Raw genomic sequence first — 57,671 nt, 5'->3', positions numbered from 1 at the left:
GTCTCATTAGGTGATATATTACTTATTAGCTTTATCCTCAGTACTGTAGCATATCTCGGGGATGCTTTCATATTACCTAACGTGTCTAACTTTTGGGCAACAATTGGTGATTTTGGATTAGCATTTGTTGGAATTTATCTCCTTGGACTAATATTTATCGACAGAAACATTCAACTTGCAGACGCTTCCTTACTATCTGGAATCGTTATTGCTGGTTGTGAGATATTCTTTCATCGCTACATGAAAAGGAATGTGATAGAGGATGAAGAAAACCAAGAAATATCTAGATCAATAACTATTCCCCAACACAAGCTTCAGCCGGAAATAAGTAAAGAACTAGATGAGGAAGAATAAAAAAGCTAAAAAGTGGTATTCAGCTTCATTTGCTGTATACCACTTTTAACTTTTTCTACCGTATATCAATTATTGTTTTAACTCTTTTAAGATGCTCTCAATTTGCGTCATTAGTTCAGCAGCTTTCGTCCATTCACCTTTGGAAAGAGCATCTTGGTATTGATCAAATAAGTCTGATACCTCAAGAAGTATTCCTTCCGCTTCTTTAATAGGTTCATCCTCTTTGTCATTTTCATTTGGTTTGGTTTGACCCTTCTCTTCAGTTCTACTGTTTTCAGGATCAACAATTTGAAGAATTCTCTCCATCGCTTTCGTGAAATTCTCTTCCATTACTATATAGTCACCATAAGCTACAACTACTTGTTTTACTTCTGGAAGTGATGTTTCATTAGATGATTCTATATAGATTGGCTCTACATACAGCATTGTGTCCTCAATTGGAATAGCTAAAAGGTTTCCACGAATAACCTCTGAACCTCCTTGAGACCATAGGTTCAATTGCTGGGAGATGACACTGTCTTGATTAATTCGATTCTCGATTTGCTGCGGTCCATAGACATTCTTTTGCTTAGGGAATCGATAAACAAGCATCTCTCCGTAGTGCTCCCCATCATTACGGACTCCCATCCAAGCAATCATATTCTGCCTAGTTTTTGGTGTGAATGGTTGTATCATGATGAATTCCTCTTCTTCATAATCTGGAAGCTTCATCGTCACAAAGTAAGGCTCCATTTCAACATCTTTATTATAATATTTTTCTGTTGGGAAATGCCAAACATCCTCGCGATTATAGAACACCTCTAAATTAGACATATGATAGGTTCCGTACTTCGATGCTTGTATTTTAAATAAATGCTCTGGATAACGGAAATGTGCCTGTACATCCTTAGGAATATCTACTGTAAATAATTCTGGAAACATATTTTGATAGGTTTGTAGTAATGGATCACTCGGATCTACCACATAAAAGTTCACTTCTCCTGTATATGCATCAATTACTACCTTTACAGAATTTCGAATATAGTTTTTACCATTTTTATACGGCTCAGCATATGGATAATGTTCTTCCGTTAGGTAAGCATCCATTATCCAAGCCAGACTCCCATCATCTCTTACAAAGATATACGGATCACTATCGTAAGTGAAAAATGGTGCAATTCGCTCTACACGTTCAACAATATTACGTGTTTGAAGTAGCAAGCTATCCTCCGTAATCTGGTCAGAGACTAACATACGGAAATTCCCTGTATTAATAGCAAAAAGCAAGCGATTTAGTCCTGTCATAGGAATACCATTATCTGCTTCAAAGCGTGACGTTGCATTATCTCCGCCCTGTGGATAATCAAATTCATCCTTCTTACTTTTTACAATAACTTCATCATAGGATTCCTCACCAAAATATATCTGTGGTCTAGTAATCTCCATCACCCCTTGTGGTGGAAGATTATTTAGCATATATTTTGGCTGTCCCTGTGGGGTCACCTCATTTACATGACTCATCACGACTCCATAGCCATGGGTATAGCGTAAATTCTGGTTTTCCCATGTTTTTGCTTGATCAGACAAGTCTTCTGTTCGCAATTCCCTTGCACTAATAAAAACCTGTTCATACTTTCCATCTACCCAATAACGATCCATATCCACATCATTAAAGGAATAATAAGGACGTATTGTTTGTGTTTGATCATAGACATCCTCTAAAGGACGAACATCATTAATACGAACATTTTCAATTGTCTTTTGGTTACGTTCAACCATTTCAACATTTAGGCTATCATTAGCTGGATGCTCTTGCTCTTTAATGTTAGCTAATTTATAGGCAGCCTTCGTATATTCTAAATTATGAGCTAAATACGGCTCTTCTTTGGAAAATTCATTAGGAGAAACGATAAAGCTTTGTACCACAACACTTGCAAGCTGTCCAGCCACTACTAGTACCAAATATACACCGATTGGGAGTATCATGGAAAAAATCTTGCCGCGATTCATCGCAATAATCATCCAGACAGTTCCTATTACTGCTACACCAGCTAATATATAGGAAGTCGGAATGTTAATCAGTTTATCTGTATAGCTTAGTCCGTAAACCGCACTTTCTTGAAACAAATTAACCTTATTCGTAAGCAATGTTTCGTACGGAGCCAGCATATGCAAACCAGCCAAAAATAATCCTACAAACCCTAACGTAATCCCCATATGAATTTGGGCTTTTTTACTTTTTCGATACATACCAAATACAGAGTAGCAGCCTGCCTCAATTAAAAAGAATATAACAGCTAACCCTAGCAACAAATTGAACATTATTTTTAATAAAGGCAGTGTAAACATATAAAAGGATATGTCCATGCCAAAATACGGATCCTCCACGCCAAAGGAAGCTTGATTCATAAATTTTAATAAAGGCTCCCAGCCAATTTCTTGTACTAAGATACTTCCTATTAATCCAATGACAGCAGCTAATACTAGAATAATTGCATTACCTGTTTTTTTATGAATCATCATTGGTGGGAGCTTCTCATGTCCTAAATGACCAATGTATGCACTTCTAATCCAGAAAAAAGTAACGGCAGAAAGGATCATAAATACAATAAATCCTAAACCTGCAAGTAATACTTTGCTGCCAAGAACGGTTGTAAATACATTACGAAATCCTAATGAGTCCATCCATATGAGATCAGTAAAGAAATCAACCGATAAGAACCCTACAATCAATAACAAAACGATTACTAATAGTGTTATCGATTTTCCTTTCGATAACTTTTTTCGTTCTTTAGCAGATTTATTTTTAAATACTGTAAAATCCAATGCTGTTCCCCCTATTATTTCAATTATGTTTAAGCAATAATCTAACAAGTAATACGTACTAAAGTCATAATAGTTTCAAGTTTTTCAACTAGAAAAATTCATATAATCCGTCTGCAAAATAGTGGTATTCCTTATCATCAATAATTCGCCCACCATAACCGGCAAAAAATATGTCTCGATCCGCTTCTTTTTCGAATGCCTGTGGTATTTTCCTAATCGCAAGTGCCACATCATAACGAGGATCTCCATTTGCTCCACCACTCCAATCGATAATCTTCACGATTACACTATTATGAACCATTACATTGTCTATCGTAAAGTCACCGTGAATAAGTGTTTGCTGGTAATCTTTTGGACGTTTATGGTGAAGCTCTTGAAGTAATTTTTCAGAGCCATCAACCTCATAATTCTTTAAATTAAAGGCTGCATCTTCCAACATATTATCCAGCCACAATTTATCAGTGCTTAGTTTAGGTGGGCACGGGGTGTCATGTAATTTACGAAGGATCTGTCCAAATTGAAAAATTAATTCCTGTCTCTGTTTTTCGTTTCTGCAATCTTGAAGTGCTTCCCGCAAAGTTACTCCAGGGATATACTCCATCAAAATCCAGCCCTCATCTTCTTTTAAACGGGAGATAGTCATATAGATTTTTGGGGTAAGATCCGTATGTTTTGAAAGAATTTCCAATACGTCACTTTCCCTCATTAACCAAGCTTTAAATTGTTCATTCTTAGAACGTTTTAAGACGAAGCTTTTTTCTTTATTCGTTAAAACAACAACATCAGAAGTACAGCCCTGTTCTGGAAAATCAAATGCTATTATTTCACCAATAAATTCTAATATCTCCTGCGGTATTTCATTTCTCTCAATTGGAGCCACTTATCTCTCTCCTCCCATACGTTTTCATATTACTATATTATCACAGAACTATTCTTAAGCACTTTCATTATGACGTAATCAGTGATAGGATTATGCTAAGCTAAAGTGAAAGGAATAAGATGATGGATTTAACACTAACCCCACTACCCCAAAGTTTTTATGAAGGACCTACACTTGAATTAGCTAAAAGATTATTGGGGTGTATATTAGTGAAAGAAACCGACGAAGGAATTTCCGGAGGTGTGATTGTCGAAACAGAAGCGTACCTAGGCTCGGTTGATCAAGCAGCACATAGTTTTCAAAATCGAAGAACAAAACGTACCGAGATTATGTTTCAAGAACCAGGGCATGTCTACACCTACCAGATGCATACACATACATTGGTCAACGTTGTATCTGGTCCAATAGGGATACCGGAAGCAATTCTTATTCGAGCTATTGAGCCTTCTATTGGGATTGATTTAATGCTTACAAGGCGCCCAGTAAAAAGCCTTCAAAATTTAACAAGTGGGCCAGGTAAGCTAACTAAGGCACTACATATATCAATGGATGATTATGGAAAGACCTTTTATAATTCTTCACTATTTATAGCAAAAGGAAAAAAGCCACTACATATTGAACAAGGCAAACGTATTGGAATTGATAACTCTGGTGAAGCAAGAGATTATCCCTACCGATTTTTGATTTCTGGAAATCCTTTTGTATCAAGGTAAACGCCTCACCGGTAGCAAAATTTGTACAATCTCTTGTCAGTAAAAAAAGCCCTATCATTTATAAAGTCGATTGGAGGTTATATGATGCTAACGCATTTTAATGAAGAAGGTCGAGCAAAGATGGTGGATATTACGGAAAAGAAAGTAAGCACTAGAGTAGCGAAAGCAAGAACTAGTATATTTATGGGAACTAAAGTATATGAAGCAATTAAACTACAAAACATAAAAAAAGGTGATGTTCTGTCTGTAGCTCAGGTTGCCGGTATTATGGCAGCAAAACAGACGGCATCATTAATACCCATGTGCCATCCGATTCCAATAAGCGGGGTAAATATATCCTTTGAATGGGAGAGCTCAGACAAAGATAATATGGAACTCATTATATTAACAGAGGTAAAAACAGTCAGTAGCACCGGAGTCGAAATGGAAGCATTAACGGCAGCTTCCGTAGCAGCCTTAACAGTTTATGATATGTGTAAAGCCATTGATAAAAGCATGACTATAGGATCTACATTCCTGCTTGAGAAAAGTGGAGGGAAAAGTGGCGATTTCAAACGAAAATAAACGATATAGATCTTATAATAAATATGGTCTATTTGAGTCTAACTAATAGACCATTCCTTTTTCGTATCTTTATCCTAAGTCTACCAAATAGCAACTGCACCACCTAAACAGAAGTAATAACTTTATCATTCAAATGATTGTAATTTCTTCCCTGCTTTTTGGTAGACTAAAGCCTTTCTAGTAAATCAAAGCCTAACAAGAAAGCTATAATTGGTAGTATGTGAGCCTCTTCTATTACTCTACCTTATCCTTTCTCAGTTCTTTTACTGCGTGCCCAAGCTCCGGGATAATTAATTTTTCCATTGCTAATTTTACTGCTTTCGTAGAACCGGGTGTCGAGAAAACAATGCGATTGTTGATAACTCCTGCAATAGCACGGGATAGCATACTTGCTGAGCCTATATCTAGGTTGTAGCTAAGCATGCGAAATAGTTCACCAAATCCAGGGATTTCCTTTGAAAAAAGTGGTTGAATTGCCTCAATGGTTACATCTCGATTGGAAATACCTGTACCGCCGTTCATGATAACTGCCTCTACATTATTATTTGTTGTTGCAGATTTCAATAGTTGCTGTATTACCTCTTTTTCATCCTTTATAATCGTGTACTGCATTACTTGATGTCCGTTTTCCTCAAGCAAATCGATAATTTTCCTTCCACTCGCGTCGGTTTCCTTCGTTCTTGTATCACTGATTGTAATCACTGCACATTGTACGGCTTTTATTTCATGCTGTCGATGTCTACTGAGCATGTCCCAATCCTCCTCCCTTCTCTGTTATTCAAGATAGCAATTATACTCTTCTAAACTATTTATATTTGTGAATAGTAAATCATCCTTCATCTCTACATAGGAAACCGTACATTTATCGAAAAGCTGCTTTATGGATAATTCCTTTCCTAGAAGTTGTTCCTTAATTTTATCCTTCATCGTTCCTCGGAAAATAGATAGTAGTGGCTGCAGCCTATCACCAGCAATTGGAACAATGACATCAGGATTATTACTACGATAAGGAAGAAGCAAGGAAAAAATTCTCTTTTCAATAAAAGGTACATCAACCGGAGCAATTAAATACCATTCTGCCTCAACCTTTTCCATTGCTGTATATATCCCAGCAAGTGGTCCGAGTCCTGCAAAATCCTGATGATCTGTTGTCAATTCTACAGAAAGCTTTTCATTCCGAAACTGTTTAAATAGACTTTCATTTGTTACTAAAACTATCGATTCGACAAGCTCATCCATGGCTTGGATAGAATAGAAATAGAATGGAATTCCATTTCTTTCAGCAAATGCCTTAGGGGATCCAAATCTTCTCGATTGTCCTCCTGCTAATACGATACCAACCATCTCTTTTTTCATTAAATTTTCCCCTTCATATTCCTCATAAAGAGCCATTCAACAAGCTCACTTTTATTCTGAAATACTGGATATTCCACCGGTAGCTTTAAATGGAAAGGTGCGTAAATTGCGATAATATTGGTTAATCCAGCCAAAATAGATAGGTCTGATTCATTCCTAACCATTACAATTTTTGGATCATGCCACTGTTTATAGCCCTCTACCACTAACAGCTCTATTCCTAGCTGTTTATAAATAAGTAATAAAATCTCTTTATCCCATTTTGTATGATGTGATAATTGAAATATATGCTCTCCTACAACTCCTGCAATGGTAGCACCGGAAGAACGGTGCTGTTCACTGTCTGTATTTTCGAACCCTATTGGTACTCCACCATGACCATGATGCTTCAAGGCACCAACCATTATATTTCTTTGACCAAAATAAGAGATGATAGCATTTGATAGACTTGTTTTCCCACTATTTTTATACCCAACAATCTGCAATACGTTCATCTTATCCACCACTTACCGGTGGAATAAAGGCAACGACATCACCAGATTTCACCCTATCTGTTGGCAATGCATATTCCTCATTTACAGCGGTCATAACACGATCAATTTGTGGCAAACTGTATTCTCTTTTCATCCAATCCTTTAATTCTGATACACTCATGTCATTTACTTCAACCTCAATCCGTTCCCTGCCAGTAGCCTCTTGAAGCTCAGCAAATAATAATACAGTAATCATACTCTTACTATCCCCTCTCTATATTCGGCGAACCATTTGGATAAGAAATCTTCTCTAATTGATCCCCAATCCATGTTTCCCCATCCTCCCAGTGCTCTTTTTTCCATATAGGAACAATCTGTTTAATTCTCTCAATCGCGTATTCATTAGCTTCATATGCTGCTTTTCGATGTGGTGATGAGACTGCAATAGCAACAGCAATATCTGAAATATGTAAATGGCCGATACGATGCGTAATAGCAATCTTCGTATCTTTCCATTTCCCTTCGACTTCTTCACCTATTTGTGCCAGCATTTTAACGGCCATCGGCTTATAAGCCTGGTATTCTAAATAAATTGTTTTTCTACCATTTGTCCATTCCCGAACCGTACCTAGAAAGGTGGTAATCGCCCCAGCCTCTCTCCGTGTAACCTTTTCAATTACCTCTTCCATTTGAATTGGGTCTTCCACTATTTCAAATAGCTTTTTATCCATGGTTTATTCTCCCTCTTACTTTCAATCCTTTACTCGCAAAATCATCATAGGTGGTCCCTTCCTGATCCTCCAATAAGAGGACTACAACCTCCATCCCTTTTTCATAACCCCTAGTTCCACCTGGCAATTGAATGAAGATATCTGCTTGCCCCAAGGAAGTCACCACATTAGACTTATCCAGTCCTACAGGATTAGCTACTAATTTGCCATATTCAAAGGTGAGGTGTCCGCGAACAAAACGATCAAAAGGATTTGGCTTTTTAAAATCTGTCCCTAATATTGCATACTCCTTTTTTAAAAATGGTTTTTTATTATGTAAAAATGCTCTTATCATTGGTCTTGTGAAAAGCTCAAAGCCAACATAGCATGCTGAGGGATTGCCAGATAAGCCAAAAAGAAGTTTCCCGCCTAGTTCAGCTACTGTTGTTACACTACCTGGACGCATTGCTATTTTATTAAATAACACATTTGCACCCAATTTATCATAAATTGCTGGCAGATAGTCATAATCACCAACAGAAACTCCGCCCGTTGTAATTAAAATATCAACCTTTTCAAGTGCTTCATGAACCTGCTGATAACAAATATCAAAATCATCACTAAACTGTCCTAAATAGTATGGGATCCCTCCAGCCCGTTTAATTTGAGCTAACACCATATAGGCGTTGCTATTACGGATTTTTCCTGGTTCAAGCTCAGCATCCACTTCTAATAGCTCACTACCTGTAGCAATAATACCGATCACAGGACTATTACTGACTGGAACCTTCCTATAACCAAATGTTGCTAGTAACGCAATAATCCCTGGATTAATATACGTTCCTTTCTTCGCTAACACGGTACCTTTTTTTGTATCCTCTCCTGTGAAGGAAATATTCTCACCAGGCTTCAGACTTCTTTTTAAATCAAACATTGCCTTTCCATCCGCTTCGTATTCATTTGCTAGCTCTAGCATAACTACGGCATCACAATTATCTGGAATCTGTGCACCTGTCATAATACGTACAGCCTGTTGATTTCCTATAGGTCCTTCAAAGACACTTCCCGCACCAATCTCACCAATGACTTCAAAGCTTATTGGATTCTCCCTTGAAGCCTGTACAGTATCCTTAGATCGAACAGCAAAGCCATCATATGGCGAGCGGTCAAAAAAAGGCACATCATGGTCAGCTATTAAATCTTCTCCAAGAAAATGCCCATAGGAATCTTCAATGTCTATGAATTGAGTACTGCCAGTTCTTTTAAAGCGCATGACACGCTCAATTGCTTCAATCACTTTAATTGGCCTTCTTCTTTCTACCAATCTTATTCCCCCTTTACCCTACCAATTGATAGTAAATATTCCTCGCTACGTCTGTAGAATCAGTACCGTGAATTAGAAATCTTCCATCTTGAAAAATAACGACACGATATCCTTGATAAGTTAGGGAAAGTAAAAATTCATTCTGCTTTACAGCACTTATCTTTCTAAGCCTATTGGCTAATTCATCGAGGTATATCTTTCTTTTTGCCCGTACTTGCACCGTATTTCTTCCACATAGCACTTCCATCTTAGTCTGAGTTTCATAGTTTAAGCTTGGATAGCTTGGATACTCTCCGCAAGTAGGACAAGAGCCCCTTTTCGCACGTTTTATATCAATAGAATGATAGAGATTATTCCATAAATCAAAGGTTACTAGATTAGATCGTAAAGCAGAGTAATCCTCTACTAATAATTTAAGTGCTTCTGCCTGCTGATGGGCAACAACCATTTGAACAGCAGGAGCAATTATTCCAACTGAATCACAGGTTGCACCGGAAATTGGAGTCGCATCTAATAAACAACGCAAACATGGGGTTTCTCCAGGTAATATTGTAAAACTCATTCCCGTGCTACCTACACAAGAACCAACAATCCATGGAACCTGATATTGGTGAATTAAGTCATTCATTAGAAATCGAATATCAAAGTTATCTGTAGCATCAATCACTAAATCTACGTCTTGTAATAGTGGAGGTAAGTTGGCAGCTGTTGCATCCATGACATGTGCACGGATATCGACCGTAGAATTGATTTGTTGTAAATGCTTCTTTGCTGCAACAGCCTTTGGTAACTCATTGATACAATCTTCTTCTGTGAAGAGCTGTTGTCTTTGTAAATTACTTTCCTCCACATAATCCCGGTCAATAACCGTTAACTTACCGATACCCCCTCGAACAAGGGATTCAGAATTAGCAGTTCCAAGCGCACCACAACCAAGGACTAAAACATGTTTTCCCCCTATTTTTTCCTGCCCCTTCTCCCCCACATACGTATATAAAATTTGTCGTGAATAACGATTCTTCATTTTCTTCCCTCTATCCTTAAAAAACTAACCACCAATATAAGACATTTCAATCCGATCTTTGTTTTTTACTGTTGCTTCCGTGCGTTCATCGGAGTAACGGTCTCCACGACTATTCCATATGTCGATAATATTTTCCTCTATTTCCTTATCAGTCTTTCCTGACCGTAGAAGCTCTCGAAAATCAAATCCCTTTGCTGCAAATAGGCATGTATAAAGCTTTCCATCTGCGGCAATTCTTGCTCTTGTACAGGTTGAACAAAATGATTCTGATACAGATGTAATAAACCCAACCTCGGTACTAGTTCCTACATAACGATATCGCTTCGCTACTTCTCCGAGATATGCTGGGTCAATTGCTTCTAATTCAAAATGCTGGTTTAACAAATGGTAAATCTCTTTTTTAGCTATAACCTTACTAAAATCCCAACCATTTGTTTTCCCAACATCCATAAACTCTATAAAACGTAATGTTATTTCCTTTTCCTTAAAAAAACGAGCCATTGGAATAATTTCAGGCTCATTCATACCTTTTTTCACAACCATATTAACTTTTACCTTTAGTCCAACCTCCATTGCCTTATCTATCCCTCTTAAGACGTGTTCCGTACGAATACCACTATCATTAATCCTCTGAAATAATTCATTGTCTAGCGCATCTAAACTAACATTAATTCGCTTTAAGCCAGCAGCCTTCAAATCTATAGCCATTTTTTCTAATAGAGTTGCATTCGTTGTAAGTCCGATATCTTCTAGGCCATCTATAGCCGATAATCTAGCTATTAAATCTGGTAAATTCCTTCTTAAAAGTGGTTCTCCACCAGTTAAACGAATTTTTTTAACGCCTAATCTAACAAACAATTTTGCCAGTCTCTCAATCTCTTCAAATGTTAGCAAATCGCTTTTAGGTAAAAAAGGATAGTCTTTTCCAAAAATTTCCTTTGGCATACAATATGTACAGCGAAAGTTACAGCGATCTGTAACTGAAATTCGTAAATCCTGTAAGGGACGACCAAACTTATCCGTGATTTTCATGACTGAACCGCCCTTCTAAAACTTTCTTTTAATCGATGGCACAGAGCTGTATACCATTACTGAATACAGCTCTATGTATTAATAATTTATTTTCAAGACTTGATTCCTGCTTCTCGTATTCGATTTGGATGTGTATAGACATTCATTTTATTTTCTCTAGCAAATCCGATTGCTGTTATTCCTAAATCATTTGCCAGGCTTAACGCCAAATCTGTTGGAGCCGATTTAGAAAGTAAGATTCCTACACCTATTTTCGATATTTTTAATAAAACCTCTGAAGAAATTCGACCACTAAAAACAATTAACTTATCCTTTAAGGGGATTTTTTGTTGTAAAATAGTGCCATACACCTTATCCAATGCATTATGCCGACCAATATCACTTCTTACCTCTAACAATCCTTCAGAAGTTGCAAGTGCTGCATTATGCACACCACCTGTCCTTCTAAATTGATCAGAGCGAATCAATAATTCTTTCATTAGATTATAGCACTGTTCTGCAGATATCGTTATTTTGCTTGTTATTGTTTTAGCAGTTTTTACATCACTCTTAAAATAAAATTGTCTACTTTTCCCACAACAGGATCCGATAAATCGTTTGGAATGCTCCGCTAATGATACGTCAACTTCACGATAAAGCTCTACATAAGCAAATCCTCGTTCAGCATCCAATTTTAGATCTTTTATTTCTTCATATAACCGTACAATTCCCTCTGAGGCAAGAAAGCCTATAACTAATTCCTCTAAATGGTTTGGTGAACAAACCATGGTTGCAAACTCTTCACCATTCAAGAAAATGGTGAGAGGAAACTCACGAACTATTTCCTCTGCAACCGGAACCGGCTCATTTCCGTTAAATCGAATAAATTCCCACTTATCCTGTTTTCCATCACCCATTACGCTCATCCTTTAATGTGGCTCCAATTCAAGCTCTTCTACTCGCTTTTCTACATATTTCGTATCCTTGTGGGCATAATACGTTTCTGCCTTTTCAACAATTACTGCAGTATTATATTCGGGGATTCCCGCATAGTCCTCGTATACACCCTTAGGTATTAATGAATTTCCTTCTGGCCAATGGACCTCAAGATTCCCAGGTTTCACAGGCTCAAATTTCGCTCTACCTGTAAACGTACCATATTGGTTAAAAACGACGATGGCATCTCCTTCTTTAATGCCTAAACCATTACCATCATCTTCATTGAGAAGCACATCATAACGATCTGCAGCATTAAACGGATCCTTTTCTCCATATATCATTGAATTGAACTGCTTTCCACGTCTAGTCGTGACATAGAAATGTCCTTCAGGTTTCCGCAGCTCTGGTATTTCTACAGTAATGAGATTTCCTTTTCCATCTGGTGTCGGACAAATTCCATCCTCACAAAGCCACGCCCCACCCCATTGGAACAAATCTCCTCTATTTTTCAAGTGTTGTATACCATCATAATTAGGTGCTGCTTTCGCAATTTCTTCACGAATCTCATGAGTATCCTTGAAATCGATTAATTCCTTTTCTTCAGGCTTAACTCTTTTCGCTAAATCTACATATATTTCCCATTCTGATCTTGCCTCTTCAATTCTCGGACCTTTAATTTCAGGTGAAAAATAAACCATCCTCTCTGTAGAGGTTGACGTACCACCACCAGGCTGCTCATAACGAGTCATTGCCGGAAGAATGATAACAGCTTGCTTTGCATCTAATAGTGTTGAAGTATTTAGTATAATATCTTGATGTACCCGAATATCGATATTTTCTAGACTTTCTTTTACAAAATCCGGATCTGGCATTGTTTCTAGGAAATTACCACCAGACATATAATAGAGTTTAAGTTTTCGTTCATGTTCATCCGGAAGAAGTGCGTTCTCTAAAGATACTCCAACGATATCCCCTTGCCATTCAGGTATTTTAAAGCCCCATATTTCTTCCACGCGCTCTCGACTTTTTTTATCAAGGCCACCGCCTGGTAGTGAAAACGGATCTGCTCCCATCTCTCCTGAGCCTTGAACCCCTGAATGTCCACGAATCGGCATTAAGCCACAATGTTCTCTACCAAGAAAGCCTCTAAGTAAAGCAAGATTTGCTACTTGTGATATATTATCCGTTCCAAAGCGATGCTGTGTTAATCCCATTGACCATACAAAAACTGCAGATTTTGAATTTGCTAGCAGATCTGCTAATTCTCGCATTCGAGCCTTTGTGATCCCTGAAGACTTTTCCAGTTGCTCCCATTCATATGCCATGACCTTTCCCTTTAATTCCTCTATTCCATTAACATGCTCACGGATAAATTCATGATTGAGTGCAGAACCTGGGATATTTTCTTCCATTTCAAACCAATGCTTCATTACCCCATGCATAAAGGCTATGTCTCCACCAATATTAACTTGATAAAAATCATCAGCAATCTTCGTGCCAAATAAAGCAGATTCTGCTATGGACGGAATCCAATACTTATCCATAGCTGGTTCATGATACGGATTAATAACGATTATTTTGGTTCCTTTTCGTTTAGCAGCATACATGTATTTCGTAGATACAGGCTGATTGTTAGCAGCTACCGAACCCCAAAAAACAAGTACATCTGTGCCAATCCAATCCTTATAGTTACAAGTAGATGCACCAACACCAATCGAACGACTTAAAGCCGTTTTAGAAGGAGAGTGACAAATACGTGATGCATTATCAATATTATTCACACCAAGAAATCGAGATACCTTTGCTAATGTGTAATACACTTCATTTGTGATACCACGAGACGTAGTATAAAAGGCAGCTTGCTTTGGTTGAATCATTTTCATTTTATCTGCTATAGTATTCAATGCTTCATCCCAAGAAATTCGCGTAAATTTACGGTCCCCCGGTTTACGTAATAACGGATATGGTATTCTACCAAGTTTGCGTAATTCTGTACTATCCAATTTTCGAAGTTCATCTATATCTGAGAATAGTATGCTATCTTTGATTGGCCCCATCGTATTAAGACGAAGTACATTAAGTCGAGTTGTACACAAATGAGGACCAGTTAACGTTTGATCCCTAAGCCCAGAAACTCCAAGTGCACAGCCATCACACACTCCCTGTGTTAAAATACGAGTGGCATAAGGTAAATTATCTTTATTTTCCCAAACGACCTTCATTGTATCCCTAATATGATGAGGTTTAACCTTCCCTAAACCAAACGGAACCTTACTAACCCATAATTTTGAATCTGGTTTTTTTGGTATTTTAATTGGACCTGTATGCTTTGTTTTTCCCAATCTTAAACCCTCCTTGTTCAGAATAAAAATAACCATAAGGGGCTGACTCACCTTCTGATGAGTCCACCCCTATTATTTCTAAAAGCTATTCTTTTGTTGCTGCTGTTGCATGCTGTGTTGTTAATTTTTGTTCCTGTTGTCCTCTTAATCGTCTGATATCAGCTCGTATCCATACAGATAGTCCCAAAGCTATTACGAACATAACAGTAAAGATTGTCATCGTTAACGTGTAGCTTCCTGTATTATCATAGATTAATGATAACAATATTGGTCCAACTACCCCGGCCATTGCCCATGCGGTAAGGATATAACCATGGATTGCACCAAGCTGCTTTGTTCCGAACAGATCACCTATATATGCTGGAACAGAAGCAAATCCCCCACCATAGCATGTTAAAATTGCAAATAATAAAATTTGAAATAAAAATGGGTTCGACGCAAAAGGTAATATTGCAAATGCAATTACTTGAATAATAAAGAAGGTAGTATAAACATTTGGACGACCGATATAATCACTAATGGTAGCCCAGCCAATTCTACCACCGCCATTAAACATTCCTAATACGCCAACCATGGCGGCTGCGGCGATAGCAGACATACCAGTAATCTCCTGAGCCATTGGTGAGGCAACCGCTAGTATAGCGATTCCGCAGGTTACATTGATAAACAACATAAACCATAACATCCAAAAGCGTCTTGTCTTTATAGCTTCGTTTGCGGTAAGCTGCGACAAATCTGGTCTAATCTTTATCCTTGTTTTACCTGCTTCTTGCTTCTCCACAAAGCCTTTTGGAGTCCAACCTTCAGGTGGTGGAGCTAAATATTGTGCGGATACAGTCATTACTAAGAAATAAATAGTACCAAGAATGAAAAATGTATTCGATATCCCAACAACACCTATTAATCCCTCAATTGCAGGTCCACTAATCATGGCTGCAAAGCCAAACCCCATAATGGCAAGTCCTGTTGCTAATCCCCGCCGATCTGGGAACCACTTAACTAACGTTGAAACTGGTGATATATAACCGATACCTAGTCCCATTCCACCAATAATCCCGTAAAATAAATATAATAAAACTAATGATTCCAATAATGTAGCTATACCAGATCCAGCAACTCCTATCCCAAAAAACAATGCTGCTAGCATACTAGACTTTTTGGGCCCGTTTTTTTCTACAAACCTCCCCATGAACGCAGCTGAAAACCCCAGGAAGAAAATAGCAATACTAAATGCGGTAGATACCTGTGTCTGACTCCACCCGTATTTGTCAATCATTGGATTCGTAAACACACTCCATGCATACGCAGATCCAATGGATAGGTGGACACCAAGAGCTGATGCAGCAATTAACCACCTATTTTTAACCTTCTCCATAAAAATCCTCCTTTAAATCAAATATATTGTAAGTCCTCTAGAATATCCTAGAGAGGGACCAACGAAAGTAAGGAATGTGATTTTATGTATATACAGAGATGGAAAAAATTAATAGAAGCTATTATGTAGAATTTCAGAATCGCAGGTAATTTTTTACTTTTAAACCCCTATATTCTATAAATTCTGATAGTTATCGTAACATGAAAACGGTTACATTTCAATAACTAAATAATTTTTTAAGTGAAAATCTTTTGTATCGATGTGTACAACGAAATAGATTTTTAATGGCAAAATGATTGCATGCGTATTTGAACCCAAAAAGAGTATCTTTTTATAGATGTTGTACTGTTTTAATTGTCAGCGAAAAAGTAATATATACTGCTGCAATAAAAATAGCACAGTAATTATGGCCCCTAAGACTTAGATATTTTACTCTAACTTTTGGGTGCATTTTCTCACTGTACTATTTTTGACTATCAATTGAACTTACGTTTAGATGCTGTTATTTTCTAATAGAAATCAAGAATTAAATATTGTCCATAAAAAAGGTTAGTACCTGTGCCTCTTTATCATCTACAGGTATAAATAAATGTGGCTTCGAACCTTGGAAACAGGCACTATCGCCCTTTTCCATAAAATATTTTTTTCCATCATAAAATAAATAAATCGATCCCTCTAAAATGTATATAAATTCATCCTGTGAATGCGTATAAGATTCCTCACGTAAATTTAAGTTTTTTGGTGTAACGTGTACGATTGTCGGTTCAAATCGAGATAGTTGGGAACGGTTCGCCAATAATTCATAGGAATAACCCATGTTCTCATCACCAATTCTCGCTCTCCTATTATCCCGTGTTAAAAGAACTAAATCCTGCTCTTCTCGTTCATCTAGTAACCATGAGAGAGAAACCTCTAGTGTTTCACTGATTTTCGATAATGTCGCGATTGCTGAAGCGGTTTGTCCATTCTCAATTTTAGACAGCATGCTCTTGGATATTCCAGAGGCGTCTGCAACCTGCTGCTGGGTGAGTTTTTTTCTTAGTCGCACTTCTTTTATCTTAGTTCCTATACTATCTAAATTGATGATAGTCCTCTCCCCTCTATGATAATCCTGTTATGTTCCTTTAATAATAAATTATTGATTAGATAATGGTCAAGATTAGCATAGATATTGATAAAGTATTTACAAATTATTTATAGCCAATTTTGATTTGCCTTGTAAGATTCTAGACGATGCTTATAGAACAAAAAAGTGTGATTCAAAAGAATCACACTTGCTCGAGTTGTTTCATTTTTAAGCTGAACCTTCCATATAGGCTAACGAACGGCTAGGAAGTTTTTTACCGAGTTTGTTTTGAATAAATATAGAGGCTTCCTGAATCTTTTTATCCTGGATACCTGTTTTAATTCCTAACCCATGCAGTAAATAAAGTACATCATTTGTAGCCACATTCCCTGCTGCTCCGGGTGCATAAGGGCAACCACCTAAACCGCCAATCGCTGTATCAAACCTTGTAATTCCATAGTTAAGCGATGTCATAATATTAGCTATCGCCATACCTCTTGTATCGTGAAAATGTAAAATGATTTTATCTTTAGGAAAACGTTTTAAAATCTCATCAAGTAAGCTTTCAACCTGTGATGGAACCGCTGACCCAATTGTATCGCCTAAGGAGATATCATCAACCCCATCTTCTATTAGCCGGTCAAAGACTCGAATAACCTGTTCTGGAGAAATGCTTCCTTCATATGGACAATCAAAAACGGTTGAAACATAGCCGGTTACTTTCTTCCCTTCTTCTTTTGCAGCCACAATAACCTCTTTAAGTACCGGAAATGTCTGATCAATTGTCTTGTTAATATTTTTCATATTATGGGTCTCACTTGCTGACATAAAAACTGACGCACCATCTATCCCAGCTTCGATTGCATTTTCAAGTCCCTTCATATTAGGTACAAGAGCAGAGTATCGTACATTTGGATTTCGTTTAATCCGTTTTCCAACCTCTTTGGCATCCGCTAGGGCAGGAATCCATTTGGGATTAACGAAGGACGAATATTCAATTTCCGTTACACCAGTATTTGAGAGCATATCAATCCAGGCTACTTTATCTTCTGTTGAAATGAATTTCTTCTCATTTTGTAATCCATCACGTGGTCCAACTTCCTTTAGCTGAACAAAATCTGGTCTATTCTCCATGATCTTCCCTCCTGTAAGGCCATTATTAGAGAAGCCTATTGAATGCGCTTACGTTATCATTGTGAAAAAGTTCTATTATATAATATGCTTGTAATATTGAACGGTTTTCTTAAACGTCAATTCAATTTAGTATCGTTATATTCAACTTTGTTGAATATAGTTTAACGAAGTGTTGCCTCCCTGTCAACAATGAAAATATTTCTTAACTACGTATTGGTTTTGTAAACTGTGCAATCCTTACCCGAATATAGTAATATGGAAAAGTAAAAAACAAATTTAACTTATTATGCTGGCCAAACAGCTAACAACTAGTAAATTTATTTTTGGACTTTAATTTGGAAAGGGAATCATCTATGACAATAAAAGAAGAAGTTGCTAAACGAAAAACATTTGCAATTATCTCCCACCCAGATGCTGGGAAAACGACATTAACAGAAAAATTATTACTATATGGAAACTTAATCCGCACTGCTGGGACAGTGAAGGGGAAAAAATCAGGGAAGTTTGCAACTTCCGATTGGATGGAAATTGAAAAGCAACGTGGTATATCCGTAACCTCCAGTGTGATGAATTTTCCTTATAAGGATTTTCAGGTCAATATCTTGGATACCCCTGGACATGAAGATTTTAGTGAAGACACTTACCGTACTTTAACCGCTGTTGATAGTGTAGTTATGATAATTGATTCTGTAAAAGGTATTGAGGCTCAGACTATAAAACTATTTAAGGTGTGCCGAATGAGAGGAATTCCTATTTTTACATTTATTAATAAGCTCGACCGTGAAGGGAAAGAACCTCTTGAATTATTGGAGGAAATTGAACAGGTACTAGAAATAGAAACATATCCAATGAATTGGCCTGCTGGTATGGGAAAACGTTTTTTAGGTATTTTTGACCGACATAAAGAGCAATTTATTAAATTCAATGGGAATGAAGAAGAGACCCATATTCCTTATACGAACTTAAATACATCTGCTTATGAAAACTTGGTTTCCAAATCAGAATTTAAAGCAGCCAAGGACGAACTTGAGCTATTGGATGAGGCTGGCGATCAATTTTCTTTAGATGCTGTTCTAAACGGTGAGCAAACACCAGTATTCTTTGGAAGTGCATTAGCTCCATTTGGTGTCCATGACTTTTTCGATACATTTATCAACTTTGCACCATCTCCGAAACCACGGAAAACAACGGAAGGAATAGTAGCTCCCGAGTCAGAAGAATTCTCAGGGTTCATATTTAAGATTCAGGCGAATATGAATCCAGCTCACCGAGACAGAATTGCATTTGTTAGGGTGTGCTCTGGGAAGTTTGAGCGTGGGATGAGTGTTAAACTATCACGAACTAAAAAAATATTTAAACTTTCCCAATCACAACAAATTGTTGCTTCCTCTAGAGATACAATTGATGAGGCATACGCTGGAGACATAATTGGCATTTATGACCCAAATGTTTATCAAATAGGTGATACGCTTTTAGAAGGAAAAGCAGATTTCGAATTTGATGAGTTACCAAAGTTTCCACCAGAAATCTTTAAAAAAGTAATGGCAAAAAATGTTATGAAATCGAAGCAATTTAAGAAGGGAATTGATCAATTAGTCCAAGAAGGAGCGATTCAATTATATAAAGATAAACGTACAGAATCGTATATTTTGGGTGCTGTCGGAGAGCTTCAGTTCGAAGTATTCAAATATCGTATGGAAAATGAGTACAATGTAGAAGTATTATTTGAAACAATTGGGGAACGCATACCACGTTGGCTAAAAACAGAACAAGTCAAAGAATCTCTATTTGATGATAGGAATATATTAGTTCGTGATCGCGACGATAATTATTTAGTGCTATTTCGGAATGAATTTGCTTTAAATTGGTTTAAGGATAATCATAAGCACATCGAGTTAATTGATTTATTTGAGGTTAACTCCTATGGTCAAATCTAACCAAAAAAATGGAGCTTAAAGTATTGCTCCATTTTTTTGTTTTGGTTAAATTGATATTATAATACCTTTCAAAAATAACATACTGTCTTTTTAGTCCCTATAGAAAACTCTACCTTATACGAATTCCAAGTATATTATCTGTTTCATTCTGTAATTATATGTAAACGTGTTGGTGGTATTGGTTTTCGGATGAAGGAGGTAGTTTTGAGAGATAATACAGTTGGAGGTGTTATGATGGATAACAATGAATATCGTGAATATCGTACCGGACAAGGTGTGCCAGTTTCGGGTTCTTATATTTGTCAATCCGGAAAGCGCACCAAGCTAAGGAAGGATGATACCTTTCCAGCCTGTCCTGATAGTGGGAATGAAACATTATGGAAGCATGATACTTTACCATCATAAAATAAAAGGCATTCATTTATATTAAATCGAATGCCTTTTATCATTCATTTATAGCCTAAATCAGAACCATCCATTACATCTCTCGCCCATTTGATTGCTTGCTGATATAGTTCGTTGAATTTTTCTATTCTTAAGTCTAATTCCTGTAATATGCTATCCATTTCCTCCCATTTCCCTTTTTCTGCTGCACAAACCAAGTTAGTAATTGGAGTAAGGGATGTCTCTTGCCCACCTATAGTAGCTAGAATTTCTTGGTCTAAAGGTAACTTCTCTAATATTTGCTCTTTTGGTTGTTTGAATATCGTCTCCACTAATGAAAGTAAACCTGTTAAGAAAAAGCTTGAGCTTTCACTCCTCCTACCAATGTTCATCGATACCAGTTCATTTGCTTTCGCTCTTGTTAAGCTAAGTTTAATGATTTCAAGCATAATTTGCTCGGATTTTTCCAGGTGATCTTGAAATGATAGCACAAATACCCATTTCTTCAATTCTATAAGTCCAAGTAAAACAATTGCCTGTTTAATAGATTTAATTTTATTTAATAGTCCAATAGCAGGCGAATTAAGCAGCCTAAGTAGCTTATAAGATAAGGATACATCCGATTCAATTATTTTAGTTATTCTTTCAATTTCTGGTTCATCCTTAGATAACTCTGATACTATCATATATAAATTATGATTTAATAATGGAATATCACGCGACGAAAGGATGGTTGGTTTACTAAAATAATACCCTTGAAAATATGTATATCCATCCTTTAAACACTGTTTATATTCTTCGATAGTCTCTACTTTTTCAGCTAAAAATATAACCTTATGATTATTTAACCGCTTCATGATTTTTAACTGTTCTAAACGACTTGTTTTTTGAATATCAATTTTTATTATGTCTACTAAGCATATTAGCTGTTGAAAATTTTGATGACTATCTTTCCATTCAAAGTCATCAAGTGCAATTTTATAGCCCTGCGCTTTTAACAATTTACAGCTTTCAATAACTTCTTTAGTCGGTTTTACAGTCTCTAATACTTCAACCACCATCAGCTCTGGTTTAAGGAAGGATGGTAATGTGCCAGTTAATAAATTTTCCGTGAAATTAATAAAAAACGGTTTCCCCTCAGATAAATCTTCGACCCCAATTTGCAGTATACTGTTAATCACTTCTGAGGTAGCAACATCGCTGTCCGTATGGGAATATTTATTAACGTGGTTATTATTTCGATACAAAAGTTCATATCCATATATTTCTTGATTTTTGGTTAATATTGGTTGTCTAGCAACAAAAACTTCCACAATACCACCTCAAAATTTCCTTTGGTTAGTAAAATAATACCACAAAAATTACAAATAAAGACGAAATTCGATAAAATTTTCATTTTTTTACTACAAACAATTCATAACTAAAGGGAATAGCTTTGGATTAACAAATTAAACTTTCATTTAATTACATTGTGGTCTATTGCTAGCGATCTGTATCCCTAATTTCACTACCTCTCTATTTCTTAAATTTATAGTTTGTCCTTTTTATTTTTTCATGGATTATCCTCCTAAGGTCAAATTTTTCTTAGCAATTTGAATGAATTATTTTAAATAAGGTGAAATATTATCTATAACATTTTGTAAGTTTTGTGCTTGTTTCTCATACATTTGCTTTGCTTCTTGATTTTCTGTTTGTAGAGAAAAGCTTTCCAAATCTGCCTGCAGTTTTTTTAACGTAGATGCTACTAAGGGACGTGGCTTAACCACTTCTAGCTTGAGATCATCTGAATAGAGGTCTACATATACATTTCCCATTGAATCCACTTGTGATAGGAATACATCCTCAAAATCTTCAGCTCCTTGAGCTTGGATTTCACCTAATAGCCATTCTTTTGTATACCCTAGTTTTTGTAGACTTTTTTCCATAACTTTGCCATCAGAGATAACAATTGTAGGGCCGTGATCCCTTTCGACTATTGTTCCTAATGTACGTGGAGTAATTGGTAGTTCTTCTGATTTTTTTAAAACACTTAATTGCCCATTTGTTTCAAAAACGGCCATCTCAACATCTGCAATATTGAAAATGTTTTTTTCTCGTAGCATTACCATTAATTCTCTAACCGCCAATTGATTTTTTTTAAGGTTTTTTTCTAAAATTTTACCATTTTCAATGACAACATCTGACTTACCGTCTGTTATTCGCATGATTACAGGTGACTTCAATCCTAACATTCCTATTATAATTGGGATGATGCCCCATATAACCAAGGATACTAATCCATTCGTTATTTTTATGTTTTGGTCTACAGCCATACTTGCAGCGATAGACCCAATAGTTATTCCCACACAATAATCAAAAAAGGTAAGCTGGGATACTTGCTTCTTTCCCATAATTCTCGCCATAACTAGAAGAAGTATAAAAGCAATAATAGACCGAATGATAGTAATTAAATATTCTGGCATACGTTTTACCCCCTACTAAATACCCCAAAAGTGTGTAAACATTTGTTAGTATTGGACAATCTAGAAATAACATACGAAAAACGGAGGGTAACTATGCTCAAAAGGATTTTTATTTTATGTAGCCTACTCTTATGCATTACTGCTTGTAATGATCCCATTGCTGGGCAGCCTTTTTTCGATCGAATTACCGCAATGGAAAAATCAATTAAAGAAGAAGAGTGGGAGATTTCTAAAAAACAATGGAAAGAATTTAACAGTCATTATAAGGACAATACATGGAAGCTACAGCTGATTGGCGATGAAAATGAATATGAGGGGGTGCATGAAAGTTTATTGAGACTAGAAGCAGCCATAAATCAGCATGATTCTACACAAGCTCTAATAGAACTCGCCAACATAAAAGCCTATCTGGAGCAAATTTATTCTATGTGACTCATTTAAAAGAACCAATTAGATTCATGGTAATCATCTAATTGGTTCTTTTGATGCGATAGTTTTGTTGTTGTTAAGATTTTTCTTTACCATCCCTAAATCGAACAAAACGTTCTAACTTATTCAATTCAAAAAATAACTCAATAATACTATTAGAGATAGGAAAAACGGTAGCCCACTTTGAGAATTCGGCACCTTGTAATTCTTCAATTAAATTATTTATAGTTACTTGCATCGCCGCTTTCGTCTCTTTTTGAAGGTCCTTATCTAATATGACTTTATTTTCATATAACAGGATAATATTTTCACTATACGTATTTATTTCCAAAACCAACTTTTTAATTAAATATGATTTATTACCTGGTAACATGTCAATCTCGTTAATGTTCTTTTCCAACTGTCTAATCAATGTGTGTTTTTTACTAAGCACTTGAATCATATGCTTATATATAATAATGTTACGAAAGAAATTCCATCGATTACGGATAAATAAACGATTTCGTTCATCCGAAATAATTTCATAATAATTTTTTGCTTCACTAATACGTTTTTCAATCTCTCGGTCTTCAGCTCGCATTTGTGGAATGCTTAACGTTTTATTGGAAACCACACGCAACAAGAAATTAGTTCGATCAAGCGTATTTTTAATCATATTAAATAGTATTTTTTTATGGTCTGGTGGCATTATCAATGCATTAATTATGAATGCTGCCAAAACACCTATAGCAACGAGTGATAAGCGTTCTATTATATACAGATAATTAATTCCATGATCACCGCTAAGCATCATAGTAATAATGGTTAAAACAGTTAAGCTAACAGTCTTATTTAGTCCTAGTCGGATATTAATTGCGATGGAAATGATGACAATTGCCCCTACAGATAGTGGATGATTCCCAAGTAAAAAATAGCCAGCCAATGCAAAGGTGATACCGATACTATTGGATATAACTACTTCTTTTATATAGGTATAGGATCGCATAATAGATGGTTGCATTGCCAGCACTGCTGCTATTGCCGCCACAATTTCTAAATCTAGGTTTAACAAATCCGTTACTAATAATGTTAGCGCTACAGCAAGACCTGTCTTGACCATTCTTGGGCCAATATTGAACTCCATTTTTTGCACCTCAAGTACTTATAATAAATTACTTTAGAATTTAAGGATAGACTTATTATAGTGTTCACTTCAATAATTTTCAATGAATACTCCTATTTAACCTCTCGACAAAAACAATATTGTATAAAATTAGTTAGAAGATGGGGTGAATATATAGATGCAATAAAATAAAAAGGTGTAGAAGCACATCTGCTCCTACACCTTCATAGTTAATGGTAATTAGTTCTTTCCATTACCTTTGCCTTTGCCATTATTGTTTCCTTTTCCATTACCATTACCTTTATCGTTACCTTTGCCGTTATTTCCGTTTCCATCGGTAATATATAGCTTACCCGCCGCTTTTGCACGAGTTTCATTACCGAAATCATCTTTGGCAATTAATTCGATTTCTGCACCATTTGCTTGAACACCACTAGGTACTGTCCAGTATGCAACATAATGTCCTGCAGTTGTCTCCACAAATGGTAACTCTGTTACATTAGACGACTGAATGTTCGTTAATGGTAAATGAACTGCAAAGGAAGCGTCAAGTCCAGCCTCACTATCAAATGAAATTAATACTGTTTGTCCTGCCTTCAGATGCTTATCTTCATTTGGCGTTATATTTGTGATTTCTGGAGCGGTAAAGTCTGCAAATACAGTTACAACTTTAGTAGTTGTATTTCCTGCTCCATCTGTTGCTACTACTTCAATGACATTTTCCCCTTGATCAAGTAGGATACGTTTTGAGAATGTACCAGATTCGGGTTCAACAGATGCCTGCTGCCCATTAACTGTTACTGTGGAAAGATTAGTATCACTAACGGTACCTTGAACTGTAATCGTTTCACGATTTGTACGGTCACCATCCTTAATATTTGCAATGTTTAGTTCTGGTGCTATCGTATCTAGTGTTACAGTAACTGTCTCCGATTCTGTCGCCTCTTCACCATTAACATACGTAACAGCTTGAAGCGTATTTTCACCCTCAGCTAGCTCGATGTCAATGTTGAATTGTCCATCCTCACCAATATCAGCTGTTCCAACCTCTTCCCCGTTATTCAATAAACTTATAGAAGTAGTTGGCGAAGCAGTTCCATGAACCGATACAGCAGCCTCATTCGTAAGAGTTCCATTCACAGGGTCAGTAATTGTAGGCTTTGCAACACCATATGCTACCCTAGCTCGAATCATGTAGTTACCTTCGTCAGCAGGAGAAGGCTCCCAAGCTCCACCGACCAGTTGATAGCTTCTCTTTGCATTTGGTCCATTTTCATCTGTCGCTAATCCAGGGGAATTTGGATAAGGAACCGTTTGAATATAAACCATATAGAAGTCACCATCAACTTGAATATTATGTTCTCTTAAATCAACTACAGTCCATTGATTTAGATCACGAATTGCTTCGGCATTAATTGGGCCTGCAAGTTTCTTACCAGGTAGTCCATTTTCACCAGCACTCCATACCTCTACTGCAAAAGGAGTAGCTCCTGGAGATGGCCAATCTGTACCATGGAATTGGAAGACCCCTTCCGTTACAATTGCTTGCTTTTGTCCTTCTGGAAGTGACATCTTAACTGCCCAACCATTGCCGGCATCGTAGAAGGCACGTGCATTTTCTGCAGTTCCATCATCATAACCAATCTCTCCACCTGGTACAGTGAAGAACGGTTCTAAAGCAATATCTAATGACTTATCTTGATCAAATGTAACTTCAATTTCTTGTCCTACGTAATCTTCTGCAAGAACTTTCAATGTATAGGATCCCTCGTAAGCTGTAATGGAAAAGCTTCCATTTTCATCTGTTTGAACTGGATTTACATTCGAATCCTCGACCAGAAGTACTGTTGCTCCAGCAATAGGGTTACCAGACTTTTGACTTGTTACAACACCAGTTACAGTTGCTTTTGGTAATTCTTCTAATACAAAATTAGCTGTCGCTACTTCGTCCGCTCCAACGGTTACTGCTTGCTGCTTTGCACGGTATCCATATGTTTCAGCAACTAACGTATACGAACCAGCTGGAATTACCATAGAATATGATCCGTCCTGCGGGTTAGTTCCCACAGAGCGACCAGTCTCTAATACTGATACAGTTGCATCTAGTGGAATACCACTAACTTTATTCTCTTGTTTTTCAACAGCATGTTCTTTATCTTTAGATGGTTTAGCAACATTTTTCTTGGAAGAAGCATTTGCTTCTTTGTCTAAAGCTGCTTCCTTCTCTTTTTCTGCCTTTTCATCATTTGTAACAATTTTCTTATCTGCTGGGTTCTTAGCTAGATTTAATGATGTATCCGATAAAACGACATCATCAATATACCATCCAGCTTTTGCCACACTACCATCAGAGTAAGCAAAGAATCCAACATATATCGTTTGACCAGCATATGCAGATAAATCAACCTCTGCATCCTTCCAGCCAGCTGAATCACCGTTAAACTGTGCTAAATTGGTCCAATTAACCATATCTGTGGAAACCACCACACGTCCATAATCATATGCTGTTCCAGTAGAAGACTGTTCAAAAATATGCCAGTCCTTAAATTGTAGATATGCTCCATCCTCAGGAACACTCACACCCGGCATAACTAAAGTTCCATTCATATTGGATGGATAATCTCCAGCAAGATTAGTAGCATATACGTTTTCACCGGAAACAGCACCATTTGGTCCAGAGGTAGGTGCACCTAATTCCCATACATTCTTGCTACCAATTAATGTCCAGCCTTCTGGGTTATTCTCAAAGTCCTCCGAATATCCAACAGTAATCCCTTCCGTTAGAGCCACAACATACTCTTCGCTTTCAACAGTATTACGTGCATAATCGCGCACGCCCCACTTATATGTGAAAGAATCACCACTTACATGTTCAGCAGGAACAATTACCGAGAACGTCCCTTCTGTTTCATTTCCAGAACTCAACTCTGCCTCAAGCTCTTGCCATTCGCCATCACTATTTAAGAAATGAAGTGTTGCTCCACCAATTCTTAAATCATCTTGAACATCTACACTTAAGCTAAGTGCCATGTTTTTATATGCTTGGCCTGGAGCAGAATGTTCGAAAGTCGGTGCAACAGCATCTTGATTGTACATAGAGTCTTCCGTTAGGGCAACATCATCTATATACCAACCAGGTCTTGTTACACTTCCATCGGAGTAAGTATGGAATCCGACATATAGACGTTGACCAGCATAATCTGATAAGTCAAACTCCTTACTTAACCAACCTTCAGAAGCTCCGACAAATCGTTCTAGGGTTGTCCAATTTTCCATGTCATTCGAAATGACTAATTCACCGTAGTCCCAAGCTGTTCCGGAAGTACTGTATTCAAAGCTGTGCCAGCTCTTAAATTGCAGATAGGATTCGCCTTCTGCAACATCGATTGGTGGCATGATTAGGGATGCATTCATACTACTACTATAGTCACCAGCTAAGTTTGTCGCATAAACGTTTTCACCAGAATATGCTTCGTTAGGTCCAGAAGTTGGTACTCCCCATTCCCACACATTATTGGTTCCCGTTTTTTGCCATCCCATTGGCTTCGACTCGAAGTCATCAAAGTAGCCATTTGTAATCCCTGCCTTAATGTCAACTTGATATGAGTCACTAACTACTTCGTTATTTCCAAAATCATTAATTACCCAGTTATAAGTGAATGTACCTACTTCTAGTGCTTCACCAGGAATTACTACTTGATATTCTCCCGATTTGAAGTTTCCAGACTTACGTGTTGCATCCAATGTCTGGTCACCATACTGTAACTGTACAGACGTTACACTAACATTATCACTCACTTGAATATTTAGTTCTAGATCAAGTCCAGAGTAAGCTTCAGATGGAGCCGCATGTTCAAAGACTGGTGCCTCTGTATCTTCTCCATCCATGGTTACTTGACCTTGCACCTTAGCTAAACCGTCAGCAATAGAAGAAACCGCTGCAAAAGCATCTATCAATCCATATCCATATCCATGGTTAGGGCTATCTGGATATTGACTGTCTGTTCTTGGTACAGCAGTATCTATGATGATTTGCTCAATCTGATCCACCTCTAAACTCTGGTTCGCTGACTTTAATAAAGCTACTACACCAGCAACTGCAGGCGTTGCCATTGAGGTACCATTTGCACTTGCATATCCGCCTCCCGGATAGGAAGATCGAACTGCAACACCAGGTGCTGAGATATCAGGCTTAATCTCTCCATATGGTGATGGACCTCTTAATGAAAAACTAGCAAGCATATCATTAGAATCTGTTGCTCCGACAGCAAATGATTCCGGATAGTTTGAAGGTGATGCTACAGATCCTGGTCCTCCTGGATTTGTTAGTGTTGTATTACCTGCCGCAAATGCAGGGAAAATATCCGCTGCACGCCAAGCTATAACCGTAGGTAAATACCATTCATCGATACCACGGCCACCACCCCATGAGTTGTTGACAACATCTGGAGCCTTGGATGTATCTCCACCAGGAGCCATAATCCATTCTGCTGCAGCAAGTAAATCATCATCATATGCACCATTAGCAGTAAATGCTTGTACAGCAATCCACTTTGCACCTGGTGCAACCCCAACTTGGTTAGAACCACTTGGCTCACTACCAACCATTGTTCCCATCGTATGTGTTCCGTGCCCATCAATGTCATAAGGTGTAGTTCGTCCATTTACTGGGTCGTAGAAGCTATACGTATGGTCTACTTGGCCGGTTGCAGAATTGTAGCCACGATATTTTTCTTTTAAGGCAGGGTGTTCCCACTCTACACCAGTATCAATATTTGCTACGACCACACCTGCACCGTCAACTCCCAATCCCCAAACATCCGGAGCATTGACACGATCTACGTTCCACTCAATACTTTGAGTACCGACTTTAGGAGTTTCTTGCACTTCTAGTCCCTTAAATAACTGACGCTTTTCGTTTGGTAGAATTTTTTCTACCTCAGGAAAAGTTGCTAACTTCTCTGCAATTTCCTTTGTTGCTGTAACGGCCATACCGTTAACTATATAGAACGATTTAATATCCTCTGCATTTCCCTTTTCAGCTTCTGCTTCAAGAAAACTAGTAACCTTCCGTTGTGATTCTATAGCTACTGATTTCAATTCAGAAATAACAGCAGACCGTTGGGCAATTTCTTGATTGAAGGCCGATAGACTTGCCTTTTTAGCATTTGCCCTCGCTTCTTTTGCAACCTTCATTGGGTCTGCTTGTTCTTTAAATTTGATTAAGAAGGTGACTTTTTCGTTTTTAGAAAATGAATCTAGCAGACTTTGATTCACTTTTGCCTGAATCAATTCCTTAGAATCTACTAAGGAGGTGTGAGGTGTTCCTTTTGATTCGGCACCTGCAAAGGCAGGAGTGAATAACGAGAAAATCATCAAGATGATCGCAATAACACTAAATCTTCTTGCCTGTTTTCTTCTTTTCAAAACTATTCCTCCCCATCACAAATATTTTCAATGAATGATAACACACTATCCTCCTTTCCATAAGAATAGATAATATGCCAGGTTGAAGGTAAGGAATCTAGTTGTTAAGGTAACTATAAAACATTAACATTGGAGAATCCTGTCGATTTATGTCCATTTTTTCTGAATATTTAAAAATGAATATTTATACCCATTTCATTCTATTTAAAAACTATGAAAAAAGTTATATACAGATTTTTAAAACAATAGTTTTTATTATAATATCAATATAATTGCGAATAATTCTTTTTCACTACTATGGAGCTTTCCTAGTTTTGGAAAGAAAAATAATCATATAGTAATGCGTTTTATTGTATTAATATGCAATATAGACATCAATCTACTTGCTTCAACAATTTACTTGGGGAAAATCACAACAATAGACTTAGTATTATTTCTGTTACCTTGTACTATTTTCCTATTTTAACGATAACACGGTTTCGCTCTAGTAATTTCCTATTGCTAGGGTATGTCATTGGAATGGGCCTCTTTATAAAGACAAAAAAAGAAAAAGCTCTAATTGGAACTTTTTCCTTCTAAATCATTATACAGATTATTAATTTTATAATTTAAAAATAATACCCATTAAAGAATATATGATAATCGTCATAAACATGATCGACATATATAAAAGCGAGAATAAGAATAGTGATTTAGCCCATTTATTGGAGTCTTCTGGTTGGTAACTTGTGATGCTTAAAATCAACCAAAGTCCGCCTAAAAGTAATCCTACTAACATCAGACCAATACTTAATGTACCTAATAGAAAGCTAGCTAAAATCATAATGATAAGATAAAAATTAGTCTGTAGGTAGGTCCTTCTAATTCCTTTGACAACCGGCAACATTGGCACATTCGCTGCCTTGTAATCATCATGCCTTCTAATCGCTATTGCATAAAAGTGCGGCATTTGCCAAAGAATAGCAATCACAAATAATCCTAATAGCGCTGGATGTACTATATTTGGTTCGATTGCTGCCCAACCGATAAGTGGTGGTACAGCACCAGACAAGCTACCTATTTCCGTATTGTAAATCGTTCTACGCTTTGACCACATGGTATATGGGACAACATATAAGAAAAGACCTAAAAACCCTAAAAATGCAGCTAACCATGTCGTAAATGCTAATGCTCCTACCCCAATAATCATCATGATAATCCCTAACCAAAGGGTAGTTTTAAAACCAATTTCTCCTGTTACAGTAGGTCTAACTTTTGTCCTTTCCATGATTGCATCTATATCTCGATCATATAAATTATTAAATGCCCCGGCCGATGCAATGATTAGTGCAGTACCAATAACAGCCAAAATCATTTCAGGAATTTTTTCTGTTAACCCATATCCATATGTAAACATAGCCAAGGTTAAGCCGGCAAACATTGGTATTAAATTCGACACAACAATTCCTGTTTTAACTGTATTTTTCAATATATGCTTTACTTCTTGATAGTTTTTCATGTTACGTCATAAATTCCCTTCTAACATTCCTAATAAAAAAAGCTCCATCAACTTATATACTTTTTCTATTGTATCATTTTTTTCACATGAATTCCCAATTAATTAGTACTATTTGTTGAACGTAATTATTTATAATGAGATTTTCTGACTTTCTAAATCTAAATAACTCAACTACCGGAAAGCTATAAAGAACATAGAAAAAGAGCAAGAGTGTCTGGAATTATCAGCTAGTTACTCAATTGAGAATGATGTTATGGACCGGGGCATATGATACTACTAGTAATAAAACTACCACTATTCCACTACAACGATATCTCCATACTGAAGAATGCTTTTCCTCAAACATTCTCCCATCATACTGCTTGCTAAAGCTTTGCGATTAATTACATGAACAGCAATCTGAATATGCTTAGACCTACAAATTCAATCATAAGTTCACCTTGCCTACTAGTCAAAAAATACTTCCTTATTAGGCCACCTTAAGAAATTAAATAACATTTTAATTTGTGTAATCGTATTTCTCCCCTCCGACAATTCGGGGATATCCTCCTCCGAAAAGAAACCGATTTGACTAGTCTCTAACCCTATTTTCGGGTGTCCACCTATAATCTTACATTGGATAAAAATTTTATAAACATGATAGGCAGAAGGCGGATGGAGATAACACTTTTTGTCTAGAACGCCTAACATTTTTACTGCTCTAACATCATATCCAGACTCTTCCTTTACTTCTTTAATAGCAACTTCACTTGGCGAAAGTCCAATATCTGCCCACCCACCAGGTAAAGCCCACTTATTGTCCGTATTTTCCTTTACCATTAATAGCCTTCCATTGTGAAAAACCACTGCACGAATATCTACCTTTGGCGTAGCATACCCAGTTTCATTGGCAAACAGATTTCTAATTATTTCCTTGTCCAATGTCGTTCGTTCTGCTAACATCTCGATACTAATGTTTCGTATCTCTTCAAACCTTTCCAAATCATATTTATCCTTTGAGTATGTTAAACCAGCCTGGGCAATTGCCTGTAACTCTTTTGCCCACTTAAGCCAATTAGGTTCCATGATAATCCTCCGCTACCTTTTTATAATAGATTAGTGTCGCCTTATCATTTATTTCCTTAGATATTCCAGTGCTGACATAACCCATTTTTTCATACAAGTAACAATTTCTCTCTTCCTCTTGAATCGTAGCTAGTTGCCAAACCTTCGAGTTATGAAACATAGATTCTATTTCTATTAAGACGGCTTGTCCAATTCCCTTCCCCTGATATTCAGGCAAAATAAACATTGGACTTATCCACTCATATCCATCTCGATGAGAAATACAAATGGCACCTACTATTTGCTGATCTAGTATTATCTTATAAAAGCCACCATTCCGATTCAAAATCCTCTCCATTACTCTTTCAATCGTTTCGTTTGCAGGATTAACATCGTAGTCCTGATACTTTTCTAATAATGGCATAAATGCTCTCCTTTGCATATTCAATATTATTTCTGCGTCCTCAACCGTTGCTTTTATTAAAGATAGATGCATTTATTCCCGCTCCAATCTATTAAAAAATGTCAACTGCTTCTTTCGGAAGCTCTCTCACTCTCTTTAAGTATCTTGTCATGTTCCTATCTTCTTCATAAAGATATTTAAAGGATAAGCTTTCAGAAACTTCTATCGCTATTAATCGAAATAGTTCACATGCGACAAAAAGCGCTTCCCAAGTTTCTTCATATTCTCCATTAGCGTAAGTACTACGATACATATCCCAATATGGCTTTGGTAAGTAGTTTTCAAAATACTTCCCCATCTTCCCGGGTGAAATTTGGAAATCATGCTGTATTCCAATCCACCAAGAAACTAGTTGATTAATTCTTGGACGAATTGCCGCTTCAAACATCTCCTTTGCATATGGTAGCTCCTCTCTCCATATACCTTTAGCTACGTTCTGCGTACACCACCAAAAATCATTACACGCGCTAAAATATTCTGCTTCTATTGGCATCGTAATCCAGTAATCTTTATCTGATGCATTCGGAATTGGTGGTAAACAGTCATCCTTATCAAGTAAGGGCATCGTTAAGCTATCCCCTTTATAGGTACGTAACATATAGTCTTTCGTTTGGATATGTAGATCAATACGATTCCCATCCGAAAAAAGCATTAAATAACCGTAATTCTGGCTTAAATCCACAGTTTCGCCTATTTCCTTATCCATTTTTTCAGGCTCCTGTACCATTAGTAGCTCACCAAATACGCTAATCCATTGTGCATTATGAATAAATGGTTCCGTCTCTTTCACCACATACACAATATCAAAATCTTGAAATATATCTTTTGGCACATTTGGGTTTGTTCTTGAGCCATTCATATATACTGCGCGGATTCGTTTATCATTTTTTGCTACATCTAAAATTAGATCAAGCATCTCTTTTTCCGTTCTCATCTTAATACTCCTTTTAAGCTTCTTTGAAATACCCTTTCTTTACAGGGTGTAATACCGCTACCGTAATGATTATAGCTACTACTAACATACAAATTGATAGAATAATAATCGTTAGTCGAAGTGGAATTAATTCAGCTACAGCTCCCACTAATAAAACAAATATTATCTGTACACTGCTTTGGAAAAGCTGGAAAATACTCGTTATTCTTCCCATCTTATCCACGGGAATATTATTCTGATAAAATGTGACGATTCCAGTATTTAAGAAAGTGTTAAAAAAACCTAGAATAACAAAACCCGTAGCAATTGATAAAAAAGACCAAGAAAAAGCATAAATTAAATAACCTATTGTTTGCATGATAATACCTGTAATAATTAATAGTCTTATCGAAATACCTTTTGTAAAGATTGACACCAAGAATGCACCAACTATTGCTCCAATACCAGTAATACTAATTAACATACTATAATCCATTTCAGTTAACCCAACAACAAGTTGCGTAAATACAACTTCTTGCGTATCCATGGCAAATGTAAAAATAGTAGTTGCCAAAAAGGAAATATAGACAAATGCCACATAACTATTTTCCCTCATAAAAGTTATGCTTACAGTAAAATCATCCTTTATTTGCTTAAACGATAGCTTGGGTGCAGTATTTTTCTCAAAATTGTCTGTTTCAGGTAGTAAAAGCAATAGAATCGCAGCTAGTAAGAATGCAACTGAATTAATCACCAATGTAATATTGACATTAGTAACGAGAATCAATGCCCCAGCTATTGCAGGTCCGATAATGAAAGCACCAGAAGATGTTAATGAATTTATAGAATTAAAACGCTTTCTAATCTCTTTAGGAATTAATTGTGTTGTATATGTCATGGAGGAAGGTTGGAAGAATGACTGGGCAACACTTAAGAAAACTAAAATGAGATAAATTAACCAAATACTTGGTGAAAAAGGAATGCAAAATACCAAAAAAGCACGGAAAATATAAGTTATAATCATAATCTTGCGCTTACTTCGATAATCTATAAAGCTCCCTGTCCAAAACTTGGTTAACAAATTAACCATCGGTCCAATTACCCACAAACCCGCAACCGCTGCGGCTGAACCAGTCATCTGAAATACTAGGATGTTTATTGCGACTAAATAAATAAAATCTCCAACTCTAGCCAATCCAACGGAGGTTAACAATCGAATAGGATTTTTCCAACTAATAATTATATTATCCACGCTAGTACCCTCACTATAATTCTGACTTTTAAAAATTCTGTTAATCTATTTTATCATGACTTATCCATCAAGATAATAACTATTTATGATAAAGCAGGAATTCTATACTAACTATCGAAATATAAATAGAATAATTATTTACTATTACTAGGAGGCTTAACATCATGTGGTATTCCATCTCTAAAAATTCATAACTAACAAAGAAAGGATTTTATATATGAAAAAAGCCCTATTAGTTATTGATGTTCAATACGGAATTGTAAATTTTCGTGACTTTAAAGAAGAATTATTCTTAATAGAGAGTATAATTCAAAATTGTAAAAGCAAAAAAGAACCTGTTATATTCGTTCAACATTTCGATCAACATGAAGAAAGCCAACTTCATAGGTATTCTGAAGGCTCACAAATCGTTTCCAATCTAAAAGAATATGCAGATTACATTATTGAGAAGGAAACTCCTAGTGCATTTTTTCAAACCAATCTTGCTACCTTACTTGAAGAACTAGGTGTAGAGCATCTTTTCATTACTGGATTTAATACAGAGTTTTGTTGTATGTTCACAGCAATTTCTGCTTATGATCGTGGATATAAGGTTACATTTATTGAAGATGCTACAGGAACTGTAAATACGGATGAAACCTATGAAATGAGAGGTTTAGATATAAGAGATTTTGTAGGAACCGTTTTACATTGGTCTGATGTAATCGAGGTACAGGATTTTGAAGAATATGAAGAAATGTATAAATAACTAGAAAGAAGGTCCCTTTTATTACAATGAGGGACCTCTCTACTATAACTTTGATCATAGCAAACTATTAAATAATAGAGTTAATTAACGTAATAATCTTCGAATAAATTCCAACCAATTTGGGAGTTCGTCCCCTTTTACAAATCCAAACACCGCACAACCAATAAGTAATAGTAGAAACCAAAATAAAAAGTTTTTATAAAATGGGGATCTTTTTTGTTCACTTTCCATTTGCTACTCTCCCTTCAACTTAATCCATTTAATAACTACATAATTATTTCGACACTTCTTTTCCATTTCCTTTTAATTTTTCTAACTTTTCTTCACCATAACTACTAAATAGCCATAATTCTATAACTAAAAAAATCCAAAGTCGATTTTCCGACTCTGGATGTCTTTATTCAGCCTCCACTACTTGCTTCATCGCTTTCATTCTACCTAAAATTTCTGCCTCACGATGCGCCAGCATTATTAACAAGTCACCGTGTGTTTCCACATGCCCATAAGGAACCTTAAACTTTACATTTGATTTCCAGAAAAACTCATCAAAGTTATTAATACGATTTTGTTGGTCCTCTAAATCATTTATTAGCTGTTCTAGTGATGGTGCTTTTATTGTCCATTCGGACGAAAGAATATCCGAACTAAATAATTGGGCATATTCCTCAGGAAGTTTTCGAGATTGTTTACTAACAAATAACAATTTCTCATCCATAAATAAAGTGTTACCAATATACCAACGAATCGTATTGTCAAAGTAATTTGTTTTCTTGTCCAAAGCTTCTTCATCTAACTCACTTAAAAACGTTAATAGGGATGTTCGTGTTAAATTAAATTGTTTTATTACAGACATTCTATATCCTCCTATACAATCATCCTTCTAGTATAAAGGAATCCTTAGATAAAAAAAAGAGATGTGGCTTTTGTCTAGTAAACAAAAGCACACATCTCTATTACTGTATGGTTACTTTAAGTTTTTTTACTCCCCATTTTAATGCTTTTGCTTGGGAGGATACAAATACATCTATTCTATTGCCCTTTATAGCTGAACCAACATCACCTGCTATCGCATAGCCATAACCCTCTACATAAACCACTGATCCTAGTGGGATAACAGATGGGTCAACAGCAATAACTTTGGCATTTGGATTAGCTTTTAAGTTTATTCCTGTTTTTGTTACACCAGAGCACCCTTCACAGCTTGCAGTATATGCAGTAGCGGTAACAGTAATGGTTTTACCCTTTACATTCTTGATTGGTTGGCCAGTTCCACTTGACTTTTGTTCCAGTTCTCTTGCTTTTCTAGCTTCTTCAGCAGCAATACTTGCCTTTACATCTGATTCCACTTTTGCAAGGTTACTATCCTTTGACTTCAATTCGTTAATGTTGGTTAGTAAATCGGATTGTTTTTTCTCAAGTTTATGCTTACTATTCTCATTTGCTTGTTTTTTCCCCTGAATAGCAGCAAGATTTTCTTCTTGCTCTTTTCTCATTTCATTTAATTGATCAAGCTTATTTAGAGACTCAAGCTTCTTTTCTTCCACTGTTTTTATATCTGAATCTAATTGATCGATTAGTTCACTATCTGAGTCTGTAATAGTACTTACTATGGCGGCTCGGCTAATAAAGTCCGTAAAGCTTTGCGCTCCAAATAAAACCTCTAGATAGCTTATAGAACCACCCGTTTTTTGGTAGGAAGACATCCTTTTTTCCAGGATATCCTGACGCTTTTTAATATCATCCTGAAGCTCCGCGATTTCCTGCTGAAGCTTCCCAATTTCTTGAACAGTACCTTGTATTTTATTATCAGTCTGATCAATCACTTCTTGTTTTTGAGAAATTTCCTCGTTTACACGTTGAATTTCCTCATTTAAATCGTCTATTTCAGCCATTACATCTGCAATTTTTGCTTGCGCACCTGACAGATTGTTTTTTATATCTTGACGTTGCTTCTGAATATCTTGTAGATCATCCTTCGAATCTGCAAAAACTTGAACACTATTTATTGTACTACCAAATAGTACGGTAACAGCGAAGGTAATTGCGGTTAGTTTTCTCAAGCTTTCCCCTGCTTTCCTCTTATTCTCGTAGTATCTCTTTCTCTTTATTTAAAAATCTACTATGAAGAGTATATCATTACTAGATTTCATCAACTTTAGAGCAACTTTACATTTCTGTATCATAACTTAGTACCTAGCTCTCAAGCCGGTGTTTATTATTGGAAAATTATGATTTATGAATTGAAATAGGGGGAAATAAGGAGATATAGGATATTTCTACAAAAAGGAAGGATTGATCTCTTTAGACCAATCCTTGTTCTTGCTTTTAAAATCAAGAAGCATCAACTGCGTCATCTTTTACTTCCTGTGGAACTTCTATCTTATCAATTGTGTTGATTTTTTTATAGGTTGATTTCACATTTTGGATAATAGAAATATCTTCGCCTTCAACATTCATTGTCATTTCCATAACGAGATTATATTTCTTTAAGTCGTATGTTTTGTTGTCCAAAACCATCTCAACAGATAATTTTTTAATATCCATCTCTTCTAATAGTGTTGATAAATCACCAATTTCATTTGTAATATCCTTTGGAAGGTATTCCTCTAACATTTGCTGCGTAAGCTTTTTAAAATCCTCACCATCAGCAGTTAGCTTGTATATAAACTCATTATCCTTTTCTTCAAATTCAAGATCCTGAATATAGTCTTCTACCATCTTAAGTTGTTCTGTGACATTTGGTTGATCCGCCGTTAATGTTTCTATAGGTATTAATGAACTATCAGCCTTTATCCATTGATTCGTGAGTGACTCAAACACATACATTTCATCATCCACAAGATAAATCTCTGTATCCATATTAAGTGACTCCTCGCCCTCTAAGGACATAGCCATTTTACCCTTTTGGTGCATTGCTAATGGCTCTAATACCACAGAACCTTCCATATCGCTTTCAATAGTTACTTTCCCCTCATTTGCCATTGATATTTCTTGATTCAAAACTGTACTAACTTCTGCACTTTCCATTTTCTCCGCTGCCTCTAATGCCTTTGTATAGACTTCCTCTGCACTTTCGCTACATGCAGCAAGAGTAAACGAAGTAAAAACGAAAGCAATTCCTACTAACCATTTCTTCAAATAATTCATCCCCTTAATAGATAGTCAACAGTATTACGTCAACTATCTTACGAAGGTTTCGAATAAAGTCGATATGACAATTTTTGATTCGAAAGTACCATTTCATAAGAGGTTTCTGTTGAGTATAAAGGGTCCTTTTTACTATTTCAAAAACATAATAAGAGGAAGGTATACTTCGAATGAAGCTTTCCTTCCTCATAGTTATGGGATGTCCGCAATATTTTGCTGTGCCTCTTGTACTTGCTGTCGGACATCATGTAATTCCTCAAAAGCCTGTTGGAACTGTGGATTCTCAGTTGCTTCGGCCCCAGCTTGATTTTGAACATTTTTTAACTCATTCTCTGCTTGTTTAAGTAAGCTATACGCATGCTCTAACACATGTAGATTCTGACCCTGAGCTTGTATTACAGCCTCTTGGGCATCATTCACCATTTCACTTACCCGTTGTAGCTTTTCATGTAAATTAACCTGTGGCAAAATGTCTACCTCCTAAAATCATATAAAACACTACTTTTATTGTTCCAACCTATCCAGCAATTATGTAGTATTCAAGAGGGATGGTAATTTTATATAGAAAAAATGACCATTGCCTTATCGGCAAGGTCACTTTTCTACTTTTCTGGAGGTATGATACAACCCTCATCAGTGCATACCATATTGGATTCATCTTCAACGAGACTCTGCAATTTTGGCTTTGGCGCTTCTTCTTCCCATACCTGATTTAAAGCACTTAAAAACAGTTCCGTTGGTTGAGCGCCTGAAATAGCATACTTTTGGTTAATAACGAAAAATGGTACCCCAGTTGCTCCAAATGCTTGAGCTTGCATCTCTTCATTACGAACCTCAGTTGCGAATCGGTCTGTATCCTTTAAAACGGATAAAGTCATTTCTCTATCTAATCCTACAGATTCTGCTATCTCCAATAATGTATCATGATTACTGATTAACTTAGCTTCAACAAAATAAGCATGAAGAAGGCTTTCCGTAATCTCTTTCTCTTTTCCGACAGTACTTGCATATTTTGCTAGTCGATGTGCATCAAATGTATTTGTCGGTTTCATACCATCAAAATCATAGTCTAAACCAACTGTCTTAGCTTGCTGGCCCACATTCTCATTAGCTTGTCTCGCCTCATCTAAACTCATTCCATACTTATTTGCTAATGCTTCGTGAATAGATTTACCTGAGTAAATTGCAGCATTCGGATCAAGTTCAAAGCTCCTATATTCTAACTCAACCTTATCACGATAGGGAAATTGCTCTAGAGCATGTTCTAAACGACGTTTTCCTATATAACAAAATGGACATACAAAATCTGACCATATTTCTATTTTCATGCGTACACCTCTTTTTTTAGTTATCTGCTATATTGTTGCATAAGTTATGGTTGAAGACAAACCTCATGCTTCATTTCAAAATGCAGCATGAATAGCAAAACGTAGAGTTCGTTCTATATCAACTGATGAGCATACCATTTATGCCCTTTAAAACGAATATAGACGAACTCCCCATTCAAGAATCATCGCTATCCATACTCCTATGATTCCATAGCCCAATGTAATACCAAAGATATACCCAAGTACAACACGTACAATCCACATCGTAAATAAAGAGGTTACAGAAGTAAATTTAGAGTCACCAGCTGCACGTAATGCCGCCGGTAATAAGAAGCTAAACGACCATAAAATCGGATGAAAAACTGCACTCAATAAAACCATAATGAAAATAGTACCTATGATTTCTACAGGTGGATTAAACATTTTCATCATTAATGGGAATAGCGGCAAAAAGATAATTGCCGAAACCACAAAGAAAATGGCTGAAAGTCCTAAAAACGATTTAATAAACTTCCTAGCATCTTCTATGTCTCTTCTTCCTATACATTGTCCTACTACTGTAACGATTGCAATACAAAGGGAATTAGGCCCGATTTGATAAAGCCAAGCAATTGAATTTGCAATAGCATATGACGTTAAGGAATAGGTACCTAAGAAAACAATAAACGTTTGCGTTAATAATTTACCACCATTAAAAAATAGTTGCTCCGCAGCAAATGGCATTCCGATATACATGATCTTCTTTTGAATAGAAAGATCAATATGCAATGCCTGTTTCAGACGCAGTCGAATCGTTTCATTAAATCTCACCAAATAAACAACGGATGCGATCATCCCTAATGTTCTAGAGACAATAACAGAAATAACTAATCCAACAATTCCCAGATTTAATATCGTTATTAAAAATAGATTCAAGAGAACATTTGTTAGGTTCATAAACAATGATAGTCCAAGTACTGGTTTCGTATCACCTGTTCCACGAAGACCACCACACACCGCTTGGTAAATACCTATCAATGGATAGGATATGGCACTACCTATCAGATATAGCTTTGCATTGGCTAACACATCCGCTTCAGCATTTCCAAATAGAAGATGAATCGTTGGCGAATGAAATACAATGACAAATACACTTAATAATAAGGATAGAATAGTAACAGCGGAAACAGCCTGTGCAGCTGTTTTCGAGACCATTTCCATATTTTTAGTTCCCTTATACTGTGCTACAATAACAGTTCCACCTGTTGCAACTGCAATAAAGACATTTACAAGGAATATATTAAGGGAATCTACCATACTTACAGCGCTAACAGCCGCAACCCCTGATGAACTTATCATGGCTGTATTAAGCATACTCATAAATATTAAGAATGCTTGATCAACAAAAATAGGGATAAAGATGGTTATAATTTCTTTATAACTCATCGATTTCCCTGATAAGTGCTTACTCATTAACGAAGTGAGTTGTTGCTTCATATTTAATTTTGTACTTCTCACAATATACACGCTTCTTTTCTTTTCCTATTTTGTTCAAAAGAATATGATAATTATAATCCTAGCAAATGTAAAAAGTACAGTACTATTTTAAATACATTAAGAAAGAATCTGGTTTCAACACCAGATTCTTTTAAAATCCATATTCTGCCTCTCTCGTCTCTTGCATGGACTGGTATGTCTTGACTAATAAAATAAGATCATCAACTAAACGTTCTAGTCGAAATAATACATCATCATTTGTAATTTCCTTACGATAAAAATCCTGATCTTCAATAAAAACATAGGACTGAACAAGATTTGCTTTCATATACGATAGGATTGGCTTTAATTGTTGCTCAGCAACCAAGTAATGCTTAGCCGAACCAGCAGTAATAATTATTCCAACCACTTTATCCATGAACGCACGTTCAGGTAATAAATCAAAAATGTTCTTCAATGTTGCTGGGATAGAAGCTTGAAAAACAGGTGTACCAATTATAATTGCATCCGCTTCCATCAACACCTTAGAAACAAATCCAGTATCTCCTTCATATTCTAAATAATTTCGGCCATCACTAAACTGTATATCATAATCTGCTAAATCAATTAATGTAATCTCCATATCCGGATTTTTTTCTGCTAAAATCTTTATTGTATGTTCCATTGCCGTTCTTGTTTTTGAACCAACAATAGACCCGGATAAGCCTACTATTTTCATGATTGTCCCTCCGATTTCTCCCGAGTATACTTCTTTATTACTGGTAAAATCTTCTCACCAATTAGATCAATATTTCGTTTTAAATTATCGAAAGTAATTCCACCAAAGTCCATCTGTGCAATATATCGCTGATGTCCGAAAACCTCATGCTGATATAAAATCTTTTCAATAATTAGCTCAGGGCTACCAATATTCATCACATCATGAGGATGTGCACCTTGAGCAAAATGCTGCTTCGGAAATCCACGTCCATTGGTTAGCTTCATACCTTCATTAATAAAGTCATATGTTTCTCGTTGTGCTTGCTGTGTAGTCTCAGCAGCATAGAAAAATCCTGCTGTAGCTATTGGAAGTTCATCTGGCTGATGTCCGTTCAGTCTAGCGGCTTCCCTATATGCGTCAATGGAGTGTTTAAAGCTATTGGCAGGTCCACCTAACATAGCGAGAAACATCGGTACACCTCGATAACCAGCCTTAATTGCACTCGAAGGCGGTCCACCAACGGCTCTCCATATCGGTAAGGATCCGTTCACTGGTCTTGGAAGTATTTTTGCATTTTTGAGTGGTGCTCGATATTCCCCACTCCAATTGACAACTTCTTCCTCATTAATTTTGAGTAGCAATTCAAACTTTTCTTCAAATAATTCCTCATAATCTCTTAAATCATATCCTAGCAATTCAAAAACACCGACCCTTGATGCTCGACCTGCAACTATCTCTGTACGACCATTAGAAATTAAATCGATAGTAGCAAAATCCTCATAAACACGAACAGGATCCAGTGTACTGATAATCGTTGAAGAGCTGGCTAGTTTAATTTTTTTCGTTGCTTGAGCAATCGCACTTAATACAACAGTGTGTGCTTGTGTTGTGAAATACTCCTGATGGCTCTCTCCTACACTAAAAAAGTCAATACCAGCTTGCTCTGCTAACGATGCCAATTCGATTATTTCATTTATTCGTTGTCTTGCTGAGATTCTTTCTCCTGTATGTGGGTTAGCGATATGATCCCCTAATGTATAAAGACCGAATTCTAGTCCGTTCTTTGGATTAATACGGTATGCTTCCAACAGTTTTCCCTTCTTTCTACTACGCACTGCATATTTCAGACGTTAAATATGATTTTCCAAATATTTGTATAGAACATACGTTACTAATGATAAATGAGATTAGTTCTCATGTAATAGTACAATAAAAGTTGCGTGCTTTGCTAATAAACTGCCTAGCTCTTTTCGTTATCCTATTTTGAGCATGTGAAAGCTAATTTTGCTTCTTCCACATTCTTACTTTATTTCAACCTCTAATTAATCGAGCCACAGTGCTTCACTTATACCTATTCTCCCCTTATGTGCCCGTTAAAAATAAACACAGAATAAGAACAACTTTAGTTTTCCACCAAAATAATGTTTAGTTAATCACTAAGATTCATTTTATTGGGTAATCTTCGAGGTGAATGATGTTTACATGTCCTTTAGAAATCATTTCATTCGTATCCTTCTGCCGAAATGTTGTTTACACGTCCTCTATGCATCATTTCGTTCATATCCTTTTATCAAAATGATGTTTACAGACGCTCTATACATCATTTCATTCGTATCCATCTGCCAAAATGATGTCTACACGTCCTCTATGCATCATTTCATTCATATCCTTTTATCAAAATGATGTTTACAGACGCTCTATGTATCATTTCAGTCGTATCCATCTGCCAAAATGATGTCTACACATCCTCTATGCATCATCTCATTCATAATATCTACCTAAATGATGTTAATCAGCTACCATCTAAATTGTAACTATTTAATGGAGTATCATATCTTCAATAGCAGCTGCTAACAATACGGAAACAAAAAAAAGGGGGCAAAGGCAGACGCCTTTCCCCTATCAAAATAGCCCCAGCCATACCCCAATTGCAGCACCAATATAATTTCCTATTACGTACCCAAGTGTACCAACAATTAAAACTGGAGCTACTAGCTTGCTCCACCCTTTGGATATAGCCATTGCTGCTGCTGTTGTTGGACCACCAATGTTGGCATTACTTGCTAGTATTATTTCTTCCAGATTAAATTTAAATAGTTTACCAAAAAGGAAAGAAATAAACATGTTTAATGCAACCATAACAAACACTAATACAAACAATAATGGTGCATTTTGTATAATTACAGGAATGGAGGCAGGTACTCCTATAACGACGAAGAAGATATATATTAAATAGGTTCCTATTTCTTGTGCACCTCGGATTTTTTCAAAGAAACGAGAAAATATGGTCACCGATAATAGGGTGATTGTCGTCAGCATTAAATAGTTATCACCAAAAATTCCATTTAAAGCTGTTAGAATAAAATTGCCATCAGTAGGAATAAGCTTATCAAATATTTCTGCTAGCTTAAATGAAATGGCTACTAATGCAAACGCAGAACCAACTGCCAATCCTATATCCTGTAATGAAATTTCCTTTCCCTTCCAATAAGATGCAGCTTGGTTTTTGTTTTCTTTGTTTGAAGATTGCTCCACTAGTTCTTGATGTGGCGCCCTAAATCTTTTTCTAAAAAAGGCAATTGTCGGAATGACCATTAACACTAAAAAGTACAGCGCCATCATGAGATTATCTGCTACAACCGTGGCAGAAATTAGTTCTCCTGGTGTTTCAAATCTAGCGGAAAGTGCAGCAAGGTTCACACTACCACCTATGTAAGAGCCTGTCATCATGGCTACAACCTTATATAATTCCGGTATAAGATCCTTTAATAAAAAGAATCCGACAATAGCACCAACAACAGTACCTATCGAGCTGATTAAGAAAATAATCAGTAACCTTCCACTTTCATTCCATATTTTTAATATATTGGATTGAAAGAGAAGTAACGGTATTGCAAGTGGAACAACATAACTCCATACGGTGTCATAGACTGGTGATTCGGTTGGAATAATATTAAAATTAGCCAGTAACATCGCACCTACTAAAGCAATTATCGCACCTGATATTTTTGAAGCCCATTCATATTTTTGTTCCAGATAAATACTGATACCAGCCCAACCTGCTAAAAATGCCCATAATATCCATGTATCATCAGACTGTATGATTGCATAAAACATATTGATTTCCTCCTAAAACACAATATCTCTCCACATTATAATAGAACAAATACCTCTAAGTCACTAATAACTATACATGGTCAAACGTCTTAGCTTATGCATACACTTTTCGTCGTTGGGAACATAAAAAAATGAGGACCTTATTATTGGCCCTCATTTCTCTTTAATTCTCCTGTATTTCCTTACGATTTTTCTTAAACATTTTGGATAGGATTTCATAGACAATTGGTACGACAATCAATGTTAACAATGTGGAGCTCGCAAGTCCACCGATTACCGTAATTGCTAGACCTTTCGAAATCAGACCTCCACCTGCATCACCAAACAACATCGGAACCAGAGCTCCAATTGTTGCAATAGCAGTCATGAGGATTGGACGTAGTCGGGTAGCTCCTGCCTCAAGAATAGCTTCACGCATCTCTAAGCCATCATGTTCCATATGAATAATGCGGTCTACTAATACAATTGCATTCGTTACGACAATACCAATTAACATCAATAGCCCCATCATCACTGTCACAGATATAGTTTCACCTGCAATTAATAAACCTACTAAAGAACCAATGACCGTAAATGGTAGGGAGAATAGTATTGCAAATGGTGCTAGCCCCTCACCAAACGTTACGACAAGGATAAAGTAAACGATTAGAATAGCAGCTAACATAGCAAAACCAAGCTGTGTAAATGTTTCTTCCATATCAGCAGTTACTCCAGATACACCTACAGAAACACCTTTTGGTAGCTCTAACTTATCAACCGCCTTATCAACTTCAGAAGATACCTTTGAAATATCATCTTCTAAAATTGTTCCAGTAACAGATGCATAATACTCACCCTTACTACGGGCTAATGTATTTAGAGTTGTTCCCTCTTCTACTGTTACCAATTCAGATAGTGGCATTGTTGTTCCAAGTGCCGTTTCTACTTCTGTATCTAATAATTCATCGATAGACTTAGGTTTCTCTGTTTGCTGTTCGTGCTGAACGATAACATTCAATTCATTTCCATCTTTTTCGATGGTTGTTAGAACGTCCTCCGTTCGATTAGGATTCAATAGCATAACAATTTGCCCAGTTGTTAAGCCATATTGCAGCAATTCATCCTGGCTTACTTTAAATGTATATTCAACATAGGAGTCCTCTTTGCTGGATGATACATCCTTCAGCCCTTTGTTCTCTTTTAATATTTCTTCAACCTTATCAACTGAATCATTCAGTTTATCTAAGTCTTCACTATATAATGTATAGCTTAGTTCATTAGAAGCAAATGACATCGTTGAGAAGTTTTGACTCTTCCATTCTCCAGACTGTCCAATATTAAATACATACTCCTCAATTTCTTCTCGAACCTTTGGGAAATCCTTCATATCAGGGTCAAAGATTAAATACATCAATGCCCCACCACCGCCAACCATCATGGAAGCCTGTGGATCGTTGTCAGTTATGGAAAGCTGTACAATATCTATATCATCACGTTTTAGCATTTCTTGTTCAACTGCTGTTACATTTTCTAATGTCTCATCTGGTAATTCACCAGTTGCTGGTGTGTACGTTAAGTACATAACTTTTTCTTCTTCACTACCGAGAAAGCTAAATCCAATTAGTGGTGTTAATAATAAACTTCCTACTAATAAAAGAATTGCAACTGTAGAAGTAATTATTTTATGGTTTAGTGTCCACCTTAAAATACTCTTATACCAATTCGCTAATTTTCCAGCTTCTTTATGCTTCACTTCTGTTTTTTCACTGTATAGCTTTTTCTTAAATAGGAAATGAGACAATGCTGGTACTACAGTAATTGCAACAAGAAGTGATCCACCTAATGCAAATGTCATGGTAAGGGCAAATGGCATGAATAACTCACCAACCATGCCTCCAACAAATATCATTGGTGCAAATACCGCAACTGTTACTAAGGTTGAAGAAGCAATTGGCCTGAACATTTCAAGTGTTGCTTCTCGTATTAATGCCCGACCATTAAGCTTCTCAGTCTTTAGATGTAGACGCCGGTATATATTTTCCACGACAACAATGGAGTCATCAATTACACGTCCTATCGCTACAGTGATTGCTCCAAGCGTCATAATATTCAATGTTATATCCATCCAATTTAGTAGCATCATCGCTATGAAAATCGATAATGGGATAGAGATAATAGAAATTATTGTTGATTTAAAATCGCGTAAGAAAAGTAGAATGATAAGCACTGCGATTAATCCACCAAAGACTGCCTTTTCAACCATAGTGGCTACAGATTCTTCAATTGGCTCACCTTGGTCAAGGGAAATATCAACATTTAAGCCCTCAATCTTACCCTCTTCTTCTTTCATTAAGTCTTTAACAGCATTCACCACATCAACAGTATTGGCATCCTGACCCTTTACTACCTGAATGGCAATCGCATTTTCACCGTTAGTACGAGATACTGATTGAACTTTACCTACAACTTCAACCGAAGCAATATCACTAAGCTTCACAAATGGAAGTGGTTGTGTTTCAGAAGGTGTAACAGGGATTAACATGTTTTTCAAGTCATCCTCAGACATGAACTTCCCATCTACTGCTACTGCCTGTTCCCCTTCTTTAAATTCAAACAGTCCTAAGGATACGGACATATCACTTGCCTGAATCATTTGCTTGACATCATCTTCAGTTATACCAAGTGCAGCCATTTTTTCTTCATCATATCGCAACTCAATATCCTCAATATGTTGACCTGTTGTTGTTGCAGATGCAACTCCATCTAATTTTTCTAGATTGGGAAGAATAATATCTTCAACAGTAGAGGTTAAATCAACGATATCCTCCGTATCACTACTAACACTGAGAACAACTACTGGCATCATATCCATGCTAATAGCTGTTATGGTTGGTGCCTCTGCTCCTTCAGGTAATGTCACATTATCAAGTGCAGAATCTAGTGCTCGTTTTGCTTCATCCATATCAATTCCATAATCATACTCTACTTGAATACTTGCCATATTGGAGTACGAATTCGAATAAACTGCTTTTACATCCTCAAGATTCTCAACAATTTTTTCTATTGGAATAGATACTTCTTCCATGACCTTTTCAGGTGTAGCTCCTGGATAAACACCAGTAACCATTAAATAAGGAATAGATATATCTGGGATCATTTCAGTTTTCATCCGAGTACCAGAGTACATACCAGAGAAAATGATAATAATCGTTAATATCCATACCGCTAACTTATTCTTAATTACAAAATTAACAAAATTCTTCACATTTACACCTACCTTATATTGACTATACGAACTCATTTTTCTATACTAATGACTAACCGGTCATTTTGTCAACTATATGTACGTTATTTTAGGAGAGAATTTACAAAATGAATAAAAAACAGTTAATTATGGAAAAAGCACTCGAGCTTTTCGCAAAACAAGGGTTTGAAACTACATCCATCCAACAGATTACAGATTACTGTGGCATTTCGAAGGGTGCCTTTTACTTATCCTTCAAATCAAAGGATGAGTTGATTTTAGCATTAATCGACCATTTTATGCAGGAGCTAACAACCGATATTGACTACCTGGTCAACGGAAGAGACTTACCTGTTACATTGTATCGTTTTTTTTACACTACCTTTGAAACATTCATAAAACATGCAGACTTTGTCAAATTGCTTATGAAAGAACATACACAGTCATTAGACGATGAACTTCTAGAAAAATTACGGTATTACGACCGGAAAACTGATCAGACAATCTTGTCAATAATAGAAAAGGTCTATGGTGATGTAATTACAACGATAAAATATGATTTAGTTTATACTGTTAAAGGATTAATAAACAGTTATTCGAGCTTTCTATTTTTTAATAAGATTGACTTTGATGTCGCATTAATTTCGAAATCCCTTGAAGAGAAAACTGATATATTAGCTAAACATATGACCACACCGTTTATTACGGATGAAAGCTTGGAAATGTTTCAAGAAATTCCAAAGGAAAAAATGCAAAAGGATGTTCTCTTACAGCAAATAAATTCTACAATGGAAAAAATAGAAGATTCTCTTACGAAAGATTCATTGATACTACTAAAGGAACAAATAGGAGAGTTAACATACAATTCTGCTATAATTCATGGACTAATTGGGAATTTAGCGGAGCAACCAGAATGTAAGAGGTTATCATATCTATTAACTAAGTACTTTGATTTCGCTAAGTAGTAAGATTTATCTTTAACAGGACGAGATTCTTTTTTATGTTGGTGCAACAAGTATAATTACAATAATGGTATGATAAAAAACAGACGAAACAGTGGAAGGAGAATAAAGGATGCCAATCACAGAAGGATTTATCGAAGTAACCGGAGGAAAGGTTTGGTACCAGAAGCATGATAATAGTACGAATAACGCACCTGTTTTAATTTTACACGGTGGCCCGGGTTCATCTCACTGGTCACTGCAAGGATTAAAAGAGTTAGCAGATGTAAGACCCGTTATTTTATATGATCAGCTTGGTTGTGGGAAATCAGACCGCCCCGAGGATACCTCTTTATGGAATATTGATCGATTTGTAGAAGAAGTTAAGCAGTTAAAAGATGGTCTTGGATTAGAAGAGTTCCATATTCTCGGACACTCCTGGGGGACTACTTTAGCTGCTGCATATTATTTAAAGAATCCTGAAGGTGTGCAAAGTATTGTTTTTTCCAGTCCTTGTTTAAGTGCCCCATTATGGGCAAAGGATCAAGCTGAAAATATCGAAAAACTACCACATCAGGTTCAGTCAATAATAAAAGAATGTGAGTTAAATGGGGAGACTGAATCCGACGAATACAAGGAAGCTATCAAAGTCTTTAATAATCATTTTGTTTGTAGATTGCCAGAATCTGAAAGACCTGCTTTTTTAAAAGAAGGGGTAAACTATAAAAACCCTGAAATATATAATATAATGTGGGGCTCATCAGAATTTCATGTAGCAGGTAACTTGAAAAGCTTTGACTGTACTCCAGATTTACACAAGATTCAAGTACCAACACTTTATACCTGTGGTCGTTTTGATGAAGCAACTCCAGAGTCAACCGTTTATTTTAGTCAATTGACACCGAACAGCAAATACCACATCTTTGAGAAAAGTGCTCATATGCCTTACATCGAAGAACCAGCAGAATACTTAAAAATTATGAAAAGCTTTTTATCGCAGGAACAATTAACTATTACAGGGGATTGAACACACTAGTTCAATCCCCTATATTTATAAATTAACACAAGGAACATGATTTCAATTATTAGGACGGCAAGAATTATAAATATTCCCATTACAACAACTATATCAGATACCATATTCATCCCAAACGACTCTACGAGATAGATGGCGATCATAATAGCCATATACATAACAAAGAATTTCATTGTCCACTTATGTAGCACTTTCTTGGCACTTTGATCTAAGAAATCCTTCTTAAATGGATTAGTAATGTTATTTACTTCAAGATCCTTAATTGGCAGTAAAAAAGAAAATGCCCAGATATCCTGCAAGTAAACAAAATCCGCGGAACATCTGGCACCCTATTATTTTGCTAATTTAGTAACTAACTCAGGCAACCAATCATGTAAATTGCTAAAATGATACCCTAATTTGGTTGCTCTATCATTACTCATTGTCCATGTAGCCCCAACACCATAAGGGGAATTATGTTCTTCATCGGAGACTACAGTCAGGGGCTTTCCAGTTTTTTCGCCAATGAGCTGCATTAAATCTGACATGCTAATCACTCCATTAGCACAAACATTGATAGGACCCGTATAGTCTTTCTCTGCTATCCATGCTAGGAACTCACCAGCTTCTTGTTGATGAACAAATCCCATCTTCGCATCAGGATTTGGAAAAAATACCTTTTTCCCTTCCTTGGAACTTTTGATATAATGCAATAATCTTTCCGTATAATCGTGTTCACCCAGTACAATTGGAATTCGCATTGCTACGACTGGAAAGGTAGCTTTTTGAAAAAAATACGCCTCTGCTTGTCTTTTTCCTTCTTGATATGTAACATCATTCCTGTCAACCATCTTCAGTTCATAGGTATAAGGATCAAAGGTTTCCTCAGCCATATTTACACCTTCATCATAGACAGACAGTGTGGACGTAAAAACATAACGCTTCATCTTATCAGCTAAGGTATTCATTATAATTTCAGCATCGTTGGAAGAATAACAAAGCTGATCAAATACTACATCCCATTCTCTCCCTTGCATGGCAGACTGGATAGACGCTTCCTCAAACCGATCAACCTTAATACGTTCTACCTTGTCTCCAAATGGGTCTTTACTATTTTGTCTTGTTGCAACAGTAACGGAAACACCTTTTTCTACTAATGCATTCACTAAATTCACACCAAAAAATCGTGTTCCTCCAAACACTAGAGCTGTCTTCATATTAATTGCTCCTTTCTATTTATCTAGTAAAATATTTTGGTTTCATTATGTGCGATAGAAATGAATTTAACAAGACAAATATCTCCTACATTATTTGTCATCTAAATTTCTGCTCTCAATCACAATCTCCTCCTCCAAAATATAACCTGTAGAAGGAGTAGGACTCGTTGAAAAATACATGACGATAAGCAAGAATAAGAAAGTAAATAAAGTTGCTAATCCAACTAACCAAAAACCAATACCTTTCACAATATTCTTCTGACCAAAAAACATAAAAGTTACTCCTAATACAATTACTACAGCCAAAAATAATACCATGCTATTCCCCTCACTAACGAACTATTTATCTTATATATAATAGATTCTCTGGAGGTTATTACTGAAATTCTTTTAAAACAAGCTCTCAATAAAAAACAGAAAAAAGGACTACTTCCACTTGGAAGCAATCCTTTACCATTGTTAGCTTACTTTTCTAAAAATATTGGATAGGTGATACTTTTTTATATTTTTACTTTTTGGTAGCTGTTGCTTAGACTCCCTGTATAAATTTGTTTCGAAGGCATATCTTCTCATTTCCCTCATTTTTTCGTCAACAACTATTTTATTTAAAGCCATGTTCATGGTTATTTCCTCCCTTGGATTTCTTACTCCTATCATACTCATTTCTACAGCTAATAACCTCGGAACCGCGACTGATTTTAACAATCAAAAAATCCCTACTTTTTCTGTAGAACATATCGGACTGAAGGCTGAAAACAACCCTTTATCGATACAGACACCATTTTCTGTAAAAATTTGTATCTTTCTGAGCTCAATCTATTATTTACCACGGCTTTCAACAAAACTAGTACTTTTTCACAACAGAATGTGACATACATTCCTAGGGTTATCTGATATTATGGTGAACATATAGAAATAATAGAGTTGGGAGCGGCGACATGGAAAGATTATTTGGACCATTTAAAATGGATACGGACTTTTCCGATAAAGAGCATTCGATACGTGTTGAGCTTGAGCGTAATGAATTATGCTTTTACCGGTTCATCGGTGGAAATGCTAGTGAAACACAAGAATTAAGACAACAGCTACAGTCACTACGAGAACGAAAGCCTTTACTTATTGGCATTTTCCGCTTTCCATTCCGCTTTGAAGGAAAAAGAAGACAAATGACCGCTAGAGAGCAATATTATATTATGCGAGACTACTGTGATTCTGTAGTCTTCTTTGAAAGCGATGGTTTAATGGAAACAATTGACCCTTCGACACCAATTCATGAGGCTCGAATTGCATTTGACACAATTGAAGATAGAACAATCAATACACTGCGTGAAATGGTGGATGAAACTGGGAAAATTAACATCGACTATCAGGATATTAAAACGTTTATTTTTCGTAAAAGAGGACCATTATTCTTACATTCCATCGAAGGAAGTTCCTTTGATGAGCCATTAAAACATTTAATATCAACACCATATCTTCCAGAAGATTTTACAGAGGCTGAGCAGCTCATTATCAATATTGGATATACGAGAAATGTAGATATGGAAGCATTTAGGCAAATTAATTTGCGATTGAATGACTTATTTGATAAAGCAGAGATTTTTAAGATTGGGTCCTATTTTATTGATGAGCCAGGACATCGTTTTAAAATTACCCTACTGGTAAATGGCATCGAGGATCCTATTGCGATGCCTAGAGAAGTTCAAAAAGAAGCCGCCATTAAATATAAGGGCTTTATGAAAAGATGGCAAAAACTAATAGAAAAGGATGTCAGATAGGTAACTGCATTTCTGACACCTTTTATAAAGCTGGCTCATCGCGCAATTACTTAGTATACTACATACATTACCCAAAATACGCTCACACTAATCCTATAAAGGAGGGATTAGTGCATGAAGGATAAAAAGAAAAAACACAAGAGCAAAAAAGAGCTAAATGAAATGAAAGGAAAAGAACGTTTTCCTAAAAATAGACAATAACGTTAAAGGTGCCAGTGCTACTATATAGTGCTGGCACCTTTAAGGTTTAGTGTAAATATATCCTTGGTTAGGATACAGCCAAACAAATAAAAAGTGACATAATTCTACATTTTTTGTGGGATTGTCACTTATTTTTATGATATAATGGCTATAATTATTAGAAAAATTGGAAATTACTTTATATAGACGACTTATTTTAGATTATATAATTTAAAAAATCCTCAATATTCCCTCTCAAAAGGAGATGTGTCATGGTCCAACAGGTTAGTGAGTTTTTTAAAGATTTTGGTTCCATCGGAATGTTTATTCATTCCTTCATCGATGCAGTAATCTTTCCGATACCTGCATTTTTTACGCAAGTATCCTTAAGCATGCTTGAGCCTAAAGAGGCATTATTACTTGCAACTATCGGCTATGTTGCCTGTATCATGGGAACCCCGTTTGGCTATTTAATTGGTAAAATTCTAGGTGAACCAGTACTGCATAAGTTTCTTAAACAGAAATGGGTTGATAAAGCAACCACTTCCTTTAAGAAAAATGGAGAGGCAGCTATTCTAATCGGTGCTTTTACACCTATTCCTTTCAAAGTATTTACCATTTTATCTGGTTGTTTTCATTATTCATTATGGAAGCTAATAGGATATGCAGCTATTGGTAGAGCAGTAAAGTTCTATGTTGTTGGACTCGCCTTTTATTTATACGGCCGCGCATCAGAGGAATTTGTCACACAGTATCTCACATACTTTATGGCAGGGATTGCAGTAATCCTATTCGTCATTTTTTATATAAAAAGAAAAATGGACAAAAAGAAGAAGCTCCGAATTGAAGCACAAAAAAATTATGCTGGTTGATAAAGATAAGGCAGTAAGGAATTTCTTACTGCCTTTTATGCTATCATCATTATTTTTTTATAGCTTTAATCAATTGAAGAATCTGACAAGTAGTAAACCGTAAATTTTGATAAGCAGTATCCAAATCCATTGCCTCCTTGAGCTCCATAGGGCGATTGATTATTGAAAAGCATGCAGTCATCCCGTCTTTGTTTACTGAAAAATCCTCCTGTTTGACTGTTCCTGCTAACGCTATAACTGGAATATTTCTTCTAGCTGCCATATGAGCAACACCACTGGGTGCTTTCCCCATTGAAGTTTGTCCATCTAACTTTCCTTCTCCAGTAATTACTAAGTCAACATCTTGTAATTTTGATTCCAAATCGATGAGATCTAGTATTAAATTAATACCGGACCTCATTTCACTATGTAAAAATCCTGAAAAGGCAGCACCTAATCCACCTGCTGCACCTGCTCCTTTAACTTTATGTATATCTATACCCAAATCCTTTTTTACAACCTCAGCCAAATTTCTTAATCCCTTATCTAATTCTTCAACCATCTCTGGCGTTGCACCTTTTTGAGGACCAAATACATATGCAGCTCCATCCTTACCATAGAGATAATTTTGAACATCACAGGCTACTTGAAAGAAACATTGTTCAAGTAATGGATGCTTCTCAGTTGTTTTAATATGAGTAATCTCTGCTAAAACCTTGCCACCAAAGCCAACCTCTTTTCCGTTAGCATCCAAAAACTTGAACCCAAGTGCTTGGAGCATACCCACACCCGCATCATTTGTAGAACTCCCACCTAACCCTATAATAAATTTTCTACAGCCTCTTTCCATTGCATCGATCAGCAATTCTCCAACACCATAGGTTGTCGTTAGTAATGGATTTTGTTCTTTCTCTGTTAGTAATGGCAAACCACATGCTGAAGCTACCTCGATAATTGCTGTTGCTCCATCTTGGGTCATGCCATATACTGCTTCTATCTTTTTTCCCAATGGTCCAACTACTTCTTTTCTGTATAATTGTCCACCAACTGCACGCACGAGAGCCTCGACTGTCCCCTCTCCCCCGTCAGCAAGTGGAACAGTCAATATTTCTGCTTTAGGGTATACTTCCTTTATACCTTCTGAGATTGCACTACTCGCCAGAGTGGAGGAAATGGAACCCTTAAAAGAGTCAACTGCAATTAGTATTTTCATAAAATAAGCACTCCTTAAGAAAAGATCCTATGATTGATATCCCTTTCTTAAGATCATTATACCGTACCCTGAAATACAGTTAACTAAGAATTATGGTTTATTGAACAATCGTATAGCTTAATAAATCTGACTCCTTATCCCAGTCAACCCAAATTTCAACGGATAATCCTTCATTATTTTCAAGGTTAAAATTTGGAATTCCATGCTCACCAGCTATTTTTAGTTGCTCATCAAAGGTGTTCTTGACATTTTCACCAAATAGTTTCGTTAATTGTTCTATCGCTTGTTCATAGGTTAGTTTCTCCATAAGTATCTTCTCCTTGTATCACATGATATTGTTTAGAAAGAGCTAGATAATACGTAATATCTAGCTCTAGTTCAAAATTTATTTTGAATTATTTTTCCCTGCTTCTTCTGCTAGCTGTTCAAATGATTTTACTTTACCATGAGGGTTTTTTGCATGTTTATTTGCCTTCCACTGTCTCTCCTTTTCTTTGTTCGATTGGGTCATTGTGATACGAACTCCTTTATCAATATATTATTTACCTTTTTTATTAGCACGAGCTTTCTTCGCTTTTTCTTTATGAGCTTGATTCGCTTTTGCACTACCAAATTCCTTGGAGAACTCAGTGTCCTGCTTACTGGAATCAAAGCCTTTTTTATTTTTTTGTTGTGGGTCGTTCTTCTTTGTTCGTTTAGCCACCTATCTTCCCTCCTTCTCCATTAGTATGGAATGAGAGGAACGTAAATATGCTGTTTTATGAATTAGCTGGGTTTCAATCCTGTACCAAGATCTCCCTAGTTCTGTTCAAAATTTCCTCATCCTTTAATCGGAACTTAAATTCGACTCTCCTTGAATCCTCTGCACTATATTCCCCATTTTCATCTGTCCGATAATCTGTGTAGGATTTGCTGTTCACTGTCAATTTTTCCGCTAAATGGCTTTGAATTGCTTTATGCGGAAATTCATTACCGAGTATATAAGAGGCCACACTATAGGCACGGTCTTGTGCAAGCTCTAAATTATACAAATAACTGCCACTTTTATCCGTATGCCCTTCAATAATAATTTCCGCTATATAGTCTTCATACCCGCTTGCTAATAGTACATCTAAGTATTTCGGTACAAAATCATCCAAGAATTGATAGGACTTAGATTTCAATTCAGACTCGTCAAACGCAAATAAAATATCTGTATCAAAAATAATCGCTCCCGTTTTCTCATCGATTGTTATCCCAGAGGATGCATCACTAAACTCACGTTTTAATTCATTCACTAATTCGACTCGCACACCCATAATCTGGTCTATGGTGCGCTTCATTTCTTCTATTTGAAATGATTTAATGACCATCATGACAATAAAAAGTAAAATAAAACATAATAAAATTACTGTAAGCACGTCCGTAAAAGACGGCCAAAAATGCCCTTCATCACTTTCCCGTTTAAATAGTCGCTGATATTTAGTATCCATTTTGATTCATTCCTATACCAGTCTGTCTTGATGGTGCCGGTTGATTTACGACACTAATTTGTCTGATGAAGGCTTGTAATTCTCTTCCTAAATCCAGAAGCAACTGCTGTGTATATTGCGAATTACTTTGTTGAATCTGTTCATTAATTCGCTTTATTTCTACAAACTCACGTTTTATTTGGCCCATTGTATTGTCCATGGAATCTGCTATCGTACGGGTAACCTGCTCTAACCGACTACCAAATACATTTTCTAAATTTGTAACATAATTTGTGAAAGTGTCC

At 36.3% G+C, this 57,671-nt stretch carries 55 protein-coding genes and 1 pseudogene (2 of these 56 only partly in view); 11 read left to right on the top strand and 45 right to left on the bottom strand.

The window, feature by feature from the left end:
* A protein-coding gene (locus HNR27_RS06670; protein ID WP_429339178.1) for a YndM family protein crosses the window boundary here: on the top strand, nucleotides 1-354 show its 3' portion. 81 nt of this gene lie to the left of the window's left edge; 354 of the gene's 435 nt are visible here — the last part of the coding sequence; its start codon lies beyond the left edge, outside the window; the stop codon is at nucleotides 352-354.
* Between the two features lie 69 nt (nucleotides 355-423).
* On the opposite strand, the gene HNR27_RS06665 is transcribed toward HNR27_RS06670, so the two are convergent.
* Entirely contained in the window at nucleotides 424-3,159 is a 2,736-nt protein-coding gene (locus tag HNR27_RS06665; RefSeq protein WP_429339177.1) for a UPF0182 family membrane protein, read from the bottom strand.
* Nucleotides 3,160-3,247: 88 nt separating this feature from the next.
* On the bottom strand, nucleotides 3,248-4,039 hold the full coding sequence (locus HNR27_RS06660; protein WP_429339176.1) for a phosphotransferase family protein: 792 nt from the start codon (nucleotides 4,037-4,039) through the stop codon (nucleotides 3,248-3,250).
* Nucleotides 4,040-4,158: 119 nt separating this feature from the next.
* Between HNR27_RS06660 and HNR27_RS06655 the strand changes: the two genes are divergently transcribed.
* Nucleotides 4,159-4,752 (top strand): DNA-3-methyladenine glycosylase, encoded by a 594-nt coding sequence (locus HNR27_RS06655; protein ID WP_429339175.1) that lies wholly within the window; start codon nucleotides 4,159-4,161, stop codon nucleotides 4,750-4,752.
* Between the two features lie 84 nt (nucleotides 4,753-4,836).
* Nucleotides 4,837-5,316, top strand: coding sequence for a cyclic pyranopterin monophosphate synthase MoaC (moaC, locus tag HNR27_RS06650; protein WP_429339205.1), 480 nt, complete (start codon nucleotides 4,837-4,839; stop codon nucleotides 5,314-5,316).
* A gap of 234 nt (nucleotides 5,317-5,550) precedes the next feature.
* On the opposite strand, the gene HNR27_RS06645 is transcribed toward moaC, so the two are convergent.
* The 13 genes from HNR27_RS06645 to HNR27_RS06585 form a co-directional block, all read right to left on the bottom strand.
* The gene (locus HNR27_RS06645) at nucleotides 5,551-6,066 is read right to left on the bottom strand and encodes a MogA/MoaB family molybdenum cofactor biosynthesis protein (protein ID WP_429339174.1); all 516 of its coding nucleotides are present in this window, start codon (nucleotides 6,064-6,066) and stop codon (nucleotides 5,551-5,553) included.
* 24 nt (nucleotides 6,067-6,090) lie between these two features.
* The gene (gene mobA, locus HNR27_RS06640; protein ID WP_429339173.1) at nucleotides 6,091-6,672 is read right to left on the bottom strand and encodes a molybdenum cofactor guanylyltransferase; all 582 of its coding nucleotides are present in this window, start codon (nucleotides 6,670-6,672) and stop codon (nucleotides 6,091-6,093) included.
* The gene (gene mobB / locus HNR27_RS06635) at nucleotides 6,672-7,166 is read right to left on the bottom strand and encodes a molybdopterin-guanine dinucleotide biosynthesis protein B (RefSeq protein ID WP_429339172.1); all 495 of its coding nucleotides are present in this window, start codon (nucleotides 7,164-7,166) and stop codon (nucleotides 6,672-6,674) included. The genes mobA and mobB overlap by 1 nt, the downstream gene beginning before the upstream one ends.
* A gap of 1 nt (nucleotide 7,167) precedes the next feature.
* Nucleotides 7,168-7,401: a molybdopterin converting factor subunit 1 gene (moaD, locus tag HNR27_RS06630; protein WP_429339171.1), complete on the bottom strand. Its 234-nt coding sequence runs from the start codon at nucleotides 7,399-7,401 to the stop codon at nucleotides 7,168-7,170.
* Between the two features lie 7 nt (nucleotides 7,402-7,408).
* Entirely contained in the window at nucleotides 7,409-7,876 is a 468-nt protein-coding gene (locus tag HNR27_RS06625; RefSeq protein WP_429339170.1) for a molybdenum cofactor biosynthesis protein MoaE, read from the bottom strand.
* Nucleotides 7,869-9,185 carry a molybdopterin molybdotransferase MoeA gene (locus tag HNR27_RS06620; RefSeq protein ID WP_429339204.1) on the bottom strand — a complete coding sequence of 439 codons (1,317 nt, stop codon included), beginning with the start codon at nucleotides 9,183-9,185 and terminating at the stop codon, nucleotides 7,869-7,871. Before HNR27_RS06620 ends, HNR27_RS06625 begins: the two co-directional genes overlap by 8 nt.
* Nucleotides 9,186-9,192: 7 nt before the next feature.
* Nucleotides 9,193-10,203: a MoeB/ThiF family adenylyltransferase gene (locus HNR27_RS06615; protein WP_429339169.1), complete on the bottom strand. Its 1,011-nt coding sequence runs from the start codon at nucleotides 10,201-10,203 to the stop codon at nucleotides 9,193-9,195.
* Between the two features lie 24 nt (nucleotides 10,204-10,227).
* A complete protein-coding gene (gene moaA / locus HNR27_RS06610) occupies nucleotides 10,228-11,235 on the bottom strand; it encodes a GTP 3',8-cyclase MoaA (RefSeq protein WP_429339168.1) in 1,008 nt (335 codons plus the stop codon).
* A 92-nt stretch (nucleotides 11,236-11,327) separates the two neighbouring features.
* On the bottom strand, nucleotides 11,328-12,131 hold the full coding sequence (gene fdhD, locus HNR27_RS06605; RefSeq protein ID WP_429339167.1) for a formate dehydrogenase accessory sulfurtransferase FdhD: 804 nt from the start codon (nucleotides 12,129-12,131) through the stop codon (nucleotides 11,328-11,330).
* Nucleotides 12,132-12,143: 12 nt separating this feature from the next.
* Entirely contained in the window at nucleotides 12,144-14,495 is a 2,352-nt protein-coding gene (locus HNR27_RS06600) for an FdhF/YdeP family oxidoreductase (RefSeq protein WP_429339166.1), read from the bottom strand.
* A gap of 85 nt (nucleotides 14,496-14,580) precedes the next feature.
* Nucleotides 14,581-15,870, bottom strand: coding sequence for an L-lactate MFS transporter (locus HNR27_RS06595; protein ID WP_429339165.1), 1,290 nt, complete (start codon nucleotides 15,868-15,870; stop codon nucleotides 14,581-14,583).
* Between the two features lie 526 nt (nucleotides 15,871-16,396).
* Nucleotides 16,397-16,939 (bottom strand): helix-turn-helix domain-containing protein, encoded by a 543-nt coding sequence (locus HNR27_RS06590; RefSeq protein ID WP_280530724.1) that lies wholly within the window; start codon nucleotides 16,937-16,939, stop codon nucleotides 16,397-16,399.
* A 225-nt stretch (nucleotides 16,940-17,164) separates the two neighbouring features.
* Nucleotides 17,165-18,070: a hydroxymethylglutaryl-CoA lyase gene (locus tag HNR27_RS06585; protein WP_429339164.1), complete on the bottom strand. Its 906-nt coding sequence runs from the start codon at nucleotides 18,068-18,070 to the stop codon at nucleotides 17,165-17,167.
* Nucleotides 18,071-18,423: 353 nt separating this feature from the next.
* Between HNR27_RS06585 and HNR27_RS06580 the strand changes: the two genes are divergently transcribed.
* A complete protein-coding gene (locus HNR27_RS06580) occupies nucleotides 18,424-20,007 on the top strand; it encodes a peptide chain release factor 3 (protein ID WP_429339163.1) in 1,584 nt (527 codons plus the stop codon).
* Nucleotides 20,008-20,211: 204 nt separating this feature from the next.
* Entirely contained in the window at nucleotides 20,212-20,412 is a 201-nt protein-coding gene (locus HNR27_RS06575) for a hypothetical protein (RefSeq protein WP_429339162.1), read from the top strand.
* 44 nt (nucleotides 20,413-20,456) lie between these two features.
* Here HNR27_RS06575 and HNR27_RS06570 read toward each other — a convergent pair whose 3' ends face one another.
* Together HNR27_RS06570 and HNR27_RS06565 are read right to left on the bottom strand one after the other, a co-directional pair.
* The gene (locus tag HNR27_RS06570; RefSeq protein ID WP_429339161.1) at nucleotides 20,457-21,704 is read right to left on the bottom strand and encodes an EAL and HDOD domain-containing protein; all 1,248 of its coding nucleotides are present in this window, start codon (nucleotides 21,702-21,704) and stop codon (nucleotides 20,457-20,459) included.
* Nucleotides 21,705-21,992: 288 nt separating this feature from the next.
* Nucleotides 21,993-22,853, bottom strand: a complete 861-nt coding sequence (locus HNR27_RS06565; RefSeq protein ID WP_212919410.1) for a DUF421 domain-containing protein — start codon at nucleotides 22,851-22,853, stop codon at nucleotides 21,993-21,995.
* Between the two features lie 93 nt (nucleotides 22,854-22,946).
* On the opposite strand from HNR27_RS06565, the gene HNR27_RS06560 reads away from it, so the two are divergent.
* On the top strand, nucleotides 22,947-23,285 hold the full coding sequence (locus tag HNR27_RS06560) for a DUF4363 family protein (RefSeq protein ID WP_212919409.1): 339 nt from the start codon (nucleotides 22,947-22,949) through the stop codon (nucleotides 23,283-23,285).
* A 73-nt stretch (nucleotides 23,286-23,358) separates the two neighbouring features.
* On the opposite strand, the gene HNR27_RS06555 is transcribed toward HNR27_RS06560, so the two are convergent.
* From HNR27_RS06555 to HNR27_RS06525, 7 genes are all read right to left on the bottom strand, one after another.
* A complete protein-coding gene (locus tag HNR27_RS06555) occupies nucleotides 23,359-24,405 on the bottom strand; it encodes an FUSC family protein (RefSeq protein WP_212919408.1) in 1,047 nt (348 codons plus the stop codon).
* Nucleotides 24,406-24,624: 219 nt separating this feature from the next.
* Complete coding sequence (locus HNR27_RS06550) at nucleotides 24,625-29,811, bottom strand: S8 family serine peptidase (protein ID WP_429339160.1); 5,187 nt, start codon at nucleotides 29,809-29,811, stop codon at nucleotides 24,625-24,627.
* Between the two features lie 601 nt (nucleotides 29,812-30,412).
* Nucleotides 30,413-31,309, bottom strand: coding sequence for a heme o synthase (gene cyoE / locus HNR27_RS06545; RefSeq protein WP_212919407.1), 897 nt, complete (start codon nucleotides 31,307-31,309; stop codon nucleotides 30,413-30,415).
* Nucleotides 31,310-31,756: 447 nt separating this feature from the next.
* Nucleotides 31,757-32,374: an NUDIX hydrolase gene (locus tag HNR27_RS06540; protein ID WP_429339159.1), complete on the bottom strand. Its 618-nt coding sequence runs from the start codon at nucleotides 32,372-32,374 to the stop codon at nucleotides 31,757-31,759.
* Nucleotides 32,364-32,849, bottom strand: coding sequence for a GNAT family N-acetyltransferase (locus tag HNR27_RS06535; RefSeq protein ID WP_429339158.1), 486 nt, complete (start codon nucleotides 32,847-32,849; stop codon nucleotides 32,364-32,366). Before HNR27_RS06535 ends, HNR27_RS06540 begins: the two co-directional genes overlap by 11 nt.
* A gap of 19 nt (nucleotides 32,850-32,868) precedes the next feature.
* Nucleotides 32,869-33,750, bottom strand: coding sequence for an aminoglycoside 6-adenylyltransferase (locus HNR27_RS06530; RefSeq protein WP_429339157.1), 882 nt, complete (start codon nucleotides 33,748-33,750; stop codon nucleotides 32,869-32,871).
* Between the two features lie 13 nt (nucleotides 33,751-33,763).
* A complete protein-coding gene (locus HNR27_RS06525; RefSeq protein ID WP_429339156.1) occupies nucleotides 33,764-34,981 on the bottom strand; it encodes an MFS transporter in 1,218 nt (405 codons plus the stop codon).
* Between the two features lie 217 nt (nucleotides 34,982-35,198).
* Between HNR27_RS06525 and HNR27_RS06520 the strand changes: the two genes are divergently transcribed.
* On the top strand, nucleotides 35,199-35,729 hold the full coding sequence (locus tag HNR27_RS06520) for a cysteine hydrolase family protein (RefSeq protein ID WP_212919402.1): 531 nt from the start codon (nucleotides 35,199-35,201) through the stop codon (nucleotides 35,727-35,729).
* Between the two features lie 84 nt (nucleotides 35,730-35,813).
* On the opposite strand, the gene HNR27_RS06515 is transcribed toward HNR27_RS06520, so the two are convergent.
* From HNR27_RS06515 to HNR27_RS06465, 11 genes and pseudogenes are all read right to left on the bottom strand, one after another.
* Nucleotides 35,814-35,960 (bottom strand): hypothetical protein, encoded by a 147-nt coding sequence (locus tag HNR27_RS06515; protein ID WP_212919401.1) that lies wholly within the window; start codon nucleotides 35,958-35,960, stop codon nucleotides 35,814-35,816.
* A 166-nt stretch (nucleotides 35,961-36,126) separates the two neighbouring features.
* On the bottom strand, nucleotides 36,127-36,582 hold the full coding sequence (locus HNR27_RS06510) for a DinB family protein (protein ID WP_429339155.1): 456 nt from the start codon (nucleotides 36,580-36,582) through the stop codon (nucleotides 36,127-36,129).
* 100 nt (nucleotides 36,583-36,682) lie between these two features.
* Nucleotides 36,683-37,789, bottom strand: coding sequence for a PcsB-like coiled-coil domain-containing protein (locus HNR27_RS06505; RefSeq protein WP_429339154.1), 1,107 nt, complete (start codon nucleotides 37,787-37,789; stop codon nucleotides 36,683-36,685).
* Between the two features lie 271 nt (nucleotides 37,790-38,060).
* Complete coding sequence (locus tag HNR27_RS06500) at nucleotides 38,061-38,867, bottom strand: DUF6612 family protein (RefSeq protein ID WP_429339153.1); 807 nt, start codon at nucleotides 38,865-38,867, stop codon at nucleotides 38,061-38,063.
* A gap of 201 nt (nucleotides 38,868-39,068) precedes the next feature.
* Nucleotides 39,069-39,344, bottom strand: coding sequence for a hypothetical protein (locus HNR27_RS06495; protein ID WP_429339152.1), 276 nt, complete (start codon nucleotides 39,342-39,344; stop codon nucleotides 39,069-39,071).
* 134 nt (nucleotides 39,345-39,478) lie between these two features.
* Nucleotides 39,479-40,204, bottom strand: coding sequence for a DsbA family oxidoreductase (locus HNR27_RS06490; RefSeq protein ID WP_212919396.1), 726 nt, complete (start codon nucleotides 40,202-40,204; stop codon nucleotides 39,479-39,481).
* A gap of 113 nt (nucleotides 40,205-40,317) precedes the next feature.
* Nucleotides 40,318-41,680 (bottom strand): annotated as a pseudogene (locus tag HNR27_RS06485) (MATE family efflux transporter).
* A 151-nt stretch (nucleotides 41,681-41,831) separates the two neighbouring features.
* Nucleotides 41,832-42,398 (bottom strand): NADPH-dependent FMN reductase, encoded by a 567-nt coding sequence (locus tag HNR27_RS06480; RefSeq protein ID WP_212919395.1) that lies wholly within the window; start codon nucleotides 42,396-42,398, stop codon nucleotides 41,832-41,834.
* The gene (locus tag HNR27_RS06475) at nucleotides 42,395-43,468 is read right to left on the bottom strand and encodes an LLM class flavin-dependent oxidoreductase (RefSeq protein ID WP_429339151.1); all 1,074 of its coding nucleotides are present in this window, start codon (nucleotides 43,466-43,468) and stop codon (nucleotides 42,395-42,397) included. Before HNR27_RS06475 ends, HNR27_RS06480 begins: the two co-directional genes overlap by 4 nt.
* Nucleotides 43,469-44,282: 814 nt before the next feature.
* Entirely contained in the window at nucleotides 44,283-45,497 is a 1,215-nt protein-coding gene (locus HNR27_RS06470; protein ID WP_429339150.1) for a DUF819 family protein, read from the bottom strand.
* A 163-nt stretch (nucleotides 45,498-45,660) separates the two neighbouring features.
* Nucleotides 45,661-48,741 (bottom strand): efflux RND transporter permease subunit, encoded by a 3,081-nt coding sequence (locus tag HNR27_RS06465; protein WP_429339149.1) that lies wholly within the window; start codon nucleotides 48,739-48,741, stop codon nucleotides 45,661-45,663.
* Between the two features lie 107 nt (nucleotides 48,742-48,848).
* Here HNR27_RS06465 and HNR27_RS06460 point away from each other — a divergent pair, with 107 nt between their 5' ends.
* On the top strand, nucleotides 48,849-49,685 hold the full coding sequence (locus HNR27_RS06460) for a TetR/AcrR family transcriptional regulator (RefSeq protein WP_212919391.1): 837 nt from the start codon (nucleotides 48,849-48,851) through the stop codon (nucleotides 49,683-49,685).
* Between the two features lie 109 nt (nucleotides 49,686-49,794).
* Nucleotides 49,795-50,688, top strand: coding sequence for a proline iminopeptidase-family hydrolase (locus HNR27_RS06455; RefSeq protein ID WP_429339148.1), 894 nt, complete (start codon nucleotides 49,795-49,797; stop codon nucleotides 50,686-50,688).
* Nucleotides 50,689-50,693: 5 nt separating this feature from the next.
* On the opposite strand, the gene HNR27_RS06450 is transcribed toward HNR27_RS06455, so the two are convergent.
* The 4 genes from HNR27_RS06450 to HNR27_RS06435 form a co-directional block, all read right to left on the bottom strand.
* Entirely contained in the window at nucleotides 50,694-50,996 is a 303-nt protein-coding gene (locus HNR27_RS06450; protein ID WP_429339147.1) for a hypothetical protein, read from the bottom strand.
* Nucleotides 50,997-51,029: 33 nt separating this feature from the next.
* Complete coding sequence (locus HNR27_RS06445) at nucleotides 51,030-51,893, bottom strand: NAD-dependent epimerase/dehydratase family protein (protein ID WP_212919387.1); 864 nt, start codon at nucleotides 51,891-51,893, stop codon at nucleotides 51,030-51,032.
* 90 nt (nucleotides 51,894-51,983) lie between these two features.
* Nucleotides 51,984-52,211: a hypothetical protein gene (locus tag HNR27_RS06440; RefSeq protein WP_212919386.1), complete on the bottom strand. Its 228-nt coding sequence runs from the start codon at nucleotides 52,209-52,211 to the stop codon at nucleotides 51,984-51,986.
* A 141-nt stretch (nucleotides 52,212-52,352) separates the two neighbouring features.
* Nucleotides 52,353-52,514: a hypothetical protein gene (locus HNR27_RS06435; protein WP_212919385.1), complete on the bottom strand. Its 162-nt coding sequence runs from the start codon at nucleotides 52,512-52,514 to the stop codon at nucleotides 52,353-52,355.
* Nucleotides 52,515-52,831: 317 nt separating this feature from the next.
* On the opposite strand from HNR27_RS06435, the gene HNR27_RS06430 reads away from it, so the two are divergent.
* The gene (locus HNR27_RS06430) at nucleotides 52,832-53,671 is read left to right on the top strand and encodes an FtsZ/tubulin family protein (RefSeq protein ID WP_429339146.1); all 840 of its coding nucleotides are present in this window, start codon (nucleotides 52,832-52,834) and stop codon (nucleotides 53,669-53,671) included.
* Between the two features lie 452 nt (nucleotides 53,672-54,123).
* Nucleotides 54,124-54,723, top strand: a complete 600-nt coding sequence (locus tag HNR27_RS06425; RefSeq protein ID WP_212919383.1) for a YqaA family protein — start codon at nucleotides 54,124-54,126, stop codon at nucleotides 54,721-54,723.
* A 49-nt stretch (nucleotides 54,724-54,772) separates the two neighbouring features.
* Here HNR27_RS06425 and HNR27_RS06420 read toward each other — a convergent pair whose 3' ends face one another.
* The 6 genes from HNR27_RS06420 to HNR27_RS06395 all read right to left on the bottom strand — a co-directional run.
* Nucleotides 54,773-55,915 carry a glycerate kinase gene (locus tag HNR27_RS06420; protein ID WP_429339145.1) on the bottom strand — a complete coding sequence of 381 codons (1,143 nt, stop codon included), beginning with the start codon at nucleotides 55,913-55,915 and terminating at the stop codon, nucleotides 54,773-54,775.
* Nucleotides 55,916-56,012: 97 nt separating this feature from the next.
* Nucleotides 56,013-56,222, bottom strand: a complete 210-nt coding sequence (locus tag HNR27_RS06415) for a hypothetical protein (RefSeq protein ID WP_212919381.1) — start codon at nucleotides 56,220-56,222, stop codon at nucleotides 56,013-56,015.
* 78 nt (nucleotides 56,223-56,300) lie between these two features.
* Nucleotides 56,301-56,426, bottom strand: a complete 126-nt coding sequence (locus HNR27_RS06410; RefSeq protein ID WP_429339144.1) for a DUF6254 family protein — start codon at nucleotides 56,424-56,426, stop codon at nucleotides 56,301-56,303.
* 27 nt (nucleotides 56,427-56,453) lie between these two features.
* Nucleotides 56,454-56,618 (bottom strand): hypothetical protein, encoded by a 165-nt coding sequence (locus HNR27_RS06405; RefSeq protein ID WP_212919380.1) that lies wholly within the window; start codon nucleotides 56,616-56,618, stop codon nucleotides 56,454-56,456.
* A gap of 73 nt (nucleotides 56,619-56,691) precedes the next feature.
* Entirely contained in the window at nucleotides 56,692-57,387 is a 696-nt protein-coding gene (locus tag HNR27_RS06400) for an OmpA family protein (RefSeq protein WP_429339143.1), read from the bottom strand.
* On the bottom strand, nucleotides 57,377-57,671 hold the end of the coding sequence (locus HNR27_RS06395; RefSeq protein WP_429339142.1) for a MotA/TolQ/ExbB proton channel family protein. It continues 1,535 nt past the right edge of the window; only the last 295 of its 1,830 coding nucleotides appear in the window; the start codon falls outside the window, past its right edge — the gene reads right to left on this strand; it ends in the stop codon at nucleotides 57,377-57,379. Before HNR27_RS06395 ends, HNR27_RS06400 begins: the two co-directional genes overlap by 11 nt.

Origin of the sequence: Ornithinibacillus bavariensis, assembly GCF_050433565.1 — a bacterium.
Classification (GTDB): Bacteria; Bacillota; Bacilli; order Bacillales; family Amphibacillaceae; genus Ornithinibacillus; species Ornithinibacillus bavariensis.
This window is presented reverse-complemented; position numbering and strand designations above follow the sequence as displayed.

What these genes read in the sequence shown, in the direction of transcription:
- HNR27_RS06585 (WP_429339164.1), bottom strand. Translation starts at nt 18,070, where the DNA reads ATGGAGAATAGACCAGATTTTGTTCAGCTAAAGGAAGTTGGACCACGT.
- HNR27_RS06430 (WP_429339146.1), top strand. Translation starts at nt 52,832, where the DNA reads ATGGAAAGATTATTTGGACCATTTAAAATGGATACGGACTTTTCCGAT.
- mobB (WP_429339172.1), bottom strand. Translation starts at nt 7,166, where the DNA reads ATGAACGTATTGCAGATTGTTGGGTATAAAAATAGTGGGAAAACAAGT.
- HNR27_RS06560 (WP_212919409.1), top strand. Translation starts at nt 22,947, where the DNA reads ATGCTCAAAAGGATTTTTATTTTATGTAGCCTACTCTTATGCATTACT.
- HNR27_RS06435 (WP_212919385.1), bottom strand. Translation starts at nt 52,514, where the DNA reads ATGAACATGGCTTTAAATAAAATAGTTGTTGACGAAAAAATGAGGGAA.
- HNR27_RS06420 (WP_429339145.1), bottom strand. Translation starts at nt 55,915, where the DNA reads ATGAAAATACTAATTGCAGTTGACTCTTTTAAGGGTTCCATTTCCTCC.
- HNR27_RS06445 (WP_212919387.1), bottom strand. Translation starts at nt 51,893, where the DNA reads ATGAAGACAGCTCTAGTGTTTGGAGGAACACGATTTTTTGGTGTGAAT.
- HNR27_RS06595 (WP_429339165.1), bottom strand. Translation starts at nt 15,870, where the DNA reads ATGGAGAAGGTTAAAAATAGGTGGTTAATTGCTGCATCAGCTCTTGGT.
- HNR27_RS06415 (WP_212919381.1), bottom strand. Translation starts at nt 56,222, where the DNA reads ATGGAGAAACTAACCTATGAACAAGCGATAGAACAATTAACGAAACTA.
- HNR27_RS06515 (WP_212919401.1), bottom strand. Translation starts at nt 35,960, where the DNA reads ATGGAAAGTGAACAAAAAAGATCCCCATTTTATAAAAACTTTTTATTT.
- moaD (WP_429339171.1), bottom strand. Translation starts at nt 7,401, where the DNA reads ATGATTACTGTATTATTATTTGCTGAGCTTCAAGAGGCTACTGGCAGG.
- HNR27_RS06520 (WP_212919402.1), top strand. Translation starts at nt 35,199, where the DNA reads ATGAAAAAAGCCCTATTAGTTATTGATGTTCAATACGGAATTGTAAAT.
- HNR27_RS06455 (WP_429339148.1), top strand. Translation starts at nt 49,795, where the DNA reads ATGCCAATCACAGAAGGATTTATCGAAGTAACCGGAGGAAAGGTTTGG.
- HNR27_RS06470 (WP_429339150.1), bottom strand. Translation starts at nt 45,497, where the DNA reads ATGTTTTATGCAATCATACAGTCTGATGATACATGGATATTATGGGCA.
- mobA (WP_429339173.1), bottom strand. Translation starts at nt 6,672, where the DNA reads ATGAAAAAAGAGATGGTTGGTATCGTATTAGCAGGAGGACAATCGAGA.
- cyoE (WP_212919407.1), bottom strand. Translation starts at nt 31,309, where the DNA reads ATGAAAAACTATCAAGAAGTAAAGCATATATTGAAAAATACAGTTAAA.
- HNR27_RS06490 (WP_212919396.1), bottom strand. Translation starts at nt 40,204, where the DNA reads ATGAAAATAGAAATATGGTCAGATTTTGTATGTCCATTTTGTTATATA.
- HNR27_RS06580 (WP_429339163.1), top strand. Translation starts at nt 18,424, where the DNA reads ATGACAATAAAAGAAGAAGTTGCTAAACGAAAAACATTTGCAATTATC.
- HNR27_RS06440 (WP_212919386.1), bottom strand. Translation starts at nt 52,211, where the DNA reads ATGGTATTATTTTTGGCTGTAGTAATTGTATTAGGAGTAACTTTTATG.
- HNR27_RS06565 (WP_212919410.1), bottom strand. Translation starts at nt 22,853, where the DNA reads ATGCCAGAATATTTAATTACTATCATTCGGTCTATTATTGCTTTTATA.
- HNR27_RS06425 (WP_212919383.1), top strand. Translation starts at nt 54,124, where the DNA reads ATGGTCCAACAGGTTAGTGAGTTTTTTAAAGATTTTGGTTCCATCGGA.
- HNR27_RS06460 (WP_212919391.1), top strand. Translation starts at nt 48,849, where the DNA reads ATGAATAAAAAACAGTTAATTATGGAAAAAGCACTCGAGCTTTTCGCA.
- HNR27_RS06510 (WP_429339155.1), bottom strand. Translation starts at nt 36,582, where the DNA reads ATGTCTGTAATAAAACAATTTAATTTAACACGAACATCCCTATTAACG.
- fdhD (WP_429339167.1), bottom strand. Translation starts at nt 12,131, where the DNA reads ATGGGTGATGGAAAACAGGATAAGTGGGAATTTATTCGATTTAACGGA.
- HNR27_RS06535 (WP_429339158.1), bottom strand. Translation starts at nt 32,849, where the DNA reads ATGCATCTATCTTTAATAAAAGCAACGGTTGAGGACGCAGAAATAATA.
- moaC (WP_429339205.1), top strand. Translation starts at nt 4,837, where the DNA reads ATGCTAACGCATTTTAATGAAGAAGGTCGAGCAAAGATGGTGGATATT.
- HNR27_RS06555 (WP_212919408.1), bottom strand. Translation starts at nt 24,405, where the DNA reads ATGGAGTTCAATATTGGCCCAAGAATGGTCAAGACAGGTCTTGCTGTA.
- HNR27_RS06540 (WP_429339159.1), bottom strand. Translation starts at nt 32,374, where the DNA reads ATGGAACCTAATTGGCTTAAGTGGGCAAAAGAGTTACAGGCAATTGCC.
- HNR27_RS06400 (WP_429339143.1), bottom strand. Translation starts at nt 57,387, where the DNA reads ATGGATACTAAATATCAGCGACTATTTAAACGGGAAAGTGATGAAGGG.
- HNR27_RS06655 (WP_429339175.1), top strand. Translation starts at nt 4,159, where the DNA reads ATGATGGATTTAACACTAACCCCACTACCCCAAAGTTTTTATGAAGGA.
- HNR27_RS06625 (WP_429339170.1), bottom strand. Translation starts at nt 7,876, where the DNA reads ATGGATAAAAAGCTATTTGAAATAGTGGAAGACCCAATTCAAATGGAA.
- HNR27_RS06615 (WP_429339169.1), bottom strand. Translation starts at nt 10,203, where the DNA reads ATGAAGAATCGTTATTCACGACAAATTTTATATACGTATGTGGGGGAG.
- HNR27_RS06480 (WP_212919395.1), bottom strand. Translation starts at nt 42,398, where the DNA reads ATGAAAATAGTAGGCTTATCCGGGTCTATTGTTGGTTCAAAAACAAGA.
- HNR27_RS06645 (WP_429339174.1), bottom strand. Translation starts at nt 6,066, where the DNA reads ATGCTCAGTAGACATCGACAGCATGAAATAAAAGCCGTACAATGTGCA.
- HNR27_RS06530 (WP_429339157.1), bottom strand. Translation starts at nt 33,750, where the DNA reads ATGAGAACGGAAAAAGAGATGCTTGATCTAATTTTAGATGTAGCAAAA.
- moaA (WP_429339168.1), bottom strand. Translation starts at nt 11,235, where the DNA reads ATGAAAATCACGGATAAGTTTGGTCGTCCCTTACAGGATTTACGAATT.
- HNR27_RS06410 (WP_429339144.1), bottom strand. Translation starts at nt 56,426, where the DNA reads ATGACCCAATCGAACAAAGAAAAGGAGAGACAGTGGAAGGCAAATAAA.